This window comes from Rhodococcus sp. 2H158 (assembly GCF_053764755.1).
Genome location: NZ_JBSNCE010000033.1, coordinates 1 through 57,671 on the forward strand (window position 1 = coordinate 1; position 57,671 = coordinate 57,671).

46 protein-coding genes and 3 riboswitches (1 of these 49 running past the window's edge) are annotated in these 57,671 nt (G+C 71.7%); of the genes, 28 read left to right on the plus strand and 18 right to left on the minus strand.

The window, feature by feature from the left end; genetic code table 11:
- Positions 1-1,446, minus strand: a 1,446-nt coding sequence (locus tag ACWPOB_RS24760; protein ID WP_455402438.1) for an ATP-binding protein, incomplete at its 3' end; no start/stop codon positions are given.
- Positions 1,447-1,480: 34 nt separating this feature from the next.
- Positions 1,481-1,671: riboswitch (cobalamin riboswitch) on the minus strand.
- A 39-nt stretch (positions 1,672-1,710) separates the two neighbouring features.
- On the opposite strand from ACWPOB_RS24760, the gene cbiE reads away from it, so the two are divergent.
- Together cbiE and ACWPOB_RS24770 are read left to right on the plus strand one after the other, a co-directional pair.
- Positions 1,711-2,913 carry a precorrin-6y C5,15-methyltransferase (decarboxylating) subunit CbiE gene (gene cbiE, locus ACWPOB_RS24765; RefSeq protein WP_455402439.1) on the plus strand — a complete coding sequence of 401 codons (1,203 nt, stop codon included), beginning with the start codon at positions 1,711-1,713 and terminating at the stop codon, positions 2,911-2,913.
- On the plus strand, positions 2,910-3,674 hold the full coding sequence (locus ACWPOB_RS24770; protein WP_455402440.1) for a cobalt-precorrin-4/precorrin-4 C(11)-methyltransferase: 765 nt from the start codon (positions 2,910-2,912) through the stop codon (positions 3,672-3,674). Before cbiE ends, ACWPOB_RS24770 begins: the two co-directional genes overlap by 4 nt.
- Before the next feature lie 54 nt (positions 3,675-3,728).
- On the opposite strand, the gene ACWPOB_RS24775 is transcribed toward ACWPOB_RS24770, so the two are convergent.
- The 3 genes from ACWPOB_RS24775 to ACWPOB_RS24785 are packed head-to-tail and all read right to left on the minus strand — an operon-like array spanning position 3,729 to position 6,972.
- Positions 3,729-5,258: a precorrin-2 C(20)-methyltransferase gene (locus ACWPOB_RS24775; RefSeq protein ID WP_455402441.1), complete on the minus strand. Its 1,530-nt coding sequence runs from the start codon at positions 5,256-5,258 to the stop codon at positions 3,729-3,731.
- A complete protein-coding gene (locus ACWPOB_RS24780) occupies positions 5,255-5,905 on the minus strand; it encodes a precorrin-8X methylmutase (RefSeq protein ID WP_006945411.1) in 651 nt (216 codons plus the stop codon). Before ACWPOB_RS24780 ends, ACWPOB_RS24775 begins: the two co-directional genes overlap by 4 nt.
- Positions 5,902-6,972 (minus strand): cobalamin biosynthesis protein CobG, encoded by a 1,071-nt coding sequence (locus ACWPOB_RS24785; protein WP_455402442.1) that lies wholly within the window; start codon positions 6,970-6,972, stop codon positions 5,902-5,904. The genes ACWPOB_RS24780 and ACWPOB_RS24785 overlap by 4 nt, the downstream gene beginning before the upstream one ends.
- 37 nt (positions 6,973-7,009) lie before the next feature.
- Positions 7,010-7,203, plus strand: a riboswitch (cobalamin riboswitch).
- Between the two features lie 73 nt (positions 7,204-7,276).
- On the opposite strand from ACWPOB_RS24785, the gene cobN reads away from it, so the two are divergent.
- A complete protein-coding gene (gene cobN, locus ACWPOB_RS24790) occupies positions 7,277-10,885 on the plus strand; it encodes a cobaltochelatase subunit CobN (RefSeq protein WP_455402443.1) in 3,609 nt (1,202 codons plus the stop codon).
- The gene (cobF, locus tag ACWPOB_RS24795; protein ID WP_455402444.1) at positions 10,882-11,649 is read left to right on the plus strand and encodes a precorrin-6A synthase (deacetylating); all 768 of its coding nucleotides are present in this window, start codon (positions 10,882-10,884) and stop codon (positions 11,647-11,649) included. Before cobN ends, cobF begins: the two co-directional genes overlap by 4 nt.
- 132 nt (positions 11,650-11,781) lie before the next feature.
- Here cobF and ACWPOB_RS24800 read toward each other — a convergent pair whose 3' ends face one another.
- The 4 genes from ACWPOB_RS24800 to ACWPOB_RS24815 all read right to left on the minus strand — a co-directional run bounded on the left by ACWPOB_RS24800 (position 11,782) and on the right by ACWPOB_RS24815 (position 14,793).
- A complete protein-coding gene (locus ACWPOB_RS24800; RefSeq protein WP_455402445.1) occupies positions 11,782-12,294 on the minus strand; it encodes an Rv2732c family membrane protein in 513 nt (170 codons plus the stop codon).
- Between the two features lie 34 nt (positions 12,295-12,328).
- A complete protein-coding gene (locus ACWPOB_RS24805) occupies positions 12,329-13,771 on the minus strand; it encodes a PepSY-associated TM helix domain-containing protein (protein WP_455402446.1) in 1,443 nt (480 codons plus the stop codon).
- A gap of 126 nt (positions 13,772-13,897) precedes the next feature.
- Positions 13,898-14,422, minus strand: coding sequence for a hypothetical protein (locus tag ACWPOB_RS24810; RefSeq protein WP_455402447.1), 525 nt, complete (start codon positions 14,420-14,422; stop codon positions 13,898-13,900).
- 50 nt (positions 14,423-14,472) lie between these two features.
- Positions 14,473-14,793 (minus strand): hypothetical protein, encoded by a 321-nt coding sequence (locus tag ACWPOB_RS24815; RefSeq protein WP_455402474.1) that lies wholly within the window; start codon positions 14,791-14,793, stop codon positions 14,473-14,475.
- Positions 14,794-15,018: 225 nt separating this feature from the next.
- Between ACWPOB_RS24815 and ACWPOB_RS24820 the strand changes: the two genes are divergently transcribed.
- Positions 15,019-15,915 (plus strand): SDR family oxidoreductase, encoded by an 897-nt coding sequence (locus ACWPOB_RS24820; RefSeq protein ID WP_455402448.1) that lies wholly within the window; start codon positions 15,019-15,021, stop codon positions 15,913-15,915.
- Positions 15,916-16,030: 115 nt separating this feature from the next.
- On the opposite strand, the gene ACWPOB_RS24825 is transcribed toward ACWPOB_RS24820, so the two are convergent.
- Complete coding sequence (locus ACWPOB_RS24825; RefSeq protein ID WP_455402449.1) at positions 16,031-18,175, minus strand: catalase; 2,145 nt, start codon at positions 18,173-18,175, stop codon at positions 16,031-16,033.
- A gap of 436 nt (positions 18,176-18,611) precedes the next feature.
- Positions 18,612-19,079, minus strand: coding sequence for a pyridoxamine 5'-phosphate oxidase family protein (locus ACWPOB_RS24830; RefSeq protein ID WP_100058647.1), 468 nt, complete (start codon positions 19,077-19,079; stop codon positions 18,612-18,614).
- 63 nt (positions 19,080-19,142) lie between these two features.
- Between ACWPOB_RS24830 and ACWPOB_RS24835 the strand changes: the two genes are divergently transcribed.
- Positions 19,143-20,093, plus strand: coding sequence for a helix-turn-helix transcriptional regulator (locus ACWPOB_RS24835; RefSeq protein WP_455402450.1), 951 nt, complete (start codon positions 19,143-19,145; stop codon positions 20,091-20,093).
- Positions 20,094-20,161: 68 nt separating this feature from the next.
- Here the strand turns inward: ACWPOB_RS24835 and ACWPOB_RS24840 are convergent, their stop codons facing one another.
- On the minus strand, positions 20,162-20,812 hold the full coding sequence (locus tag ACWPOB_RS24840; RefSeq protein ID WP_029545383.1) for a hypothetical protein: 651 nt from the start codon (positions 20,810-20,812) through the stop codon (positions 20,162-20,164).
- 264 nt (positions 20,813-21,076) lie between these two features.
- Between ACWPOB_RS24840 and ACWPOB_RS24845 the strand changes: the two genes are divergently transcribed.
- On the plus strand, positions 21,077-22,366 hold the full coding sequence (locus ACWPOB_RS24845; RefSeq protein ID WP_100058674.1) for an adenylosuccinate synthase: 1,290 nt from the start codon (positions 21,077-21,079) through the stop codon (positions 22,364-22,366).
- A 19-nt stretch (positions 22,367-22,385) separates the two neighbouring features.
- Here the strand turns inward: ACWPOB_RS24845 and ACWPOB_RS24850 are convergent, their stop codons facing one another.
- A complete protein-coding gene (locus ACWPOB_RS24850) occupies positions 22,386-22,925 on the minus strand; it encodes a methylated-DNA--[protein]-cysteine S-methyltransferase (protein ID WP_100058673.1) in 540 nt (179 codons plus the stop codon).
- 66 nt (positions 22,926-22,991) lie between these two features.
- On the opposite strand from ACWPOB_RS24850, the gene yczR reads away from it, so the two are divergent.
- Together yczR and ACWPOB_RS24860 are read left to right on the plus strand one after the other, a co-directional pair.
- The gene (gene yczR / locus ACWPOB_RS24855) at positions 22,992-24,455 is read left to right on the plus strand and encodes a MocR-like transcription factor YczR (RefSeq protein WP_455402451.1); all 1,464 of its coding nucleotides are present in this window, start codon (positions 22,992-22,994) and stop codon (positions 24,453-24,455) included.
- A gap of 124 nt (positions 24,456-24,579) precedes the next feature.
- Complete coding sequence (locus tag ACWPOB_RS24860; protein WP_455402452.1) at positions 24,580-28,059, plus strand: protein kinase domain-containing protein; 3,480 nt, start codon at positions 24,580-24,582, stop codon at positions 28,057-28,059.
- A gap of 70 nt (positions 28,060-28,129) precedes the next feature.
- On the opposite strand, the gene ACWPOB_RS24865 is transcribed toward ACWPOB_RS24860, so the two are convergent.
- A complete protein-coding gene (locus ACWPOB_RS24865; RefSeq protein ID WP_029545380.1) occupies positions 28,130-29,227 on the minus strand; it encodes a CaiB/BaiF CoA transferase family protein in 1,098 nt (365 codons plus the stop codon).
- A gap of 92 nt (positions 29,228-29,319) precedes the next feature.
- Positions 29,320-29,700, minus strand: coding sequence for a nuclear transport factor 2 family protein (locus ACWPOB_RS24870; protein ID WP_006945477.1), 381 nt, complete (start codon positions 29,698-29,700; stop codon positions 29,320-29,322).
- Positions 29,701-29,786: 86 nt separating this feature from the next.
- On the opposite strand from ACWPOB_RS24870, the gene ACWPOB_RS24875 reads away from it, so the two are divergent.
- On the plus strand, positions 29,787-30,167 hold the full coding sequence (locus ACWPOB_RS24875) for a VOC family protein (RefSeq protein WP_100058756.1): 381 nt from the start codon (positions 29,787-29,789) through the stop codon (positions 30,165-30,167).
- A gap of 88 nt (positions 30,168-30,255) precedes the next feature.
- Here ACWPOB_RS24875 and ACWPOB_RS24880 read toward each other — a convergent pair whose 3' ends face one another.
- A complete protein-coding gene (locus tag ACWPOB_RS24880; RefSeq protein ID WP_455402453.1) occupies positions 30,256-32,907 on the minus strand; it encodes a vitamin B12-dependent ribonucleotide reductase in 2,652 nt (883 codons plus the stop codon).
- Positions 32,908-32,950: 43 nt separating this feature from the next.
- Between ACWPOB_RS24880 and purT the strand changes: the two genes are divergently transcribed.
- Both purT and ACWPOB_RS24890 read left to right on the plus strand, forming a co-directional pair.
- Positions 32,951-34,156, plus strand: coding sequence for a formate-dependent phosphoribosylglycinamide formyltransferase (gene purT, locus ACWPOB_RS24885; RefSeq protein ID WP_455402454.1), 1,206 nt, complete (start codon positions 32,951-32,953; stop codon positions 34,154-34,156).
- Positions 34,153-34,635 carry a DUF456 domain-containing protein gene (locus tag ACWPOB_RS24890; RefSeq protein WP_100057316.1) on the plus strand — a complete coding sequence of 161 codons (483 nt, stop codon included), beginning with the start codon at positions 34,153-34,155 and terminating at the stop codon, positions 34,633-34,635. The genes purT and ACWPOB_RS24890 overlap by 4 nt, the downstream gene beginning before the upstream one ends.
- Before the next feature lie 98 nt (positions 34,636-34,733).
- Here the strand turns inward: ACWPOB_RS24890 and ACWPOB_RS24895 are convergent, their stop codons facing one another.
- Positions 34,734-36,119 carry an FAD-dependent oxidoreductase gene (locus ACWPOB_RS24895; protein ID WP_100057315.1) on the minus strand — a complete coding sequence of 462 codons (1,386 nt, stop codon included), beginning with the start codon at positions 36,117-36,119 and terminating at the stop codon, positions 34,734-34,736.
- A 293-nt stretch (positions 36,120-36,412) separates the two neighbouring features.
- Between ACWPOB_RS24895 and ACWPOB_RS24900 the strand changes: the two genes are divergently transcribed.
- The 10 genes from ACWPOB_RS24900 (at position 36,413) to ACWPOB_RS24945 (ending at position 46,024) form a co-directional block, all read left to right on the plus strand.
- Positions 36,413-36,841: an Rv0361 family membrane protein gene (locus tag ACWPOB_RS24900; RefSeq protein ID WP_100057314.1), complete on the plus strand. Its 429-nt coding sequence runs from the start codon at positions 36,413-36,415 to the stop codon at positions 36,839-36,841.
- A gap of 62 nt (positions 36,842-36,903) precedes the next feature.
- Complete coding sequence (locus tag ACWPOB_RS24905; RefSeq protein WP_455402455.1) at positions 36,904-37,314, plus strand: rhodanese-like domain-containing protein; 411 nt, start codon at positions 36,904-36,906, stop codon at positions 37,312-37,314.
- Positions 37,311-38,534 (plus strand): O-succinylhomoserine sulfhydrylase, encoded by a 1,224-nt coding sequence (locus ACWPOB_RS24910; protein WP_455402456.1) that lies wholly within the window; start codon positions 37,311-37,313, stop codon positions 38,532-38,534. The genes ACWPOB_RS24905 and ACWPOB_RS24910 overlap by 4 nt, the downstream gene beginning before the upstream one ends.
- A gap of 216 nt (positions 38,535-38,750) precedes the next feature.
- Positions 38,751-39,701 carry a DUF808 domain-containing protein gene (locus ACWPOB_RS24915; protein WP_455402457.1) on the plus strand — a complete coding sequence of 317 codons (951 nt, stop codon included), beginning with the start codon at positions 38,751-38,753 and terminating at the stop codon, positions 39,699-39,701.
- 88 nt (positions 39,702-39,789) lie between these two features.
- Positions 39,790-39,932, plus strand: a riboswitch (cobalamin riboswitch).
- An 80-nt stretch (positions 39,933-40,012) separates the two neighbouring features.
- Entirely contained in the window at positions 40,013-40,987 is a 975-nt protein-coding gene (locus ACWPOB_RS24920; protein WP_455402458.1) for an ABC transporter substrate-binding protein, read from the plus strand.
- Positions 40,984-42,012: a FecCD family ABC transporter permease gene (locus tag ACWPOB_RS24925; protein WP_455402459.1), complete on the plus strand. Its 1,029-nt coding sequence runs from the start codon at positions 40,984-40,986 to the stop codon at positions 42,010-42,012. Before ACWPOB_RS24920 ends, ACWPOB_RS24925 begins: the two co-directional genes overlap by 4 nt.
- Entirely contained in the window at positions 42,009-42,815 is an 807-nt protein-coding gene (locus ACWPOB_RS24930; RefSeq protein ID WP_455402460.1) for an ABC transporter ATP-binding protein, read from the plus strand. Before ACWPOB_RS24925 ends, ACWPOB_RS24930 begins: the two co-directional genes overlap by 4 nt.
- On the plus strand, positions 42,815-44,170 hold the full coding sequence (locus tag ACWPOB_RS24935; protein ID WP_455402475.1) for a bifunctional adenosylcobinamide kinase/adenosylcobinamide-phosphate guanylyltransferase: 1,356 nt from the start codon (positions 42,815-42,817) through the stop codon (positions 44,168-44,170). The genes ACWPOB_RS24930 and ACWPOB_RS24935 overlap by 1 nt, the downstream gene beginning before the upstream one ends.
- 411 nt (positions 44,171-44,581) lie before the next feature.
- Positions 44,582-45,274 (plus strand): MspA family porin, encoded by a 693-nt coding sequence (locus ACWPOB_RS24940; RefSeq protein ID WP_455402461.1) that lies wholly within the window; start codon positions 44,582-44,584, stop codon positions 45,272-45,274.
- Between the two features lie 63 nt (positions 45,275-45,337).
- The gene (locus ACWPOB_RS24945) at positions 45,338-46,024 is read left to right on the plus strand and encodes an MspA family porin (RefSeq protein ID WP_455402462.1); all 687 of its coding nucleotides are present in this window, start codon (positions 45,338-45,340) and stop codon (positions 46,022-46,024) included.
- A 200-nt stretch (positions 46,025-46,224) separates the two neighbouring features.
- Here ACWPOB_RS24945 and ACWPOB_RS24950 read toward each other — a convergent pair whose 3' ends face one another.
- Complete coding sequence (locus ACWPOB_RS24950) at positions 46,225-46,983, minus strand: HAD-IIA family hydrolase (protein WP_044476465.1); 759 nt, start codon at positions 46,981-46,983, stop codon at positions 46,225-46,227.
- 65 nt (positions 46,984-47,048) lie between these two features.
- The gene (locus ACWPOB_RS24955) at positions 47,049-47,819 is read right to left on the minus strand and encodes a sulfite exporter TauE/SafE family protein (protein WP_455402463.1); all 771 of its coding nucleotides are present in this window, start codon (positions 47,817-47,819) and stop codon (positions 47,049-47,051) included.
- A 406-nt stretch (positions 47,820-48,225) separates the two neighbouring features.
- Here ACWPOB_RS24955 and ACWPOB_RS24960 point away from each other — a divergent pair, with 406 nt between their 5' ends.
- From ACWPOB_RS24960 to ACWPOB_RS24985, 6 genes are all read left to right on the plus strand, one after another.
- Positions 48,226-50,145 carry a hydantoinase/oxoprolinase family protein gene (locus ACWPOB_RS24960; RefSeq protein ID WP_455402464.1) on the plus strand — a complete coding sequence of 640 codons (1,920 nt, stop codon included), beginning with the start codon at positions 48,226-48,228 and terminating at the stop codon, positions 50,143-50,145.
- 53 nt (positions 50,146-50,198) lie between these two features.
- The gene (locus ACWPOB_RS24965; protein ID WP_100056693.1) at positions 50,199-50,621 is read left to right on the plus strand and encodes an acetone carboxylase subunit gamma; all 423 of its coding nucleotides are present in this window, start codon (positions 50,199-50,201) and stop codon (positions 50,619-50,621) included.
- A 30-nt stretch (positions 50,622-50,651) separates the two neighbouring features.
- On the plus strand, positions 50,652-52,778 hold the full coding sequence (locus ACWPOB_RS24970) for a hydantoinase/oxoprolinase family protein (RefSeq protein ID WP_455402465.1): 2,127 nt from the start codon (positions 50,652-50,654) through the stop codon (positions 52,776-52,778).
- 24 nt (positions 52,779-52,802) lie between these two features.
- On the plus strand, positions 52,803-55,130 hold the full coding sequence (locus ACWPOB_RS24975; RefSeq protein ID WP_455402466.1) for a hydantoinase B/oxoprolinase family protein: 2,328 nt from the start codon (positions 52,803-52,805) through the stop codon (positions 55,128-55,130).
- Positions 55,131-55,253: 123 nt separating this feature from the next.
- Complete coding sequence (locus ACWPOB_RS24980; RefSeq protein WP_455402467.1) at positions 55,254-56,066, plus strand: hypothetical protein; 813 nt, start codon at positions 55,254-55,256, stop codon at positions 56,064-56,066.
- Positions 56,067-56,174: 108 nt separating this feature from the next.
- Positions 56,175-57,671, plus strand: the 5' portion of a protein-coding gene (locus ACWPOB_RS24985) for a sigma-54-dependent Fis family transcriptional regulator (RefSeq protein WP_455402468.1). It continues 306 nt past the right edge of the window; the window shows 1,497 of its 1,803 coding nt (coding positions 1-1,497); the start codon lies at positions 56,175-56,177; the stop codon falls past the right edge of the window.

A 57,671-nucleotide genomic window follows, 5' to 3' on the forward strand; every position in this document is an offset into this window, starting at 1 on the left:
CTGGACGGCGCCGAGATCCGGAAGGAACTCGACGCCTGCCCGGCCGACCCGCTCGCCTTCGTCGACCGCGTGCGGCCGCTGCGCCACGACCATCCCGCCTACGTCATCTACACCTCGGGCTCCACGGCGCAGGGCGCCGGCGCGGATGGTGGCGGGCAGATGGATCGGGCCGGTGTCGCCGCGACGCTCGCCGACGGTCCGGCCGACCGTGGTGCGGGCGCGGGAGCGGCGGCCCGCGGCGCCGCGGCCGGTGCGGTCGGCCGTGAACAGGCGGGTCCGGTAGGGCTCGGCGGGGGCCGCAACGGACGTCGCCGCACCGGAGCCCTGCCCCCGGTCGTCCCGGCCCGGCGTTGCCTCGCCGGCGCCGGGGCCGTCCGGACCGGAATCGTCGGGGCCGTCCGGACCGGAATCGTCGGGGCCGTCCGGATCGGGCTCGGGCGGCTGCTCGCCGAGCAGCTCGTCGAGCAGCGACTCGTCCATGCCGGGCTCGTCGAACGGGTTGCGGCGACGGCGGTGCGGCAACGCCAGCCGCGCCGCCACCGCGATGTCCTCCCGCGTCACCTCGTCGCGGCCCACCCACGCCGCGTGCGCGACGGCGGTCTTCGCGGTGACCAGGTCGGCGCGCATCCCGTCGACGTCGAACGCCGCGCACACCTCCGCGATCGCGACGAGCGCGTCGTCGCCGAGCCGCACCTGCGGCAGCCGGTCGCGGGCCTGCGCCAACCGCCGCGTCAGCGCCGCCTCGGCGTCGGCCCACCGCGCGACGAACGCGTCCGGGTCGGCGTCGAACGCCAGGCGCCGCCGCACGATCTCCGCCCGTACCTGCGGATCGCGGGGCGCGGCCACCTCGACGGTGAGGCCGAAGCGGTCGAGCAGCTGCGGCCGCAGCTCACCCTCCTCCGGGTTCATCGTGCCGACCAGCACGAACCGGGCGGCGTGCGAGACCGACACCCCGTCGCGCTCGACGGAGCAGCGGCCCATCGCGGCGGCGTCGAGCAACAGGTCCACGAGGTGGTCGTGCAGCAGATTGACCTCGTCGACATAGAGCACGCCGCGGTGCGCCCGGGCGAGCAGGCCGGGCTCGTACTCGGCGGTGCCCGCCGACAGGGCCTTCTGCAGGTGCAGGGAGCCGGTGACGCGGTCCTCGGTGGCACCGACCGGCAGTTCCACCAGCCGCGCCGGACGGGTCTGCGTCGCCGCACCGCCCGGGTGCGGACCGTCGGGGCACGCCGGGTCGGGGGCGGCGGGATCGCACGCGAAGCGGCAGCCGGTGACCTCGGTGACCTGCGGCAACAGCGCGGCCTGGGCGCGCACGGTGGTCGACTTGGCGGTGCCCTTCTCGCCGCGCACGAGCACCCCGCCGATCGACGGCGAGACCGCGCACAGGGACAGGGCCAGCGCCAGGTCGTCGGAGCCGACGACGGCACTGAACGGATACACGTGCACTCGAACCTCCACAGGCTCCCGCTGGGATGTCTTCTCGGCAGCTGAAATCGAGGCCGGTATTCGGACTTCCCGATCGACGCCGTGCGATCGCCTTCCCGGACCGGCCGGTCCAGTGGCTGCGCGTGATGCGCGTGATCGACGGCTCCCGGGTCACCGCAGCGGGCCTGTGCCGGATTCGCACCGGCTTCCCGATTATCCCCGTGAGGGGCACCTCGATTGTCTTGCCGCCGCCGAGTCTAACCGCACCGGCTAGGGTTCGACGCCATGGGTTCACAGATCACCGTCGTCGGCATGGGCGCCGACGGCTGGGACGGCCTGCCGCCGCCCGCCCGCGACGCGGTGCTCGGCGCGCAGGTCCTGCTCGGCGGGCGGCGCCACCTGGCGCTGCTGCCCGAGACCGGCGCCGTCCGGGAGCCGTGGCCGTCCCCGCTGCGCGACGGGCTCGCCGCGCTGCTCGAGCGCCATCGCGACCGGCGGATCGTCGCGGTCGCCTCGGGCGACCCCCTCGTCTCCGGCATCGGCTCCACGCTCATCGCCCACCTCGGCGCCGCCGCGGTGACGGTGCTGCCCGCGGTGTCGTCGGTGGCCCTGGCCCGCGCGCGGATGGGGTGGAGCGCCGAGTCGGTGGACGTGGTGACGCTGGTGGGCCGCGACGTGCACGCCGTCCGCCGCGCCTTCGGGCGGGGCCGGCGGCTGATCGTGCTCTCCTCCGACGGCGGCACGCCCGCGCAGGTCGCGGACCTGCTGCGCCGCGACGGCTTCGGGGCGAGCGTGCTGACGGTGCTGTCCGACCTCGGTGCCCACGCCGAGGCCCGCCGCAGCGCCACCGCCGGCGAGTGGTCCGGCGACGCACCCGCACTCAACGTGGTCTGCGTCGAATGCCTAGGTGCGGAGGGATATTCCACCGCGCCGGGCCTGCCCGACGACGCGTTCGAGCACGACGGGCAGATCTCCAAGCGCCCGATCCGGCTCGCCGCGGTGTGCGCGCTCGCGCCCCGGCCGGGGCAGTTGCTGTGGGACGTCGGCGCCGGCGCCGGTTCGGTGGGGATCGAGTGGGCCCGCACCGATCCGCGCTGCCGCGCCGTCGCGATCGAGCGCGACGAGGGGCGTGCGGAGCGGATCGCCCGCAACGCCGCGCGGCTCGGCGTCCCGTCGGTCGCGGTGGTGCGCGGCCCCGCCCCGGCGGCGCTCGACGGTCTCGACACCCCCGACGCCGTCTTCGTCGGCGGCGGCGGATCGATTCCCGGTGTGCTCGAAAAGTGCTGGGAGAAAATGCGTCCGGGAGGGCGGCTGGTCGCGCACGCGGTGACGCTCGAGACCGAGGCGACGCTGGTGCAGTGGTGGAAGACCCACGGCGGGGAGCTGACCCGGCTGACCGTGGAGCAGGCCGCACCCCTCGGCGGGTTCAGTGGCTGGCAGGCGCTGCGCCCGGTGGTGCAGTGGCAGGTGACGAAAGGCGAGAAATGACAGTGCACTTCGTGGGATCCGGGCCGGGTGCGGCCGACCTGCTGACGCTGCGGGCGGCGCGGCTGCTGAGCGAGGCACCGGTGGTGCTCTACGCCGGCACCTACCTCGACGCCGAGGTGCTCGCGCACTGCCGGCCCGACACGGAACTCGTCGACACCCAGCACCTGGATCTCGACGAGATCACCGCGAACCTGGTGGACGCGCACCGGCGCGGCCTCGACGTCGTCCGGTTGTGTTCCGGTGACCCGTCGCTGTATTCGGCCCTGACCGAGCAGACGCGCCGGCTCGACGCGGCCGGGGTGCCCTGGGACGTGACCCCCGGCGTGCCGGCCTACGCGGCCGCCGCCGCGACCCTCGGCACGGAGCTGACCGTGCCCGAACTGGCGCAGACCGTGGTCCTCACCCGTACCCAGGCGCGATCCACGGCGATGCCCGACACCGAGTCCCTGGCGCGCGTCGCGGGACTGCGCGCCAGCCTGGTGCTACACCTGGCGATCACCCGCATCCGCGCCCTGGCCGGGGAACTGAGCGGCGAGTACGGCGCCGACTGCCCGGCTGCGGTGGTGGCGTTCGCGTCCCGCCCGAACGAGCTGGTGCTGCGCGGCACCCTCGCCGACATCGCCGACCGGGCCGAGGCGGCGGGACTGAAGCACACCGCGGTGATCGTCGTCGGCCGGGCCCTGGGCGTGCGGACACAGCCGGACGTCGCGTGCTCGCATCTCTACGACCCGGCGCGGGATCGCACGGAATTCACGCGCTGACCCGGAATCCGCGCCCGCCGCGGCGTGCGCGGATTCCGGTGTACCGCACGGATTTCAGGAGTCGGAGCGTACCGACCGCGCCGTCCAGACCGCGCCGGCGTCGGTGACCGTGGTCCCGGACGATCCCACGATGAGCAGGCACTTCATGTCGATCGTGGCCGGGTCGAGCTTCTCGAGCGTGGTCACCTCGAGCGACTCGCCGGGGCGGCCGACGTCGCGGCCGACCACGACGACGGTGTCGGCCGGCCGGTGCCGCAGCAGCACGGCCTGGGCCTGCGCGACCTGCGTGGTCCGCGACCGCGACGCCGGGTTGTACAGACCCAGCACCAGGTCCGCCTGCGCGACGGCCGCGAGCCGCTGCTCGATCACCTCCCACGGCTTGAGCCGGTCGGACAGGCTCATCACGGCGAAGTCCCCGCCGATCGGGGCGCCCGCCCGTGCGGCCACCGCCTGGATCGCCGACACCCCGGGCAGCACGCGCACCGGCAGCTCGGCGAACCGCGGATCCTGCGCGGCCTCGAACACGGCCGACGCCATCCCGAACACCCCGGCGTCGCCGCCCGAGACGACGGCCACCCGTTCCCCGGACAGCGCCAGCTCGAGCGCGAACCGGGCCCGGTCCACCTCGACGGTGTTCCCGCTCGCGTGCCGCCGCTGGCCCGGGCGGACCGGCACGCGGTCGACGTAGGGCCCGTAGCCGACGATGTGGTCGGCGGACGCCAGCGCGGCGGCGGCCTCGGGGGTGAGCCACTTCTCGTCCGCGGGGCCGAGACCGACGACGAGGAGCCCCCGGGCAGCGACCGCCTCGGGAGCGTCGGCGACGACGGGCCGGGACCGGTCGGTGATGTCCCGGTTGCGCGGCGCCCGGTCGCCGGGGGTGAGGATCACCGAGAAGTACGGCACCGCGTCGGCGTCGACCTCGGCGACGGGGACGATGCGCTGCCCGCCCATCGACGCGCGCTCGACGTACACCGCGTCGTCGAGCCGGCCCGCCTGCGCGAGCGCGCTGCGGACCGCGGGGAAGGTACGGCCCAGCTTCATGATCGCGGCGCCGTCCGTGTCGGCGAGACGGCGCGCCAGTTCCGGCTCGGGCAGCGTGCCGGGCAGCACCGTGAGCACGTCGGTGCGCCGCACCAGCGGTTCCGCCGCGGCCGCGGCGGCCGCGGACACCGACGTCACGCCCGGAACCACCTCGGTCGCATAGCGATCCGCGAGCCGGTCGTGCAGGTACATGTAGGAGCCGTAGAACAGCGGATCGCCCTCGCACAGCACGACGACGGTGCGGCCGGCGTCGAGGTGCGCGGCCAGGCGCGCCGCACACTCGTCGTAGAAGTCGGCGATGGCGCCGTCGTAGCCGCCGGGATGGTCGGTGGTGCCGGTGGTGACCGGGTAGATCAACGCCTCCTCGATCACCCCCTCCCGGATCAGCTCGGCCGCAATGCCCCTCGCGATGGAGCGGCCGTGGGTGCCCGAGTGGTAGGCGATCACGTCGGCGTGCTCGATCAGCCGAGCCGCCTTGCGGGTGATCAGCTCGGGATCGCCGGGGCCGAGCCCCACGCCGTAGAACCGTCCGGTGTCGTTCACTCCGCCTCCTGGGCCAGGGCATTGATCGCGGACGACGCCATCGCCGAACCACCGCGGCGTCCCCGCACCACCAGGTAGGGGAGCTGCAGCGGATGCGCGGCGAGCGCCTCCTTGGACTCGGCGGCGCCGATGAACCCGACCGGCACCCCGACGATCGCGGCGGGCCGGGGGCCGCCGGCGTCGATCAGCTCGAGCAGGTGGAACAGCGCGGTGGGGGCGTTGCCGATCGCGACGACCGCGCCGTCGAGCCGGTCCTCCCACAGCGAGACCGCCGCGGCCGAGCGGGTGGTGCCCCACGCCGCCGCGAGGTCCGGCACCCGCGGGTCGCGCAGGAGGCACAGCACCTCGTTGTCCGCGGGTAGCCGCGTGCGCGTCACCCCGGACGCGACCATGTGGGCGTCGGTGAGGATCGGCGCGCCCGCCCGCAGCGCCCCGCGCGCCGCCGACACCAGGTCCGGATGGATCGCGAGGTCGCGGGTCAGGTCGGTCTGGCCGCACGCGTGCACCATCCGCACCGCCACCTTCTCGGCGTCGGCGGGGATCGCGGACAGGTCCGTCTCGGCACGGATCGTCGCGAACGACCGGACGTAGATGTCGGCGCCGTCGGTGACGTAGTCGTAGCGCCGGGGTGGGGGAGTGGGCGTCATGAGTCGGTCCTCGCGAACAGGAGGGTGTGTGGGAAATTCGGGGCGCCACAGGATCGTTCGCATCCCACGACGTGGAGGTGCCCGGCCGGGAGCGCGCCGGCGACGGCACGCCGGGCCGCGGAACGGGTGTCGCCCTCGGCGAGGCTACACCCCGGCGCGCCGGCGCACGCGGTGGTGCGGGTCCACGGCGACGCACCGTCGAGCACGAACCCGGCGTCGCGCAGCGGCTGCGGATCTGGTTCGCCGGCGAGGACGAGGCCGCGCCACGGCGTGACGATCACCTCCGACTCGGGCAGCGCCGCCACCATCGCCGGCGAGAGGATGCCCAGCGGGACCAGCGCCGAGACCGCTCCCGGCAGGGGGCCGTACGGCATCGTGTACCGGGCGGCCGGCGGCAGCGGCGCGCCGCCCCCGAGCTCGGCCCCCGCCTCGGGCAGCTGGTGCACGTGCCAGCGGGTGCCGCGCACCGCCGCGAACCGCCGCGCCAGGTCGATCAGCGCGTCGACGACCCGGTCGGCCGGGACCACCGGCCCGCAGAGCCGGCCGATCGCGATCTCGAACAGCCCCGAGTCGACGGCCACCGCGGCGAGGTCGCAGCGCAGGGCCGCGACGTCGCCGCGGCCGTCGTCGAGCCCGAACAGGAACCGGCCCGGCAGCTGCGCGAGCGCGGGTTCGGCGCACAGGGCGGCGTCGAGCGCGCCGATCAGCGGACGGATGTCGGCGCGTCCCCCGACGATCCCGGACAGCGGCGAGGCGACGACGTTGCGGACCCGTTCGTGCGACGGTGCCGGCAGGAACCCGGCCGCCGCCACCGCGTCGACGAGGCCGGCGGGCACACCGCCGCGCTCGTCCACCGTGACACCCCTGACCTGCAGGTTTCCGCGAGACGTGAGGTGGACGTCGCCGTCCGCGTAGGCGATCGACGCCTCCGACAGCGCCCGCAGTCCACCGTCCGGGAGCCTGCCGCCGGGCGCGCGCAGCCGCACCAGCGCGCCGTCGGCGGCGAGGTGGGGGCGCAGCAGACCGGGGCACCGGTCCGGGGCGAGCGCAGGGGGAAGGTCGACCATGGGGGCACATGGTTGCACACGTCGAGGAACCGGTGCGTTACGCTCCACCTGCCGTGGTGCTCGGGAAGCCGGTGTGAGACCGGCGCGGCCCTCGCCACTGTGAGCGGGTAGGTGCTCGCCCTCGTCCGGACCGGTCCGCCGGTCCGGAGACCACTGGACGGAAGTCCGGGAAGGTCGGCGTGGCAGCGATGATCCGTCAGCCAGGAGACCGGCCACGGCGCGGGAAGTCCACGAGGGTTTGGAGACTGAACATGGCTGATTTCGTGCTGCGCAGGGGCGATCGGGAACTGCGCAGGGCCCGGTCGTGACGCGGCTCGCGCTGCTGTCCACGTCGGACACCGACCTGCTGTCGGCGCTGAGCTCGGATGCCGAGTACGCGCTGGGCAACCCGTCGCGCCTCGACGTCGGGACCGAGCTTCCCCGCCTCCTCGACGGCGCCGACCTGGTGATCGTCCGCATCCTGGGCTCCGTCCGGTCCTGGCAGAACGGTATCGACGCGGTCCTGGCGCACGGCGCACCCGTCGTCGTGCTCGGCGGCGAGCAGTTGCCCGACGCCGAGCTGATGAGCCACTCGACCGTCCCCGTCGGCATCGCCACCGAGGCGCACGCCTACCTCGCGCAGGGCGGGCCCGCGAACCTCGCCCAGCTGCATGCCTTCCTGTCGGACACCGTCCTGCTCACCGGCGAGGGCTTCGAGCCGCCGGCCGCGCTGCCCGAGTGGGGCAGGCACGCGCCCGCCGCGACCGATCCCGGCCTGCCGAGGGTGGGCATCCTCTACTACCGCGCCCACGAGACCAGCGGAAACACCCGTTTCGTCCGCGATCTCGCGCAGGCGGTCGACGCCACCGGCCGTGCCGTGGCCGTGCCGATCTTCTGCTCCACGCTGCGCGGTGCCCCCGCGGACCTGCTGGCCGAGCTCGGCACCCTCGACGCCTTGATCGTCACGGTCCTCGCCGCCGGCGGCACCCGCCCCGCCACCGTCTCCGCCGGCGGCGACGACGATGCCTGGGACGTCGAAGCGCTCGCCGCACTGGATGTCCCGATCCTGCAGGCGCTGTGCCTGACCTGGGGACGCGACGCGTGGGCCGACTCCGACGAGGGTGTCTCCCCGCTCGATTCCGCGACGCAGATCGCCGTCCCCGAGTTCGACGGCCGCATCATCACCGTGCCGTTCTCGTTCAAGGAATTCGGCGCCGACGGCCTGCCCCGCTACGTCACCGACCCCGAACGCTGCCGCCGCGTCGCCGGCATCGCCGTCGCGCACGCCCGCCTGCGGCGCATCCCGCCCGCACAGCGGCGCCTGGCGATCATGCTCTCGGCGTATCCGACGAAGCACTCCCGGGTCGGCAACGCCGTCGGCCTGGACACCCCGGTCTCCGCGATCCGGCTGCTGCGCGCGCTGCGGGAGCGCGGCTACGACCTCGGCGACGGCTTCCCGGGCCTCGACACCGAGGACGACGCCGAGGCGGGCAACGCGCTGATCCATGCCCTGATCGCCGCGGGCGGGCAGGACGAGGAATGGCTCAGCGCCGAGCAGATGGCGGGCAACCCGGTACGGGTGAGCGCGGCGCAGTACCGCAAGTGGACGGCGGACCTGCCCGCGGAACTGACCGACGCGATGACCGAGGCGTGGGGCGCGGCCCCCGGCGAGCTGTTCGTGGACCGGCAGTCCGCTCCCGAGGGCGAGATCGTCCTGGCCACCCTGCAGGCCGGCAACGTGGTGCTGATGATCCAGCCGCCCCGGGGGTTCGGGGAGAACCCCGTGGCGATCTACCACGATCCGGACATGGCGCCGTCGCACCACTACCTCGCCGCGTACCGGTGGGTGGAGAACGGCTTCGGCGCCGACGCCGTCGTCCACCTCGGCAAGCACGGTTCGATGGAGTGGCTGCCCGGCAAGAACGCCGGCCTGTCCGCGGCCTGCGCGACCGACGCCGCCATCGGTAACCTCCCGCTGATCTACCCGTTCCTGGTCAACGACCCGGGGGAGGGGGCTCAGGCGAAGCGCCGCGCCCACGCCACCATCGTCGACCACCTCATTCCGCCGATGGCGCGCGCCGAGTCGTACGGCGACATCGCCCGTCTCGAGCAGTTGCTCGACGAGTACTCGAACATCGCGGCGATGGACCCGGCCAAGCTGCCGGCGATCCGCGCCCAGATCTGGACGCTGATCCAGGCCGCCAAGCTCGACCACGATCTCGGGCTCGAGGACCGCCCGCACGACGCCGAGTTCGACGACTTCCTGCTGCACGTCGACGGCTGGCTGTGCGAGGTGAAGGACGCGCAGATCCGCGACGGCCTGCACGTGCTCGGCACGGCACCCGTCGGCGAGGCCCGCGTGAACCTGGTGCTGTCGATTCTGCGGGCCGCCCAGGTGTGGGGCGGGCGGGCCCACGCCGTGCCCGGTCTGCGCACCGCCCTCGGCCTGAAGCCGGACGCGCCGCTCACCGAGACCGACGCGGTCGAGGCGCAGGCCCAGGCACTGGTGCAGGGCATGGAGGACGCCGGCTGGCAGGCCGGCAGCGCCGCCACGGTCGTGCAGTCCGTTCTGGGCGGGACGGACCCGGAGGTCGAGCGGGTGCTCGCCTTCGCCGCCGAGCAGGTCGTGCCGCGCCTGGCACGCACCACCGACGAGCTCGGCGCGGTGCTGCACGCCCTCGACGGCGGCTACGTGCCCGCCGGCCCGTCCGGATCGCCGCTGCGCGGGCTGGTCAACGTGCTGCCCACCGGCCGCAACTTCTACACCGTCGACCCGAAGGCGGTGCCGAGCCGGCTCGCCTACGACACGGGCGTGGCGCTCGCGAACAACCTGCTCGACCGGTACCGCGCCGACACCGGCGGCTATCCGCCCTCGGTGGGCCTGTCGGTGTGGGGTACCTCCGCGATGCGCACCTCCGGCGACGACATCGCCGAGGTCCTCGCCCTGATCGGCATGCGCCCGGAATGGGACGCCGAGTCCCGGCGGGTGCGCGAGCTGACCGTGATCCCGCTCGACGAGCTCGGCCGGCCGCGCATCGACGTCACCGTCCGCATCTCCGGGTTCTTCCGCGACGCCTTCCCGCACGTCGTCGCGATGCTCGACGACGCGATCCGCACCGTCGCGGCCCTCGACGAACCCGACGAGCTGAACTACGTGCGCGCGCACGCCCGCCGCGACGAGGCCGAGCACGGCGACCCCGAGCGCGCGGTGCGCCGCATCTTCGGTTCCAGGCCCGGCTCCTACGGCGCCGGCATCCTGCCGCTCATCGATTCCGGAAACTGGCGCAGCGACGCCGATCTCGCCGAGGTGTACACCGCGTGGGGCGGCTTCGCGTACGGGCGGCACCTGCACGGCGTCCCGGCCGCGGACGACATGCGCGCCAACTACCGGCGGATCGCGGTGGCGGCGAAGAACACCGACACCCGCGAGCACGACATCGCCGACTCGGACGACTACTTCCAGTACCACGGCGGCATGGTCGCCACCGTCCGGGCGCTCACCGGTGCGGACCCGAAGGCCTACATCGGCGACTCGACCACCCCCGACCAGGTCCGCACCCGCTCGCTGGCGGAGGAGACCGCCCGCGTGTTCCGGGCCCGGGTCGTCAACCCGCGCTGGCTCGCGGCGATGCGCCGGCACGGCTACAAGGGCGCGTTCGAGCTCGCCGCCACCGTCGACTACCTGTTCGGCTACGACGCCACCGCCGGGGTCGTCGCCGACTGGATGTACGAAACCCTCGCCCGCACCTACGCCCTCGACTCCGAGAACCAGCGGTTCCTGCGCGAGGCCAACCCGTGGGCGCTGCGCGGCATCGTCGAACGGCTCACCGAGGCCGCCGACCGCGGCCTGTGGGCCGAACCGGATCCGGCGACGCTCGCGGAACTGCAGCAGGCCTACCTGGACGTGGAGGGCGACCTCGAGGACCGCGCGTGAGGAGGCGGCTGCGGCTGATCGGGATCGGGCCGGGCGGGCCCGACGACCTCACCGTGGCCGCGGTCCGGGCGCTGAACGACGTCGACGTCTTCCTCGTCGCCGACAAGCAGCGGGGCGTCGACGACCTCGTCGCGGTGCGGGAGGAGATCTGCCGTCGCCACATCGCCGGCGACTACCGGACGATCACGGTGCCGGACCCGCCGCGGGACCGCGCCCCGTCCGCCTACGGCACCGAGGTGCGGGACTGGCACGCCGCCCGCGCCGCCGCGTACGAGACGGTGCTGCGTGAGCAGGTCGCCGAGCACGAGACCGCCGGATTTCTCGTGTGGGGCGATCCGAGCCTGTACGACAGCACGATTCGCGTCGTCGAGCGCATCCGTGACCGGGGCGTGCTCGACGTCGACTACGACGTGATCCCCGGGGTGAGCAGCGTGTCGCTGCTCGCGGCGCGGCACCGGCTGGTGCTCAACCGGATCGGCGGCCCGATCGTCGTCACCACGGGCCGCCGGCTCGCGCAGGAGGTGGCGGCCGGCGGTGACAACCTCGTCGTCATGCTCGACGGCGCGCTGGAATGCGCCCGGCTCGAGGGTGATTGGCGCATCTGGTGGGGTGCCGACCTCGGCACGTCCGACGAGGAACTCGTCGCCGGCCCGCTGCGGGAGGTGCTGCCGGACATCGAGCGGGCCCGCGCCCGCGCGAAGGCCGCGCGCGGCTGGGTGATGGACACCTACCTGCTACGTCGCGCGGACGGCGACGTCTCCTGACCGCACGCCGAGGAATGCGCCGGCCCGGTGCGGCCGATTCACCGGGGAAATGTACGCCGCGTCCCCCCGGCATGCAGTGGATCCGTGCACACGGGACATCCGCGCGCCGAGGACCGGCGCGCGGATGCCCCGTCAGAGCACGGGCGTGGTCACCGGATGCGGGTGCCGGTCCGTGGGGGAGCGGCTGAGCACGACGGGCAGCCACTGCGAGGTCAGCGCCACCATGCCGAGCCAGGACAGCACCATCCCGGCGCCCGGGGCGTGCGGGGTCTCGACCGGCATGCCGTTCTGCGACCAGTAGCCGAGCAGTCCGAACAGGGATGCCAGTCCGGAGCCGAGCATCGACGCCGACGCGAGCCGCCAGCGGTGCGTGCACAGCGCCGCGGCGGACGACACCACGCCGAACACCAGGGCGAGGCTCACGAAGATCCGCATCGGCACCGTCGTCGTGGCGTCGTGCCCGAACCACGTGCCGAGCACCGTCCACGACCATTCCGTATCCGACTGCGGCAGAAGCAGACCCAGCACCACCGCGACGATGCAGGCGACGAGGACACGGTGCCGCCGGCCGGCGTCGAACTCGCCGGCGACCCTTCGTTCGATGCGGGCGAACTCCTTACGGTACGCGGACAGATCGTCGCTCACCGGCACTCCTCGTCGATCGGCACACGAGGGACCATTATGCGCGCCCCCGCATGCGCCACCCGACGGCGGTGTCGACGACGAGGAACGCCAGCAGGCTCAGCCCGAGCACCGGGGCGAACCAGCCCACGACCGCGGCCGCGACGCCGATCGCGACCGCCGGACCTGCGCCGATGCGGCGCAGCGCGCCGCGCGCCGGGGCCCGGCCGACGGCCCACGCCGACCCTCGCGTGGGCCGCCGCCGCCACCACATCACGTAGCCGCGCAGCACAACCGTGATCAACGCCACCGCCAGCAGCGCCAGGGCGACCTGCGTGACAAGCCCGAACATGATGCCCATGTGGAGGGTGATCGACCACCACGTCAGCTGCGCGGCGAGCGGCCAGTCCGCGAACCGCGACACGTCGACGACCTCGCCGGTCGCGCCGTCGACGGCGACCGAGTCGATGCCGTACACCCAGGGCTGGCGGGTTTCGGCGACGGTGAACGCGGTGCCGGTCTGCGCCGGGATCGAGGCCTCGACGACCCCGGTCAGTCCCGCGGCGGCGGCCGTGTCCAGCACCGAGTCGATCCGGGCGATGTTCGCGTCGAGCAGTCCCGGGTCGGCGGCGTGCCCGGCGTGGCCGCCGTGCCCCTCGTGGCCCGTCGCGGCCGCGGCGCCACCCCCGGTCAGGGTCGCGTCGACGGTCGGCGTCTTCCAGTGCAGCGCGGCCCGCAGCTCGGCGATGTTGTCGCCGGCGAACCGGGACCAGGTCAGGCCGGTCGCGGACAGGAACACCAGGCCCACCGCGATCCACACGCCCACCACGCCGTGCCAGCCGAGGGTGCGGGACCGGCCGGTGGCGGTGCGGTCGACGGTGAGCAGGCGTGCCTGGGCGTGGCGGGCACGCACCGTGCGGTAGCGGCGCACCCACAGGTACACGCCGCCGAGCGCGATCACCCACATCCAGGACGCGGCCAACTCGCTGTAGAGGCGGCCGGGCTCGCCGAGATGCAGGTGCCGGTGCAGCTGCGAGATCCAGGTCCGGACCGGCAGTGCGCTGCTGCTGCCGTAGACGGCCAGCTCACCGAGCGGCCGCGCGGTGACCGGGTCGACGAAGACGGCGAGCCGCTGCGACTCGCCGAGGCTCGGGTCGGCGAACAGGACCCGGGTGGTCTCGCCGGGTGCTGCGGCCGGCCGCACCGCGGTGACGGTGAGATCGGGGCGTTGCCCGGTGGCCACCCGGATCTGCTCCGCCACCGGCACGGCCGGACCGGTGGCGTCGGTGTGCAACTGGTCGCGGTAGACGAGCTGCTCGATCGTCGGGGACAGGGCGTAGAGGCCGCCGCTGACCGCGGCGATCAGGATGAACGGGGCGACGAGGATGCCGGCGTAGAAGTGCAGCCGCAGCATCAGCGGGCGCAGCGCGGGCGTCGCGGAACGGTCCGGGCCGGAACGGGGTGGGACGGGACGATCCGTCCCGAGGTCGGTCGTGGACATGCGAATGCTCGTTTCGATCGTCGGTGGCGACGGCAGCGCGGGTATCGAGGGCGGAGCACCGCGCCGGGCGTCGGCACACGTGGGAAAGCCGCCGCGGCGTACGGGCCACGGCGGAACGGGATCGGGTCAGGCGGTGCGGGGCGGACCCCGGGTGCCGGCCTGCGCGGAAACGAGCACCCGCAGCACGAGACGTGCCCGGTGCGACGGCGTGGCCACCCACAGCGGCGCATGCGCCGGCGGCAGGATGAGCACCGCGGCGACGATGCGCCGCAACACGCCGAGCGCCGCGGCACAGCCCTGCTCGGCCGCCCGGATCAGGGCGGCGGAGACGACGAGGGCCGCGGCGTGGGCGCCGAGCATCGCGGGCGAGAGCCCGGGGCCGTGGGCGTGCTCGGCGGTGAGGGTGAGGACGGTGTGACCGACGATCTGTCCCGCCCCCAGGGTGAGCACCAGGGCGGGCAGCAGCCGGGACGACCGGATGGCGGACACCGCGGCGCCGAACGCGGCGCAGGCGGCGATCAGCAGCACCACCGACGACTGGGCCGGAATTTCGCCGCCCGCCAGCCCGTGGGCCGCGACGGAAACCGCGGCGGAGGTAGAACCCACGAACGCGCCACGCATCGGCGCGGACGTCTGCGGGCGTGGATTCACGGTTGGGCACACTACCCGGCGTGACGACGGGCCGGGCGGGCCGGTGAGCGTCAGTGACCGCGCGGCTCGCGCAGGCTCGTTCCCTCGACGTCGCGGACCCGCTTGCGCTCCAGCAGGACCAGCACGGCACCCACCGCGAAGGACACGATGCACGCCGGGCCGGCGATCCACGCCCAGCCCTCGAATCCGTACCCGGCGGCCACCAGCGTCAGCCCGAGCAGGAGCAGCCCGAGGCCCAGGAAGAAGTAGCCGGGCCAGCCCTTGGAGTCGGTCAGGGCCTCGCCGGCGTGGCTGCGCATCGTGCGGGCGTCGTCGGCCGGGAAGTCGCTGTCGGTCGTCAGATCCCTGTTGTACGTCTGCCTGCCGTGCACCGGATCGGCACCCGCCCGGGTCTCGTCGCTTCTCCGAAACTCGTTCTCGTGTTCCGTCACAGCCGCATCCTTTCCAGAAGTCGGGCCGGGAGAGCGCTGCGGCGCTCGGATTCGCCGACCGTGCCCCCCGTGTACCCGCTCCCGGGTCCGGGTATGCACCGGCCGGACCCGACGGTCCCCGTCCGGGGCCGCCGGCACTCGCCCGCAGACCTCGAGGGAGGAACCATGACCGACCAGCACCGGCCCCGCAATCCGGTCGAGCAGTACCCGGCACCGGATCGCGAGCGGCAACCCGAGCTCGAGTATCCGGGCCTCACGTCCGACATGGTGTCGGCACCCGACCACGGCGAGCAGACCTATCGCGGCAGCGGCAGGCTCGAGGGCCGGCGGGCGCTGATCACCGGTGCCGACTCCGGGATCGGCCGGGCCGTCGCGATCGCCTTCGCCCGCGAGGGCGCCGACGTCGTCCTCAGCTATCTCGAGTCCGAGGAGGACGACGCCCGCGAGACCGTGCGGTGGATCGAGGACGCGGGCCGGCGCGCCGTCGCGGTGCCGGGCGACATCCGCGCCGAGGAACACTGCCGGCACCTGGTCGACACGGCGGTGCGCGAACTCGGCGGCCTGGACATCCTGGTGAACAACGCGGCATTCCAGATGGTGCAGATGAACGGGATCGCCGACATCACGACCGAGCAGTTCGATCGCGTGCTGAAGACGAACCTGTACGCGTTGTTCTGGTTGTGCAAGTTCGGGGTCGAGGTGATGGAGCCGGGCTCGACGATCATCAACACGTCGTCGATCCAGGGGACGAGCCCGTCGCCGGAACTGCTCGACTATGCCACGACCAAGGCCGGCATCGTCGACTTCACCAAGGGGCTGGCGGCGGACGTCGCGCAGCGGGGAATCCGGGTCAATGCCGTTGCCCCGGGACCGATCTGGACGCCGCTGATCCCGGCCACCATGCCGCGGGAGAAGTTCGAGGCCTTCGGTGACGACGTCCCGCTCGGCCGCCCCGGGCAACCGGCCGAACTGGCGCCGGCCTACGTCTTCCTCGCCTCGCAGGAGTCGAGCTACATCACCGGCGAGGTCATCGCGGTCACCGGCGGCAAGCCCTTCTCCTGACACACCCGTGGTGGCCGAATATCACACGCCGGTGGTGACCGAATGTCACACGCGTTCAATCCAATCGAAGCGGTGTGACATTCGGCCACCACCCCAGGCGGGGGACGCGCGGGGGTCAGGCCTGGGCCCGCTCCCACACGCGGTGGGCGCCGAGCAGGTCGACGATCCCGGTGACCACCGCTTCCGGATCGTCGGCGGTGACCACACCCGGGGCCTCGGGGTGGACGGCCGCGTGCTCGAGCGCCTCGGTGCCGGCGCCCCACGTGCCGATCGCCTTGCAGTGCCGGAACGTCTCGTCGACCAGGACGCGCACGCGCGGATCGGCCGGGGCGCTCGCGAGCAGCAGCGCGTCGTACTCGACGGACCGGGCCGTGGCGAAGGTCCGCGAGATCGGCACCTCCTTGCGGCCGCCGTCGAGCTTGCCGCCGTGCGGGCCGATCACCAGCGGCACGGCCTTCGCGGCGGCCACCGCGGCGACGGCCTTGGCGACCTCGGCGACGTCGGCGCTGTCGTCCGCGACGATGCCGATCATCCGGCCCTCGATCGGCCAGGTCGCACCGACCTGGGACAGCGCCTCGCTGCGCAGCGGCTCACCGGCGAGGGCCACCGTCGGCTCCGGTGCCGGCAGCCCCAGGCCGGCCGCGACGGTGGCGCACAGTCCGGCATCGATGTTCGCGAGCACGCGCAGGGCCCGCTCCTTGATCGCCTGCTCGAAGCACTTGCCGAGCTCGAACGTGTAGGCGTCGGCCACGTGCTGCTTCTCGACCTCGGACAGGCTGGTGTAGAACAGTCGCGCCTGCGAGAAATGGTCGTCGTACGAACTCGGCTGTGCGCGTTCCTTGACCCCGGCGGCGAGGGGTGCCGGCACGTCGATGAACGCGGCCTCCCCGGCGCCGGCCAGGAACGGGCAGCCCGCCCCGAGCGAGTTGGGCCGGTACGGGGCCGCCCCGGGGTGGATACCGGTCTGGTGCATGCCGTCGCGCAGCATGTCGTTGACGGGCGCATGCGGCCGGTTGATGGGCAGCTGACCGAAGTTGGGCCCGCCGAGCCGGCTGATCTGGGTGTCGAGGTAGGAGAACAGCCGGCCCTGCAGCAGCGGGTCGTCGGTGACGTCGATACCCGGCACGAGGTGCCCGGGGTGGAAGGCCACCTGTTCGGTCTCGGCGAAGAAGTTGGTCGGGTTGGCGTTGAGCTGCATCGTCCCGATCACCTGCACCGGCGCGAGCTCCTCGGGGACGATCTTGGTGGGATCGAGCAGGTCGATGCCCTCGAACGTCTGCTCCGGGGTGTCGGGGAAGACCTGCACGCCCAGATCCCACTCCGGGTAGGCCCCGGCCTCGATCGCGTCGGCGAGGTCGCGGCGGTGGAAGTCCGGGTCGATGCCGCCGAGCAGCTGCGCCTCCTCCCACACCAGCGAGTGCACCCCCAGGCGCGGCTTCCAGTGGAACTTCACCAGCGACGTCTCACCGTCGGCGTCGACCATCCGGAAGGTGTGGACGCCGAAGCCCTCCATCATCCGGTAGGAGCGGGGGATGCCGCGGTCGGACATGTTCCACAGGGTGTGGGCGGTGGCCTCGGTGTGGAGCGAGACGAAGTCCCAGAACGTGTCGTGTGCGCTCTGCGCCTGCGGGATCTCCCGGTCCGGGTGCGGCTTGGCCGCGTGGACGACGTCGGGGAACTTGATCGCGTCCTGGATGAAGAACACCGGGATGTTGTTCCCCACCAGGTCGAACGTGCCCTCCTCGGTGTAGAACTTCGTCGCGAAGCCGCGCGTGTCGCGGACGGTGTCGGCGGAGCCGCGCGAGCCGAGCACGGTCGAGAAGCGGACGAACACGGGCGTCTCGGCGCCCTTCTGCAGGAACCCGGCACGGGTGATCTTCGAGGCGGCGCCGTTGGCCTGGAAGACCCCGTGGGCCGCGGCGCCGCGGGCGTGCACCGCCCGCTCGGGGATGCGCTCGTGGTCGAAGTGGGTGATCTTCTCGCGGAAGTGGTGGTCCTGCAGCAGGGTGGGGCCGCGACGACCGGCCTTGAGGGAGTGGTCGGTGTCCGTCAGCCGCGCGCCCTGCGCGGTGGTGAGGTATCGGCCCTGAGGCCCGCGCGCGCCGTCGGGCAGGTCTGCGGGTGTGCCGGTGGCAGTGACCGGGATGGGTTCACGCTGGTCGGGCTTGGCCGGTGGCGGGTCCGTGGGGGTGGTGGGTTCCTCGACCGGGACCTCGAAACCGGCGGGCGAGCCGGGAACCGGCGGATTCTTCTCGAACACTGCGATGCTCCGTTCGGTCGAGACGGGTGACGTTCACGTCTCGGCCGAGTTGCCGCGCACGCCCGTTTCCAAACATCGGCCGGGGCGCGTCAGATCTCGGCGTGCGTCGGGATGGCGACCCACCCCGTCCGTGACAACGTCTGCGGCCGGCCACGCGCTGTGGCCGGCCGCAGACGGGCGGGTACCCGTTCGGCGGGGATCCACACCCCGCCCGACGGGGCGACGAGAACGGATGCCCGGCGGGCGGACGTATTCGGGGCCGGAGGTTTCGACCGCGCGTCAGTGGGCACAACGGTTCAGGGCCGTCTCGTAGTCCGGATGCGGGCCGGCCAAGGTGCCCCGGGTTGAACTCGACAGCCCGGGGCGCCGAACTCCCTCGGCGTGCCGGGCCGACCGGCGAGCCACTCGCGGCGGGTCGAACGGCAACTCCGGGCGGTCAGCGGGTGAAGCGCTCGACCGCGGCACCGGGCCGCCACAGGTCCACGTACAGGTGCTCCCCGTCCACCGACGTGAGCACCGCCTCGGCCAGGCCGAGTTCGAACACGTGCATCGGTCCCGGCGGCACCTCCTCCGGGTAGGCGGCGAGCACGGCTGCCTTCTCCTCGTCGTGCAACTCCCGGGCCCGGCCGGCGACCTTCGCGTCGCCCCCTGCCATCGAGTGGTGCCCGGGATTCGAATGCAGGGCGTAGCGCGGATCGCGCTGCAGATCGCGCGCTTTCCTCGCGCCCGGCATCGAGCCGAGCACCAGCCGGCCGCCGACGATCTCGACCTCCGTCCCGCTGACGCGGGGCGACCCGTCCCGTCGCACCGTCGCCAGGACGTGATGCTTGTGTGCCTGCAGTCGTGCGGCGATCGCCTTCGCCAGATCCGGTGCCTGCTCGGAGAACTCGTCCCAGGTAGTCATGGATCCAGCATGCACTCGTATCACTGACATCCGATGTCAGTGATTTCCGCGTAGGCTGCGGGCATGCGATCGGCACGTCTGCTCGCGATGATGCTTCGGCTCCAGGGCAGTGCGGGCCTGACCGCGCGGCAACTCGCGGACGACCTCGGCGTGTCGGTGCGCACCGTGTACCGCGACGTCGGTGCCCTGTCCGCCGCGGGGGTCCCGGTGTGGACCGAGAGCGGGCCGGGTGGGGGCATCCGCCTGCTCGACGGGTGGCAGTCCCGGCTGAGCGGGCTCACCAGCGACGAGAGCGCCGCGCTGATGCTGCTGGGGGTGCCCACCCTCGCCGCCGACCTCGGGGTGGAGCTCGAGGCGGCACGCGGCAAGCTGCTCGGGTCCATGCCGGTCACCCTGCGCAGCGCCGCCCAGGCCTGGCGCGACCGGGTACACGTCGACGTCCCCGGCTGGTTCGCCGCACCGGGCGACAACACGCACCTGCCGGCGGTCGCGGCCGCCGTGTTCGACGAGCGTCGCCTGCACATCCGCTACCGGCGCGGCGCCCGGACCGTGGCCCGCACCCTCGACCCGCTCGGGCTCGTCGCCAAGGCCGGGGTCTGGTACCTCGTCGCCGCCCACACCGGTCACGTCCGCACCTACCGCGTCGGGCGCATCGCGTCCGCCACCGTGCTCGACGCTCCCGCGCACCGCCCCGGCGGATTCGACCTGCCCGCCTACTGGGCGGCGTCCGCGGCGGAGTTCGACCGGGCCCTGCGCACGTTCGCGTGCACGGTCCGCCTCAGCCCGGCCGCGTGGCGGCGCCTGCCGCGCGTGGTGGGCGCCGACGCCGCCGACGTCGAGCCGGGCCCGCCGGACGCGGACGGGCGGGTTCGGGTGGACCTGCTGCTCGAGGCCGAGGAGGTGGCGCTCGACCAGCTCCTCGCCCTCGGCGGCGGGGTCGAGGTCGTGGCCCCGCGGTCGTTGCGGGCCGCCCTCCGCGTCGCCGGCGAGACGCTGGCCCGGTGCAATTCGTGACGTCGGATCGACGACGACAAGCGTTCTGCGCGTACGGCTCTCGTGGTGCAGCGGCGTGAGCGGAAGGCTCAGCGCACCAGCTTCCACTTGTGCTCGTGCCGGTAGAACGTGGACCGCTTCACCGCCCGGGGGTTGGCCACCCCGTCGCGGGTGAGCAGGGCGCCGGGCGAGCCGAGCTGGACGGCGCGTCCGGTCACCCAGCGGTAGCCGCCGAACCAGCGCGGCCGGTCGATCGCGGCCCGCAGTCCCGGCATGTCGGGGATCGGCTCGATCCGCACGCCCGGGGCGACCCCGCTGAACAGGCGGGTGTCGTCCACGTACGCCTCGCCGACGAGTTCGCCGACCTCGCCCTCGACGAGGGCGCGCCCGACGAGGGCGATGCCGGCGTCGTCGCGGATGAGCGGCACCGGCCGGGCGACGCCCTGCAGGGCGACGGTCGCGGCCTTGGACCCGAACCGCAGTCCGTAGGCCTCGGCGGCCGGGGTGCGCCGCTCGGGCACGTAGGCCAGTTCGATGCCGAGCCGCTCCGTGCGCATCATCCGGGTCAGCGCCGCGGCGAAGGCGGCATCCCCGCCCACCACCACGAGCCGGGGATCCTCGACCGACTCGAGATGCGCGAACACATCCTCGAAGTCGTCCTTGCCGGGAAGCACGGGGGCGGTCAACGTGGTCAGGGACGTCAATGTCAACGGCAGCGGGGCGTCACCGCACTTGAGCACAACGGGGGTCAAGAGCACTCCTCTCGCGGCCGACGATGCTCCGTTCACTCTAGTCACGACGGGCCCCGCCGCCGGGCGCCCGAACGTGGCACGGTGAGTCGGGCGGATTCTCGGTCCCCGTCACAGACGGGACGGCGGCCGGCGGACGCCGGAGGCAGCGCCGCGGGCGTGGTCCGCTAGACTGTCCCCCCGGCTTCTGTTCTGTGACGGCAGAACCCTGCAGGCGGAGGGCGCCCGCACGTCGACACCCTAGGAGACAGCGAAATGCCGGCAATCGTCCTGATCGGCGCCCAGTGGGGCGACGAGGGCAAGGGCAAGGCCACCGATCTGCTCGGTGGCCGGGTGCAGTGGGTGGTGCGCTACCAGGGGGGCAACAACGCCGGCCATACCGTCGTCCTCCCCAACGGGGAGAATTTCGCGCTGCACCTGATCCCTTCCGGCATCCTCACTCCCGGCGTCACCAACGTGATCGGCAACGGCGTGGTCGTGGACCCGGGCGTGCTGCTCGACGAGCTGGCCGGTCTCGAGAACCGCGGGGTCGACACCACGAACCTGCTGCTCAGCGCCGACGCGCACCTGATCATGCCGTACCACGTGGCCATCGACAAGGTCACCGAACGCTTCCTCGGCGCCAAGAAGATCGGCACCACCGGCCGCGGCATCGGCCCGTGCTACCAGGACAAGATCGCCCGCGTGGGCGTCCGCGTCGCCGACGTCCTCGACGAGAAGATCCTCACGCACAAGGTCGAGGCCGCCCTGGAGTTCAAGAACCAGGTGCTGTCGAAGATCTACAACCGCAAGGCCCTCGACCCGCAGCAGGTCGTCGACGAGGTGCTCGGCCAGGCGGAGGGCTTCAAGCATCGCATCGCCGACACCCGGCTGCGCCTGAACCAGGCCCTCGAGGCCGGCGAGACGGTGCTGCTCGAGGGCTCGCAGGGCACGCTGCTCGACGTGGACCACGGCACCTACCCGTACGTGACGTCGTCGAACCCCACGGCCGGCGGCGCGTCGGTCGGGTCGGGCATCGGCCCCAACCGGATCGGCACGGTGCTCGGCATTCTCAAGGCCTACACCACCCGCGTCGGTTCGGGCCCGTTCCCGACCGAACTGTTCGACGAGCACGGCGCCTACCTGGCCAAGACCGGCGGCGAGGTCGGCGTCACCACCGGCCGGGCCCGGCGCTGCGGTTGGTTCGACGCCGTGATCGCCCGCTATGCGACCCGCGTCAACGGCATCACCGACTACTTCCTCACCAAGCTCGACGTGCTGTCGAGCCTCGAGACCGTGCCGATCTGCGTCGGCTACGAGGTGGACGGGGTCCGCGTCGACGAAATGCCGATGACGCAGACCGACATCCACCACGCCACGCCGATCTACGAGGAGATGCCCGGCTGGTGGGAGGACATCTCCGACGCCCGCACCTTCGAGGACCTGCCGAAGAACGCACAGAACTACGTGCTGCGGCTCGAGGAGCTTTCGGGCGCGCGCATGTCGTGCATCGGCGTCGGCCCGGGCCGCGACCAGACGATCGTGCGGCGCGACATCCTGGGCTGAAACCCGCTGCGGCTGCCCGTCAGAACAGGGTCGGATCGTCGAAGCCGGGGGCGTGCTCGAGCGCGAGCAGCTCCCGCTTCGTGACGGTGCTTCCGGGTGCGGAGAAGCCGCCGATGCCGCCGCCCGCGGCGAGGATCCGGTGGCACGGCACGACCAGCGGAACGGGGTTGCGTCCCAAGGCCTGTCCGACGGCCTGCGCACCGGACGGCCGGCCGATCCGGGTGGCCACCTCGCCGTAGGTCGCCACCGTCCCGGGGCCGACCGTGCGTGCGAACTCGTAGACCGCGGTGTCGAATTCGGACACGTTCTGATAGTCGACCGGAACCCAGCGCAGGTCGTCCGGGGCGCCGGCGAGATGCGCGGCGACGGCCTCGATCACGGGCTGCACCGCGGCCGGGGCCGGGCGCTCGACCGCGCCCGGGAACCGGTCGAGCAGTTCGTCGCGCGTCGGCTCGGGTGCGGTCTCGGGCAGTTGCAGGCCGACGATGCCGGCTGCGGACCACACGAGCCCGCACGTGCCGACGGCGGTGTCGAAGAGGGTGTAGCCGAGGGTGGTCACGTCGTCAGTATGGACTGGCCCGGGGACAGGCGACCACTTCACCGACTGGACTGCGATACTGGACTGGTGATAACGCGTGCGATCGGAGCCGGCTCCCTGGCCCGCGACCTCGGCAACTGGCAGGACACCGCCGATCGGCGGCCCGCGTACCGGGCCCTCGCGGACGGAATCCGCCTGCTGGTGCACGACGGTCGCGTCCCGCTGGGGGTCGCGCTGCCCAGCGAACGCGAGCTCGCCGCCGCGCTGGCCCTGAGCCGCACCACCATCACCTCCGCGTACACGGCGCTGCGCGAGGCCGGCTACCTGCGCAGCCGGCAGGGCGCGCGCAGCACCGTCGCGCTGCCGTCGGGCCGGACCGCCGCCCCGGCGCGGACGGGCGGCCCCGGACCTGCCCGGGCGCCCGAGACCGTGGACCTGAGCTACGCGTCCATGCCCGCGCCCGCCGCCGAGATCGAGTCCGCCTACGCGGCCGCGTTGCGCTCGGTGCCGGCCTACCTCGACTCGCACGGCATGGAGCCGATCGGCGTGGCCCCGCTGCGCGAGGTCATCGCGCGGCGCTACCGGGACCGTGGCCTGCCCACGGACGCGGACCAGATCATGGTCACCTCCGGCGCGCAGCACGCGCTGCGCCTGCTGCTCGGCGTGCTCACCGACGCCGGCGACCGCGTGATCGTCGACCATCCCACGTATCCCAATGCGCTCGAGGCGATCCGGCGGCACGGGGCGCGGCCGGTCGTGGTGCCGGTGCGGCCCGAGGGCGGCGCCGACGCCGGCTGGGACCTCGAGGGCCTGCGCAGCGCCGCGCGGCAGACGGCGGCGCGAATGGCGTTCCTGATCCCGGACTTCCACAGCCCCACCGGGCTGTGCATGGGCGCGCAGGGCCGGGCCGAACTCGTCCGGATCGCCCAGGAGACCCGCATGACGCTCGTCGTGGACGAGACGATGGTGGACCTGTGGCTGGACACCCCACCGCCCCCCGCCGTCGCCTCGTACGGCGCGGACCGGTCCGTCGTGACGGTGGGATCCACCGGAAAGTCCCTGTGGGGCGGGCTCCGGGTGGGCTGGATCCGTGCCGACCGGTCCCTGATCACGCGGCTCGTGGGGGCACGCTCCGCCGTCGACCTCGGCACGCCGGTGATGGAGCAGCTCGCCGCGGCGCACCTGCTCGGCGACGTCGAGGACCTGCTCGAGCGGCGGCGCGGACAGCTGCGCCGCCGGCGGGCGACGATGCTCGACGCGCTCGGCGAACACCTGCCCGACTGGCAGTACACGGTCGGACCGGGCGGGATGTCGCTGTGGGTGCGGATGCCTACGCCGGTGTCGACGGCCCTCGCGGCGACCGCCCCGAATCACGGCGTGGTCCTCGCCGCCGGACCGCGGTTCGGTGTGGAGGGCGCGTTCGAGCGATTCCTCCGGCTGCCGTACGCGCGGGAGGTCGACGAGGTGCGCCGGGCGGTGGCGTCCGTGGCGTCGGCGTACGACGCGCTCGCCCGCGGCCGGGACCTCGCCGAACCACACCTCGTGGTCTGATTCGGGGGTGGCCGGACGGGGCCCGGGAACCGGTCCGCGGCGTTATGCTCGGGGGGTACGCACGGGCGGTCACGCCGTTGTGGCCGTCCGCGAGCCGCCACTTCGGACGGATGCGAGAGCGACTGTGGCCGAAAAGGATCCGTACGCGACGCAGCGCGACATCGGGTTCGACCTCGCTGCCGAACTCGCCGCCGCCGGATTCGACGACGCGCGGGAGATCGGGCGCGGCGGATTCGGTGTCGTCTACCGCTGCTACGAGACCGCGCTCGACCGCCCGGTCGCGGTGAAGGTCCTCACCTCCCACATGGACACCGACAACCTCGAGCGTTTCCTGCGCGAGCAGCGGGCCATGGGACGGCTGTCCGGGCATCCGAACATCGTCAACGTCCTGCAGGTCGGCACCACCGAATCCGGGCGCCCGTACCTCGTGATGCAGTACCACCCGCGCGACTCGCTCGACGCGCAGCTGCGCCGCTCCGGGCCCCTCCCGTGGGCCGAGGTGGTGCGGATCGGCATCAAGCTGGCCGGCGCCCTCGAGACCGGCCACCGCGTCGGCATCCTGCACCGCGACGTCAAGCCGGCCAACATCCTGCTCACCGAGTTCGGCGAGCCGCAGCTGACGGACTTCGGGATCGCCCGCATCAGCGGGGGCTTCGAGACGGTGACGGGTGAGGTGACCGGGTCGCCGGCGTTCACGGCCCCGGAGGTGCTCAGCGGCCGCGTGCCCACCCCCGCATCGGACGTCTACAGCCTCGGCGCCACGCTGTTCTGCGCGCTGACCGGGCACGCGGCATTCGAACGGCGCAGCGGCGAGCGGGTCGTGACGCAGTTCGTGCGGGTGACCACCCAGCCCGTTCCGGACCTGCGCGAGCAGGGCGTCCCGGACGGATTGTCCTCGGCGATCGAGCGTTCCATGTCGGTGGACCCGCAGGCCCGGCCCGCGACCGCCGCCGAGCTCGGGGAGCTGCTGCGCGAGGTGCAGGCCGACGAGGGTCTGCCGGTGGACGAGCTGCCGGTAGCCGGGGAACTCGAGCCGGGCTCGGAGCCTGGTCACCCTCCGTCGCCGTCCGTGGCGGAGCGCCGGAGCACCTACCGGTCCGGCGTGCGCGCCACCACCCCGCCGGTGCCGGCGACCCGGTTCCGGCCGCCGTCGACCCCACGCCGGCTCGTGCCGCGACGGCGCCTGCTCGCCGTCCTCGACACGGAGCAGCGCCGGAAACTGACCGTCATCCACTCGCCGCCGGGATTCGGCAAGACCATGCTGGCCCTGCAGTGGCGCTACATGCTCACCGAGAGGAACGTGCCCGTCGCCTGGCTCAACGTTGACCACGACGACAACAACGTGGTGTGGTTCCTTGCCCACCTCGTCGAGTCGATCCGACAGGTGCGGCCCTCGCTGGCCCGCGAGCTCGGCCAGGTGCTCGACGAACACGGCGACGAGGCCGAACGTTACGTGCTCACCTCGCTCATCGACGAGATCCACAGCGCCGGTGAACGACTCGTCGTCATCATCGACGACTGGCATCGGGTCGACGACCCCGCGACGATCGCCGCGATGGCCTTCCTGCTCGACAACGGCTGCCACCACATGCAGCTCGTGGTGGTCGGCCGGACCCGCGCGGGACTGCCGACGAGCCGGATGCGGGTGCGCGACGAGCTCGTCGAAATAGACTACGAGGCATTGCGATTCGACGAGTCCGAGGCGCGGACCTTCCTCGTCGACCTCGCCGGCCTGGACCTCGACGACGACGAGGTCGCCGACCTGACCGCCGCCACCGACGGGTGGGCGGCCGCGTTGCAGCTCGCGGCGGTGTCGCTGCGCGGACGCGACGACCCCGGGGAACTGATCTCCCACCTGTCCGGCCGGCACCGGGCGATCGGCGACTTCCTCGCCGAGAACGTGCTCGAGTCGCTGCCCCCGGACGACGTCGAGTTCCTGCTCACCACCGCGGTGACCGAACGCATCTGCGGCAGCCTCGCCACCGCGCTCACCGGGCACGAACGTGGTCAGGCCCTGCTCGAGGACCTCGAGGACCGGGACCTGTTCCTGCACCGGATCGACGAGGACGGCCGCTGGTTCGGATATCAGCCGTTGTTCGCCGAGTTCCTCCGGCAGCGGCTCGAACGTGAGCACCCCGAGCGCGTCCCGGCCCTGCACCGGACCGCGTCCGAGTGGTACGAGGGCCATGCGATGGTCGGCGAGGCGGTCGACCACGCCCTCGCCGCGGGCGACGAGGACCGCGCCGTCGACCTCGTCGAGAAGAACGGGCGCCGGATGATCGAGCACGGGCACGCCACCACGCTGCTCGGGCTCGTCGCCAAGCTGCCGCGCCGCGCCGTGGCGGGCCGGATCCGCCTGCAGCTGTCGATCGCCTGGGGGAACATCCTGCTGCACCGCTCGGCGCCGGCGCTGCACGCGCTGGACGTGGTCGAGGCGGCGGTCGCGGCCGACGGTGTGAACGCCGAGGAGGCGGCCGACATCGCCGTCGAGGTGGAGGTCGTGCGCAGCATCGTCGCCCTGCGCTGCGACCGCCTGGAGCGCGCCGACGATCTCGTCGAGCACTGCCTGGCCCGCGCCGCCACGCTGCCGCCGCTGGTGATCTCGTCCGGGCTCAACGTCGCCACGTTCGCCGCGGTCTACCGGGCCGACTACGACGAGGTGGTTCGGCTGCAGCAGGTGGCGCAGCCGTACCACGAACTCAACGAGGGCCCCTACAACACCATGCACGCCCGCGCCCTGCTGGGGCTGGCCGCGATCGAACAGCTCGACGTCGCCGGGGCCGAGGAGCATTTCCGCGCGGGACTGCGCGCGGCGCGGCGCGGCAGCGGCCGGCACTCGTCGGCCGCGGTGCTGGCCGGGTCGATCCTCGGTGAGCTGCTCTACGAGCGGGGCGAGCTCGACGAGGCCGAGCGGCTGCTCGACGACGGCTTCGCCCTCGGCTCGGAGGGCGGGGTCGTGGATTTCAAGATCTCGCGGTACGTCGTCGGTGCCCGGCTCAAGGCCGTGCGCGGCGACCGCGAGGCGGTGGTGTCGCGACTGGCGGACGGCGCCCGCGCGGCCGCCGCCATGAACCTGGAGCGGCTCGCGGCGGCCGTCGAGAACGAACGCGTCCGGCTCGGTCTCGGGCCGCTGCCGGCGGCGCCGCGGCAGCAGCCGGTCGCCTACGGGACGCGGCCGCGCCCCGACCACGGCACGGCGGCGTGGACCGCGCAGCTCGAGGAGGCCACGGCCATCCGGGGGCTGCTCGCCGACCCCACGCCGGAGAACACCGAGCTGGCGTGCCGGTGGGCCGGCGAGTGGGTGCAACTGCTGCGCGGCAGCCGCCGGGAGCGCAGGCTGCTGCGCGCGGAGCGGCTCGAGGTGGCCTGCCTGGCCGCGGCCGGGCACGACGAGGAAGCGGCGACCCTGCTGGCCTCCGTCGCCGCGCGGTGCGAACAGGCGGGTCTGCTCCGGTTCCTGCCCGACGGCGGCCCGCTCGTGCTCGACGTCGCGCGCCGGCTCGCGGACGAGCTCACCGCGGGCAGGGGCCGCGCCGGTCGCCCGGACGTGTCCCCGGCGTTCCTGCAGGAAGCGGTCGACACGGGCGCCGTGCACCTCCTGTAGGCGCCTCCGGCGCCGGTGTGTCCTTTGGGTCGCCAGGGCAACCCAAAGGACACACCGGCAGCTCCGCTGCCTAGCGCCAGACGGAGTCGACGTCGGTGGCCTCGCCGGCCGGCGGGGCCGGCGGGCCCGCCGGGGTACGGGAGAACCGGGGCGCGGGGGCGTGCTGGGTGACGCCGTCGAGCTCGATCAGTGAGCCGCGGGCCGCGATGTGCGGGTTGGCCGGGGCCTCGCCGAACGTGAGCACGGGGGAGACGCACGCGTCGGTGCCGTCGAAGATCGCGGCCCACTCGTCGCGGGTCTTGGACAGGAACTTCTCGGTGAACAGCTTCTTCATCTGCGGCCACGCCGAGGTGTCGAGCTGCTGCGGCAGCTCGGCCGGATCGAGCTCGAGGCCCTGCAGCAGCAGCGCGTAGAACTGCGGCTCGATGGACCCGACGGCCATGTACCTGCCGTCGGCGGTCTCGTACACGTCGTAGAACGGCGCGCCGGTGTCGAGGAGGTTCACACCGCGCTCGTCCGACCACACGCCGCGGCCGCGGAACGCCCACATCATGTGCGAGAGCGCCAGCGCGCCGTCGACCATGGCGGCGTCGACGACCTGCCCCTTGCCGGAGCTCTGGCGCTCGACGAGGGCGGAGAGGATGCCGAAGATCAGGAACATCGAGCCGCCGCCGAAGTCGCCGACCATGTTCAGCGGCGGCACCGGCCGCTCACCCTTGCGCCCGATGGCGTGCAGCACGCCCGTCAGCGAGATGTAGTTGATGTCGTGGCCGGCGGCGTGGGCGAGCGGGCCCTCCTGGCCCCAGCCGGTCATCCGCCCGTAGACCAGGCGCGGGTTGCGGGCCAGCGCGACGTCCGGGCCGAGGCCCATGCGCTCGGTCACGCCCGGACGGAAGCCCTCGATGAGGACGTCGGCGCGCTCGATCAGCCCGAGGACCTTCTCGACCTGCTCGGGATCCTTCAGGTTGGCCTCGACGACGCGGCGGCCGCGCTGGATCTGGTCGCGGTGACCGGCGGGCGGGATCAGGCCCGGCCGCTGCACGCACACAACGTCGGCGCCGAGGTCGGCGAGCAGGGTGGCGGCGTGCGGGCCGGGGCCGAGTCCCGCGAACTCGACGACGCGGATACCCGCGAGCGGACCCTTCTTCTCAACAGCTTCAGCGGACACTCGTCGAACCTCACTCGGGGTGCGTTGGGATCATTCCACGAGGAGGCTACCTTAGCGATCGCTAGAATGTGCCGGGGGTCACGGCACGTCGCCTATCCCTCGTAGAGATCCCCCTCGTTCAGGCGGGTGGCCTCGAACGCCTCCTCGAGGGTGTCGTGCCGGTACACCGAGACGACATGGTCGCCCACCACCCGGAATGCGATCGCCTCACTGCGCGGGTGCTCCGGATCGGCCGCCCACGTGGCGGTCTCCTCGACCACGACGATCCCCTCGTGCACGAACATCCGGCCGGGCCGGAACGTCACGCCCGCCGTCGTCGCCCACTCCCGCAGTTCGTCGAGGCCCTGGTCCTCGTCGTCGTCCCCGGTGGGGAGCACGATGTCGTCGCTCGACAACGCCAGCAGGGTCTCGATGTCGTTGGAATTGACAGCGTCGTGCCAGGCCAGGACGGTCGCGATCTCGGAGGTGCTCATACGAGCAGATGCTAGTACCCCGGACCCGCCACGCACGGGTTGCCGCAACCTTGCCTGGCCGCGGGGTGAGGCGCACAGTGGTTCCCATGACGATCCGCGGTCAGCTCGTGAGCTTCCTGCCCAGTACCGATCTCGACATCTCGGAGATGTTCTACGTCGACACCCTCGGCTTCGAGAAGCTGTCCCGGGACCACTTCACGCTGATTCTCGACGCGGGCGGCGGCTCGCCCGTGCGGGTGACACTGGTGCAGTCCCGCGCCGATACCGGTTACACCGCGCTGGGGTGGCGGGTACCGAACCTGAACGAGACCGTCGGCGCGCTGCGCGCCAAGGGCGTCGAATTCATCCGGTACAACGGCATGGCCCAGGACGAACACGACGCGTGGACGTCGCCCGAGGGCATGCGGGTCGCGTGGTTCCGCGACCCCCACGGAAATGTGCTGTCGCTGATGGAGGCCACCGGCTAGGGCCGACGTGGCCGCGAGGGGGCGGTTCTCGTCGACGCCACCCGCGCGATGCCGCGACAACGTCCCCCTCGGCGCAACCGCGACCTCGTCAGCTGCACCCGCTGGTGCTGCCGCACGACGGACAGGCGTGGCAGGAACCCGAGCGCTGCATCTGCACCCCGCACTGCATGCAGTACGGCGCGTCGCTGCGTCGCGCACGGCCCTGCCGGGTGTCGGCCACCGCGTCGTCGAGGACGGGCGCGCTGCGCTCGGCACCGGTGCGGATGCCGAGTTCGGCCCGCTCGTCCGCGTCGAGGTACTCCACCGCCAGGCGCCGGAAGATGTAGTCCAGGATCGACGTCGCGATCCGAAGGTCCGGATCGTCGGTGATGCCCGCCGGCTCGAACCGCGTGCTGGTGAACGCGTTGACGAACGTGCGCAACGGAACCCCGTACTGCAGGCCGTAACTGACCGCCATCGAGAACGCGTCCATGATTCCGGCCAGGGTCGAGCCCTGCTTGGCCACCCGCAGGAACATCTCGCCCGGACGGCCGTCGTCGTACTGGCCGACGGTGACGAAGCCCTTGCAGTCCGCGACGCGGAACTCGAAGGTGCGTGATCGGCGCAGCCGGGGCAGCCGTTCCCGCCGCGGCGCCGGGGCCGCCGCGGCCGTCGCCGCGGCCGGGGCCGCCGTGGCCGACAACGGTTGTCCCAGTTTGCAGTTGTCGCGGTACACCGCGATCGCCTTGAGGCCGAGCCGCCACGCGTCGAGAAACAGTGCCTCGATGTCCGCCGCCGTCGCCGACTCCGGCAGGTTGACCGTCTTCGAGATCGCGCCGGACAGGAACGGCTGCACCGCGGCCATCATCAGGACGTGGCCGCGCGGCTCGATCACGTTGTCTCCCATCGACGTCGCGAACACCGGCAGATGCTCGGGCCGCAACTGCGGCGCGCCGACGACGGTGCGGTGCGTGTCGATGTGGGTGATCAGCTCGGCCACCTTGTCCGGGGGATAACCGAGCCGCGACAATGCCCGCGGCACCGTGCGATTGACGATGGACAGCGTCCCGCCGCCCACCAGCTTCTTCGTCTTCACCAGCGCCAGATCGGGTTCGATGCCGGTGGTGTCGCAGTCCATGGCCAGGCCGATCGTGCCGGTCGGCGCGAGGACCGTCACCTGGCTGTTGCGTACCCCGTGTTCGGCGGCGAGGGCGCACGCGGTGTCCCAGTCCTCCCGCGCCGCGGCGAGAACGTCGGCGGGCGCGGCCTGTTCGTCGATGTCGTCGACGGCACCGCGATGACGGGCCAGCACCGCGAGGGTGTGCTCCCGGTTCTCGGCGAATCCGTCGAACGGCCCGAGCCGGCGCGCGAGCCGTGCCGACACCGCGTACGCGTGCCCGGTCATCAGCGCGGTGAGCGCCGCGGCGTACGCCCGTCCGGCGTCGCTGTCGTACGGCAGCCCCAGGGCCATCAACAAGGCCCCGAGATTGGCGTAGCCGAGACCGAGTTGCCGGAACCGGCGCGAGGTCCGCGCGATGCGGTCGGTGGGATAGTCGGCGCGGCCGACGAGGATCTCCTGGCCGGTGAGCACGACCGCGACGGCGTGCCGGAACCCGGCGACGTCGAACGTGCCGTCGTCGCGCAGGAACGTCAGCAGGTTCAGGCTCGCCAGGTTGCACGCCGAGTCGTCCAGATGCATGTACTCCGAACACGGATTCGAACCGTTGATCCGGCCCGTCGCGGCCGCGGTGTGCCAGCGGTTGATGGTGGTGTCGAACTGCAGCCCCGGATCGGCGCACTCCCACGCGGCGGCCGCGATGCGGCGCAGCAGGTCGCGGGCCGGCACCGTGCGCACCGTCGCCCCGGTGGTCACCGCGCGCAGCGGCCACTCGGCGCCGTCGGCGACGGCCTGCATGAACTCGTCGGTCACCCGCACCGAGTTGTTGGCGTTCTGGTACTGCACCGAATGGATGTCGCGACCGTCGAGTCCCATGTCGAAGCCGGCCGCGGCCAGCACCCGCGCCTTGCGTTCCTCGATCGCCTTGCAGTCGACGAACTCCTCGATATCGGGATGGTCGACGTCGAGGATCACCATCTTCGCGGCCCGGCGCGTCTTGCCGCCGGACTTGATGGTGCCCGCCGACGCGTCCGCGCCGCGCATGAAACTCACCGGACCCGACGCGGTACCCCCGCCCGCCAGCGGTTCGGTCGACGACCGAATGCGCGACAGGTTCACGCCCGCCCCGGACCCGCCCTTGAAGATCACCGCTTCCTGGCGGTACCACTCGAGGATCGAGTCGATGCTGTCCTCGACCGACAGGATGAAGCACGCGCTGGCCTGCTGCGGGGTGTCGGGCACCCCGATGTTGAACCACACGGGGCTGTTGAACGACGCCCGCTGCGTGAGGATCAGGTACGTCAGCTCGGCGGCGAAGGCCTCCGGGTCGTCGAGGTGACCGTCGGCCGCGCCCCACGCGGTGATCGTGTCCACGATGCGGGCGACGACGTCGCGCAGCGAGCGTTCCCGCGCCTCGGTGCCGAGGGTGCCGCGGAAGTACTTCTGCGTGACGATGTCGGTGGCGATCTGCGACCAGGCGGCGGGAAACTCGACGTCGCGCTGCTCGAACACGACCGCGCCGGTGCCGTGGTGGACGATGCGGGCGTCGCGCCGCTGCCAGTCCACCTCGTCGGCCGGGTCGACGCCGGCCGTGGTGAAGAACCGTCCGGTGTCCGACTCGAGGTTCGGCTCTGCGACGTCCATCGCGTCCTCCAGGTGCGACCTGCGGGGCACATATAGTCCCCTCATGGTCTCACCCCGAATCGGCACCCCGCTCACTCCCGGCGCCCTGCGCGTCATGCTGCTCGGCGCCGGTGAGCTCGGCAAGGAGGTGGTCGTCGCGCTGCAACGGCTCGGTGTCGAGGTGATCGCGGTGGACCGGTACCCGAACGCGCCCGGGCACCAGGTGGCGCACCGCGCGCACACCGTCGACATGAGCGACCCGCAGGCCCTGCTCGCGCTCGTCGAGGCCGAACGACCCCACCTGGTCGTGCCCGAGATCGAGGCGATCGCCACCGACGCGCTCGCGATCGTCGAGGAACGCGGTCTCGCCGAGGTGATCCCGACCGCGCGCGCCACCCGGCTGACCATGAACCGGGAGGGCATCCGCCGCCTCGCCGCCGAGGAACTCGGGTTGCCCACCTCCCCGTACCGCTTCGCCGAATCCCTCGACGAGGTCCGCGCCGCCGCGACCGAGGTCGGCTTCCCGTGCGTGATCAAGCCGGTGATGTCCTCGTCCGGCAAGGGCCAGTCCACGGTCCGCACCCCCGACGAGATCGCCGCCGCCTGGGACTACGCGCTCGCCGGCGGGCGCGTCGACCTCGGCCGGGTCATCGTCGAGGGCTTCGTCGACTTCGAGTACGAGATCACCCAGCTCACCGTCCGCGCCGTCGGGCCGTCCGGGGAGGTCGAGACGTTCTTCTGCGAACCGATCGGGCACCTGCAGCGCGCCGGCGACTACGTCGAGTCCTGGCAGCCCCAGCCGATGAGCGAGCGGGCCCTGGCCCGGTCCCGGGAGATCGCGGCGACGGTGACCGGCGCGCTCGGCGGCCGCGGCGTCTTCGGCGTCGAACTGTTCGTCGCGGGCGACGACGTGTTCTTCTCCGAGGTGAGCCCCCGCCCGCACGACACCGGCCTGGTGACCCTGCGCTCGCAGCGCTACTCCGAATTCGAGCTGCACGCCCGCGCGATCCTGGGCCTGCCCGTCGACACCGCGCTCCTCGCGCCCGGGGCGTCGGCGGTGATCTACGGCGGCATCGACGCCGCCGGCATCGCGTTCGAGGGCGTCGCCGACGCGCTGTCGGTGCCCGAAACGGACCTGCGGCTGTTCGGCAAGCCCGAGTCGTTCGTCCGTCGTCGCATGGGGGTGGCGGTGTCCACCGGCCCGGACGTCGAGACCGCGCGGGCCCGCGCGGTCGAGGCGGCGTCGCGCGTGCGGCCGGTGGCGCCGTGACCGCCGGCGCGGAGGTCCTCGTCGGGCTCGCGATCCTCGTCGGCCTCGTCGGCATCGTCGTGCCGATCCTGCCGGGCACCCTGCTGATCTTCGGGGCGATCGCGGCGTGGGCCGTCCTCACCGGTGGCACCGTCGCGTGGACGGTCTTCGCCGTCGCGACGACGGCCCTGCTGGTCACCGGCATCGTGAAGTACACGTGGCCGGGAGGGCGGATGCGCCGCGCCGGGGTGCCGACCCGCTCGATCGTCGCCGGTGGCCTGCTCGGCATCGTCGGCTTCTTCGTCGTCCCGGTGATCGGTCTGCTGCTCGGCTTCCTGCTCGGCACGTACCTGTCCGAGGTGCAGCGGCACCGCACCCACCGCGACGCCTGGCTCTCGACCGTGCACGCGACCAAGGCGGTGGCGCTGTCGATCCTCGTCGAGCTGCTCGGCGGTCTCGTCGCCGCCGGCGTGTGGCTCGGCGCGGTGCTGCTCACCTGAACGTCGCAGCCTCCGGATACGGCTGTGGCCGAATGTCACATCGTGTCGATCCAAGTGAATCGATGTGACATTCGGCCACGGCGGGGGAGCGGGTGGCGTCAGGCCTTGTGCGGCTCCGAGGCGCGGAACATGTCCTCGCGCTCGACGACCTTGACGCGCTCGCGGCCCTCGGCCTCGCCGAGGCTGCGCTCGTGCGCGTCGAGGCGGTACCAGCCCTGCCAGGTGGTGTAGGGCAGCTGCTTGTCCTCGAGGAAGGCGACGATCGCGTCCTCGGACGGGTCCTCGGGGGTGCCCAGCAGCCCCTGCGCCCGGTCGGCGAGCAGGTTCGCGACGGTCTCGTTCGCATCGCCCTTGGTGTGGCCGATCAGGCCGACGGGGCCGCGCTTGATCCAGCCGGTGACGTAGGTCGCCTGCAGGTAGCGGGCGGTGCCCTCGGCGGCGTCGTCCGCGACGACGCGTCCGGCCTCGTTGGGCACGGTGCCGGCCTGCTCGTCGAACGGCAGCTTGGCGATGTTCTGCGACAGGTAGCCCACGGCCCGGTACACGGCCTGGACCTCCCAGTCACGGAACTTGCCGGTGCCGCGGACGTTGCCGGTGCCGTCGAGCTCGGTGCGCTCGGTGCGCAGGCCCACGACCTTGCCGTCCTCGCCGAGGATCTCGGACGGGGACTCGAAGAAGTGCAGGAACAGCTTGTGCGGGCGGTCGCCGACGTCGCGGATGGCCCAGTCCTGCAGGGTGTTGGCCACCATGTCGACCTGCTTGGAATTGCGGCGCGCCGCCTCCGAGCCCTCGTCGTAGTCGATGTCCTCGGGATCGACGATGACCTCGATGGTGGGCGAGTGGTCGAGCTCACGCAGCTCGAGCGGGGTGAACTTGGCCTGGGCGGGACCGCGGCGGCCGAACACGTGCACCTCGACGGCCTTGTTGTTCTTCAGGCCCTCGTAGACGTTGGCGGGGATCTCCGTCGGCAGCAGCTCGTCGCCGGTCTTGGCCAGCACCCGGGCGATGTCGAGGGCGACGTTGCCGACGCCGAGCACGGCGACCTTCTCGGCCTCGAGCGGCCAGTTGCGGGGCACGTCCGGGTGGCCGTCGTACCAGGAGACGAAGTCGGCGGCGCCGTAGCTGCCGTCGAGGTCGATGCCGGGGATGTTCAGGGCGCGGTCGGCGTTGGCGCCGGTGGAGAAGATCACCGCGTCGTAGAAGCGGCGCAGGTCGTCGAGGGTGATGTCGGTGCCGTAGTCGAGGTTGCCGAGCAGCCGGACCTGGGGCTTGTCGAGCACCTTGTGCAGCGCGGTGATGATGCCCTTGATGCGCGGATGGTCCGGGGCCACGCCGTAGCGGATGAGACCGAACGGGGCGGGCATCCGCTCGAACAGGTCGATGCTGACCTCGGTGTCGGACTTCATGAGCGCATCGGCGGCGTAGATACCGGCGGGGCCGGCACCGACGATCGCGACGCGAAGGGGACGAGTCTGATCGGTCATCAGGGGTCAACTACCTCTTCGGTGTGCGGACGGACGTGGTTCAGCTTAATTGAGGAAGGGAGCCGGCAGGGGTGGCTGCCATGGGCACGCGGGAGCGGCAGAAACTGCGCGACGAACCGGGCGTGACGAGAAATCGCTTCAGCGACAACACATGTGGGCGCTCACTCGACACAGGTCGACGGCGAGACGTCGAACGAGGTGCGTAGAGGCCATGGGCAATTCCTACCTCAAGAGGGTTTATTGGGGCAAATGCGCCCGCGGGGGGCCGTGCCCGCGCGGCCTAGGATCGCCCCATGGCAGCCGAACGCGCACCCGAACCCGACCCGGACGAAACGGACCGCAGCAGCGCGACGCCGTTCCTCGCGGCGCTCGCGATCATCGTGGTGCTCGTCGTCGGGGTGTTCGTCGCCCAGCTGGTGTCACCGTCGGACAGCAGCACCTCCGGGACCGAGCTCGTCGTGCGAACGGTCGACGACTACGTCCGCGCGCACAACGCCGGCGACGCCCCCGCGCAGGACCGCTTGCGCTGCGAGGGGCTCCCTGCCGACCGGGCCCCGCTGGCCGGCGTCGACGGCGAGGTGCAGCTCGAGGGCGTCGAGAACGTCGAAACGGACGGCGACCGGGGAACCGCCGACGTGCGCGCCCGGTTCGACGGGAACGAGCAGACCGCCACGTGGCAGTTCGTCCGGATCGACGACGTCTGGCGGGTCTGCACCTTCTGATCGGGGACCGGCGCCACCCGCCCGCCTGGTCGGCTCGCCGTGAACTGTGAAAAGCTGGTGCGGTGAGCTACGCAGGTGATATAACGCCGCAGCAAGCGTGGGAGCTGCTGCGCGAGAACCCGGACGCCGTGCTCGTCGATGTGCGTACCGACGCCGAATGGAAATACGTGGGGGTCCCCGAGACCTCCCCCATCGGGCGCCGCACCGTCTTCGTCGAGTGGGTGCGCTACCCGGACGGCACCCGCAACGGGGGGTTCGTCGAGCAGCTGAAGGACGCCGGCGTGACCGGCGGGCCGATCGTGTTCCTGTGTCGCTCGGGGCAGCGTTCCATCGCGGCCGCGGAAGCGGCCACCGCGGCGGGCCTGGCCCCGTCGTACAACATCGTCGAAGGATTCGAAGGCGGCCTCGATGTCGAGAGGCATCGCGGAGCCGAGGGCTGGCGGGCCGCGGGCCTGCCGTGGAGGCAGTCGTGAGCGCAATTCCCAGGGGCGGCGCCTTCGAGCGGCCGCTGCCGGCATCGGTGCGTCCCGCCACGCTCGGCGTGCGCGGCGGCACCATGCGGTCCGGATTCGAGGAGACCTCCGAGGCGATCTACCTCAATTCCGGTTTCGTCTACGAATCGGCCGAGGCCGCGGAGCGGGCGTTCACGGGCGAGGTGGACCACTTCGTCTACTCCCGGTACGGCAACCCGACCGTGAAGATGTTCGAGGAGCGGTTGCGGCTGCTCGAGGGCGCCGAGGGCTGCTACGCGACGGCCTCCGGCATGTCGGCGGTGTTCACCTCCCTCGCCGCGCTGCTCGGCAAGGGCGATCGCCTGGTCGCGGCCCGGAGCCTGTTCGGCTCCTGCTTCGTGGTGTGCAACGAGATCCTGCCCCGCTGGGGCGTCGAGACGGTGTTCGTCGACGGCGAGGACCTCGACCAGTGGGAACAGGCGCTGTCCGTGCCCACGACCGCGGTCTTCTTCGAGACGCCGTCGAACCCGATGCAGACCCTCGTCGACGTGCGCCGGGTCTCCGAGATGGCCCACGCCGCCGGTGCCAAGGTGGTGCTCGACAACGTCTTCGCCACGCCGCTGCTGCAGCGCAGCCTGGAGCTCGGCGCCGACATCGTCGTGTACTCGGGCACCAAGCACATCGACGGCCAGGGCCGCGTGCTCGGCGGGGCGATCCTCGGCCCGCAGGACTACATCGACGGCCCGGTGCAGCAGCTCATCCGGCACACCGGCCCGGCGCTGAGCCCGTTCAACGCCCACACCCTGCTCAAGGGCCTCGAGACGATGCCGCTGCGGATCCGGCACTCGGTGGAGTCGGCCGGGCGGATCGCCCGTTTCCTCCAGGACCACGCCGCGATCAAGTGGGTCAAGTACCCGTTCCTCGAGTCGCACCCGCAATACGACCTGGCGCGGTCCCAGATGAGCGGCGGCGGCACGGTCGTGACCTTCGAACTGGACGCCCCGGAGGGCGAGGGCAAGAAGCGCGCGTTCGAACTGCTCGACGGGCTGCGCATCGTCGACATCTCCAACAACCTCGGCGACGCCAAGTCGCTGATCACCCATCCCGCGACGACGACGCACCGGGCGATGGGACCGGAGGGCCGGGCCGCGATCGGCCTGTCCGACGGTGTGGTCCGGTTGTCGGTGGGGCTCGAGGATCCGGAGGACCTGCTCGAGGACTTCGAGCAGGCGCTGAAGTAGCCCGCGGCCACGTCGGAGGCGGCGGCCACGTCGAGGCCGTGCCGGCATCGCGGACTCTGATGCGCCCCCTGGGGCCGCCGAGTCGCTGACACCGGCCGTACCGGACACCGAAGGAGAGCCGGCTCGGTGGTCGGGTGTGCTTCGGTAACGTACGTGTCGACCCGCAACTGCGTGTCGTTCGATCGGCTCTGCACAGCCGAACTGTGGGAGGTTCCCGTGGCTGGTGGTCTCGTCGCCCTGTTGGACGACGTCGCGGCGCTGACGAAGGCGGCCGCGGCGTCCATCGACGATATCGGCGCCGCGGCCGGCAAGGCCGGCGTCAAGGCGGCCGGTGTCGTCGTCGACGACACCGCCGTCACCCCGCGCTATGTGCACGGGTTCACCCCCGATCGTGAACTGCCGATCATCCGCAAGATCGCGACCGGGTCGATCCGCAACAAGCTCCTGATCATCCTGCCGGTGGCGATGCTCCTGAGCCAGTTCCTGCCCCAGGCGCTGCCCTACCTGTTGATCGCCGGTGGTCTGTTCCTGTGCTACGAGGGGGCCGAGAAGGTCTACGAAGCGCTCACCGGCGGTCATCACGACAAGGACGCGACCGCGGAGCAGAGCGGGCCGGAGTTCGAGAAGTCGATGGTCAGCGGCGCGATCCGCACCGACCTCATCCTGTCGGCCGAGATCATGGTGATCTCGCTGGCGTCGGTCGAGGACGAGCCGTTCCTCACCCGGCTGCTGGTGCTCATCGTCGTCGCGATCCTCATCACCGCCCTGGTGTACGGCGCGGTCGCGCTGATCGTGAAGATGGACGACGTGGGCCTGTCGCTCGCCCGACGCCGATCGTCGTTCAGTCGACGATTCGGGCGGGGGCTCGTGGCCGCGATGCCGAAGGTGATGACGGTGCTCACCGTGGTCGGGATCGCCGCGATGCTGTGGGTCGGTGGCCACATCCTGCTCGTCAACGTCGGCGAGGCAGGATTCCATTGGCCGGCCGATCGCCTCCACGATCTCGAACACTGGTTCGGCGAGCTCGTGCACGGCGGCTTCGGCGGTGTGCTGTCCTGGACTGCCGGGACCGTGGTGTCCGCACTCGTCGGGCTCGTCGTGGGTGCGATCATCGTCCTGATCGCGCACCTGATTCCGAAACGGAAGAAGCGCGGCTCGGCGCACTGACGGTGTCGACGTCCTCCGATGGGGTCACCTGGTGGGGAACCGGTCGAAGACGGCGTCGGGCCGCCGTCCCCGGACCCGGCGTCCTGCGATACGCTGCGGTGACCCCGCTTGCCGGCGGGGTGCCGCAGCGTATCGGTGAAGTCCGGTGTAATCCGGCACTGTCCCGCAACTGTGAGGCCGGCAGCGCGCTGCCGGACGAGTCAGGTCGGCCGGCGCGGCGGTCACGTACTGGTCCTCGGACGAAGGACGGTGTCGTGCCGCAACGGTGATCCGTTGCAGCCGTGCTGTTTTCGTCCTCCGCCTCACGGAGGATGGCTGTGCCTGCCCCCACTGCGCCCGCCCGCCGGCTGTTCGCTACCGGACTCGCCGCGCTCGCCCTGCTCGCCGCCTCGTGCGGCTCGAGCGGCGGATCCGAGCCGGCCTCCGCGCCGTCCGGCGACGGGACCTTCCCGGTCACCGTGGGCTCCGGCGACGGCGCGATCACCCTCGACGCGGTCCCCGAATCGATCGTCTCCCTCAGCCCCACCGCCACCGAGATGCTCTACGCCGTCGGCGCCGGCGACCAGGTCGTCGCGGTCGACGACCAGTCCGATTTCCCCGCGGAGGCGCCCGTCACCGCCCTGTCCGGATACTCGCCGAACGTCGAGGCCGTGCTCGGCTACGAACCGGACCTCGTGGTCGCCATGGACGACGTCGGCGACCTCGTCTCCGGCCTCGAAGCGGCCGGCGTCCCCACGCTGCTGTTGCCCGCCGCCACCACCCTGGACGAGGCGTACACGCAGATGGAGCAGCTCGGCGCCGCCACCGGGCACGTCGGCGACGCGGCCGCACTCGTCGCCTCGATGCGCAGCGACATCGACGAGGTCGTCGCCGGGCTGCCCCCGCGCCCGGCCCCGCTGACCTACTACCACGAACTCGACGACACCTACTACAGCGTCACCGGCGGCACCTTCGTCGGCGGCATCTACTCGATGCTCGGCCTGCGCTCGATCGGCGACGCCGCCGGAGCCGACGCCTACCCGCAACTGTCCGCCGAGTACGTCCTCGACGCCGACCCCGACCTGATCTTCCTCGCCGACGGGCAGTGCTGCGGTGTCACCCCGGACACCGTGGCCGCCCGCGCCGGCTGGGGCGAGCTGACGGCCGTCCGGTCCGGCCAGGTCCACGTGCTCGACGAGGACGTCGCCAGCCGCTGGGGACCCCGGGTCGTGGACCTCGTGCGGCACCTCGGGACGATCGTGGCCGCCGCGCCCGCTTCCGAACCCGCCGCGCAGCCCACCCGGTGACCCGCGCCGCGCGCCACCCGGCCCTGGTGCTCGGCGCGGCAGCCCTCGTCCTGGTGGTCGCGCTGCATATCGGGGTGCTCGTCGGCCCCGCCGGGCTCACCGTGCGCGGCGTGTTCCTCGAGCTGATCGACGCCCTGCCGTTCGTCGACGTCGACTCCGGACTGACGACGCGGCAGCAGGCCATCCTGTGGAACATCCGGATGCCGCGGGTGGCGCTCGGCGCGCTGGTCGGCGCGATGCTCGCCATCGCGGGTGCCACCTACCAGGGGGTGTTCCGCAACCCGCTGGCCGACCCGTACCTGCTCGGTGTGTCGAGCGGGGCGGGCCTGGGCGCCACCCTCGCGATCGCGCTCGGCGGGGTGCTCGGCGCCGCCGGGGTGCCGGTCGCCGCGTTCGCCGGCGGCCTGGTGGCCGTCGCCGCCACGTACGCGCTCGGGCGCAGCGTCGGCGGGATGCGTTCGGAGGTCGTCATCATCCTGGCCGGCGTCGCGGTCGCGGCGTTCGCCAACGCGGCGCAGACGTTCGTCCAGCAGCTCTACGACGAGACCCTGCGGCAGGTGTACACGTGGCTGCTCGGCCGCCTCAGCACCGACGGCTGGTCCGACGTGGTCGTTGTGCTGCCGTACGTGGTGGTGTCCGCCGCGGTCATCCTGCTGCACCGCCGGATGCTCGACGTGATGGCGGTCGGCGACGTGGAGGCCGCGAGCCTCGGCGTGAGCCCGGCCCGGGTCCGGCTGGTCCTGGTGTGCGTGGCCACCCTCGGCACCGCCGCCGTGGTCGGCGCCAGCGGGCTCATCGGCTTCGTCGGAATCGTGGTGCCGCACGCGATCCGGCTGCTCGTCAGTCCGGGGCACCGGCTGCTGCTGCCGCTGTCGCTGATGATCGGGGCCGCCTTCCTCGTCCTGGCGGACGTGCTGGCCCGGACCGTGATGTCCCCGGCCGAACTGCCCATCGGCGTGGTGACCGCGGCCGTCGGCGCCCCGTTCTTCCTGGTCGTGCTGCGCCGGCATCGGGGGGTGTCGTGAACGCCGTCGACTGCCACGGCCTGAGCGTCGACCGCGGCGGCAAGACCGTCCTGCACGGGGTGGACCTGCGTGTCGGACAGGGGGAGTGGGTCGCCCTCGTCGGGCCCAACGGCGGTGGGAAGACCACGCTGCTGCACGCGCTCGCGGGCCTGGTGCCCGCGACCGGCCGGATCCGCGTCGGCGGCCTGGACCCCGCTCACGCCGGACGCCGGGCGATGGCCCGGACGGTGGCGCTCATGCCGCAGCGGCCGGTGGTGCCCGAGGGCATGACCGTCGCCGACCTGATCCGCCTCGGCCGCACCCCGCACATGCCGCGGTTCGCGACCGAGTCGGCGCACGACCGCGAGGTGGTCGAGTCGGTACTCGACCGGCTCGACCTGCGCGGACTCGCCGCGCGGCCGGCGACCGAGCTGTCCGGCGGTGAGCTGCAACGGGTGGTGCTCGGGCGCGCACTCGCGCAGGAGCCGAAGGTGCTGCTGCTGGACGAGCCCACCAGCGCCCTCGACATCGGCCACCAGCAGCACGTGCTGGACCTGGTGGAGTCGATGCGCGCGGAGAACGGGCTCACCGTCCTCGCGGCCATGCACGACCTGACCTCGGCGGCGCTGTACGGCGGACGGCTGGTGCTGCTCGCCGACGGCCGCGTCGTCGCCGACGGCTCGCCCCGGCAGGTGCTGACGGCCCGGCGCATCGCCGACGTGTACGGCGCGCGCGTCGAGGTGCTGGACCGCCCCGGTTCGGGACTGGCCGTCGTGCCGGTTCGCGGGAGCTGTTCCGGCCGAACCGGATCGGAGGGTTCGTGATGGAGGTGCTGCTGCTGGGCACGGGTGCGGCCGACGGCTGGCCGAATCCGTTCTGCACGTGCGCATCGTGCTCGGACGCGGCGGCCCGCGGCGAGATACGGGGGCAGACGGCGGCACTGGTGGACGACGTCCTCATGCTCGACTGCGGACCCGAGGCGCCGCGCGCGGCCCTGCGCCACGGCCGCACCCTCGCCGGGGTGCGGCACATCCTGCTCACCCATTCGCATCCCGACCATCTCGGCCCGCAGGCGCTGCTGTTCCGTGCCTGGGCGACAGCGGATTTCGAGATCGAGGTGATCGGACCCCCCGAGGCGCTGGACCAGTGCCGGGACTGGGTGGGTCCCACCGACGCGGTGCGGTTCGTGCCCGTCGCGGCCGGGGACGCGCTGACGGTGGGCGAGTACCGGGTGCGGGTCCTGCCCGCCGCCCACCGGGTCCTGAGCGAGGGAGACTCGGTGCTCTACGACGTGCAGGGCCCGGGCGGCGACCGGCTGCTGTGGGCGTGCGACACCGGCCCGCTGCCCGCGGACTGGTTCGACCGGGTCGCCGGCGCAGGGTACGACGCGGTCTTCCTGGAGGAGACCTTCGGTGACCGCATCGATCTGGGGGATGCGCACCACACGCTGCCCGCGTTCGGCGAGACGGTGGGGGCGCTGCGCGCGTGCGGGGCGGTGACCGAGCGGACCGATGTGGTGGCCGTGCATCTGGGGCACCACAACCCGCCGGTCGCGCAGTTGCGGATCCGCCTGGCGGCCTGCGGGGCGCGACCGGGCGACGACGGTGAGGTGACGACGGTGGGACAAACGACCGGCAAAGCCGCTGCGACGCAGCGCACCCTGGTACTCGGCGGTGTCCGCTCCGGCAAGTCGCGGCACGCCGAGGAGTTGCTCGAATCGTTCCCGGCGGTGACGTACGTGGCGACCGGCGGCACGCGCGACGGCGACGCGGAATGGGCCGAGCGGGTGGCGCTGCACCGCGCCCGTCGGCCGCGGTCGTGGACGACGGTGGAGACCGACGACGTGGCATCCGTACTGCGCGGGTCGCGCGAGCCGTTGCTGATCGACTGCCTGGGGACCTGGCTCACCGCCCGCCTGGACCGTCACGACGTGTGGTCGGGCGGCGACGTCGCCGCGGTCGAGGCGGACGTCGTGGAGTTGCTCGGCGCGTGGCGTTCGTGTGCCGTGCCGGTGGTGGCGGTCAGCAACGAGGTCGGCAGCGGCGTGGTGCCGCCGACGGCGTCCGGCCGGCTGTTCCGCGACCTGCTCGGGCGGCTCAACGCGCGGGTGGCCGCCGAGTCGGAGGCGGTGACATTGACCGTGGCGGGTATTCCCCTTCCGCTGCGGACGATCAGATGAACAGTTTCTTACCAATGGGTATGCCGCGTCGTAATTTCTTACCGCAGAGTAAGTCTCACTGTGTGGGACTCTGCACGTCGTACACCGGTGAGTGCTCCGGGTACTTCCCCGTTTGCCCGATTCGTGCCACGTGTGATGTGGACCACACTCGTAACTGTTTAGTGACCCTTTCAATCATGCGTGTTATCGTTCCGTCACGAACTGGGGTCCGAGCGGGGGTGTCGGTCCACAGTGCCCTTCGGGGCGAATGCCAAACGACACCTGAATCCGCCAGCGCGAGAACCCAGCCTGGGTTTCGCCCCGACCTGACCAACTGACACACATGATCGACCGCGGCGGTCACGAAATGGCCGCGCGACGAGTCGTGCCCGGGGGCGCCCGGGTAACCGCACACCTGAGTAGGGGAATGAATTGAGCAAGAAGCACACGTCCGGCTTCCGCCGCGGCGCCCGCATCGGTGGCGTCGCTGCTGCCGCCGCGATCACCATGGGGTTCCTGTCCGCGGGTGTGGCCAGCGCCGACACCTTCGTTCCGCTGCCGGACGGCGAGATTGTCGCGTCGAACGGGAATGCCACCCTCAAGCGGACCGCTGAGAGCGCACTGATCTCGCCGTCGCTGGCTGCGAACGGCGCAGGTCGCGTGGCATGGGTGTCCGGCACGATCACGGCCGATGTCAAGGGCCTGCCTGCGAACCTCGAGGCCACGCCGACCAACGGTGGTATCTCTTCCGCGAAGGGCACCGAAGGCACCTCCACCAACGGTGTTCCGCGTCTCACCACGGGTTACATCGTCGGTTGCCAGATGGACATCACCGGTCTCAAGGGCAATCTCGGATTCAATACGTCCCTCGATCCGAGCAAGCTCGGCGGTGGCCTGTCCGGTTCGCTGAGTGTTCCGATTGCCGCCGGTCAGGTGAAGTTCGTGCCTGTGCAGGCCAAGGACATCAAGAAGGACGGTTCCTACACCATCGACTACCAGGACGCTCAGATCGAGGTTCAGGGTTGCGGCGGCATGGCGCAGGCGCGCTCGTACACGGTCCTCGAGGTCACGGGTGACAACTACTCCAAGACCACGCTGTACGGCCAGCCGTTCAGCATCGGCTGATCGAGTCGCACCTCTGCCCCTCACTCCTCGCCTGCGCGAGCATCGAACCTCGAGAGAGAGAACATGAAGACCAGCATCACCAACGGCCTGAAGGCGGCGGGAATCGCCGCCACTGCTGCTGTTGCCCTCGGATTTGCTACCGCCGGCACGGCGAACGCCGACACGTTCGTTCCGTTGCCGGGTGGCTCGATCACAGAGACCCTCGCGGATGGCACTGAGGTCACGATCGACCTCACCAACGAGCGCGCGAACATCTCGCCGTCGATGGGCTCTACGCCGCTGCACCGCAATGTGTGGGTCTCTGGAGATGCGAAGGTCCAGTTGAACGGCGGCAACGTCAAGAATGCAAAGAACCGTATCCAGCCCGGATACATCGTGGCTTGCCAATTGACTTTCGGTGGTAACGCCACTGCCGGTGCGGATCTGAAGGGTTCCGCGAATCTCATCTCCGGCGAGGGATCGGTCACCCCGGGCATCTCGAACAGCGGCCAGGTCGCTCTCGGCCCCGGCCAAGCCGTGGACTACCGCGTCATCGACCGAACCGTACCGGATGCCTTCGGTGCCGAATCGCACGTGTTCTTCAACGCCTTCAATGGTGCCAACGGCAGCGTGAGCTGGACCGACTCGACGATGAATGTCGAAGGGTGTGCCGGCTATGCCCAGGCGCGGAGCTATGTGAAGGTCACTGTGGACACCGGCAACGTGGTCCAGCAGGTCACCCTCTGGGGCCAGCCCTTCAGCATCGGCTGAGCGAGGCGCCTTCAGAGGTGAGCAGCCCCGCCGACGAGAACCTCATCCTCTCGTCGGCGGGGCGTCGTCGCTGCCCGGTCCGGTGGGGGCCGGGCAGTGACGTCATGTGTGAACGGTGACGGGGAGGTTGTTGCGGCATCGCCCGAGTGGCATGCGCGACAACCTCCCCTTCGGCGCCGGAACCGCCCGCTCGATGCCGCTCAGAACGGATTCGCGGTGCGCCCCACCAGTTCCGCGATCGATTCGATGACGCGGGTGGGCCGGTAGGGGAACATCTCCACGGACTCGCGGGTGGAGATGCCGGTCAGGACCAGCAGTGTCTGCAGGCCCGCCTCGAGGCCGCAGACGATATCGGTGTCCATGCGGTCGCCGATCATCAGCGTGTGCTCCGAGTGCGCGCCGATCGCGCGCAGGGCGGACCGCATCATCAGGGCGTTGGGCTTGCCCACGAAGTACGGTTCGCGGCCCGTCGCCCGGGTGATCAGGGCCGCGACGGCCCCGGTGGCGGGAAGCGAGCCCTCCCGCGACGGCCCGGTCGGATCCGGATTGGTCGCGATGAACCGGGCACCCCGCTCGACGAGCCGGATCGCCGTGGTGATCGCCTCGAACGAGTACGTGCGGGTTTCCCCCAGGACGACGTAGTCCGGATCGCTGTCGGTGAGGACGTACCCGATGTCGTGCAGGGCCGTGGTCAGCCCCGACTCGCCCACCACGTACGCGCTGCCACCGGGGCGCTGATTCGCCAGGAACGTCGCAGTCGCCAGCGCCGACGTCCAGATCGACTTCTCCGGGACGTCGAGCCCGGTGCGCAGCAGCCGGGCCCGCAGATCCCGCGGAGTGCGGATCGAGTTGTTGGTGAGCACCATGAACGGCGTGCCGTTCTCGCGCAGCTCGGTCAGGAACGCGTCGGCGCCGGGAATCAGGTGTTCCTCGTGGACCAGGACACCGTCCATGTCCATGAGGTAGTTCCAGACCGGCGCGGGTGTGGGTTCGTCGCTCACCGTTCGAGTGTGTCACCGACCGCTCAGGCCAGCAGCCGGTACAAGCCGATCAACCCGACCACGACGATGACGGCACGCAGCGCCGTGGGCGAGAGCCGGCGGCCGTACCGGGAACCGAGTGCGCCGCCGATCAGCGAGCCCACGGCGATCAGCGCCGCCGCCGTCCAGTCGATCCGGTCGAACGCGACCAGCGTGTAGGCGGTGGCGGCCACGACGTTGACGAGCAGCGAGAGCAGATTCTTCGCGGCGTTCTGCCGCTGGATGTGATCGTGCAGCAGCGCTCCGAACAGGCCCATCAGCAGGATGCCCTGCGCGGCCGTGAAGTAGCCGCCGTACACGCCCACTGCGAAGGTGCCGACGATCAGCGCCGTCATCCGGGCGGGGCCGATCTGCTCCGCCGGGCCGCCGGAGCGGCGCAGCACCCACTGCTGCAGCTTCGGCTGGAACACGACGAGGAGCAGCGCCAGCACGAGCAGGACGGGCACGATCGTCTCGAAGGCCGACTCGGGCAGGTTCAGCAGCAGCCACGATCCGAGGACCGCGCCGGAGACCGACGCGGGGATCTGCCACCGTAGCCGGGGCCACTGTCCGCGCAGCTCCCGCCGGTACCCCCACGTGCTCGACACCCCACCCGCGACGAGCCCGACCGCGTTGGACATTGTGGCGGTCACCGGCGGCAGCCCGAAGGCGACGAGGGTCGGGAAGGTGATGAGGGTCCCGGAGCCGACCAGCGCGTTGATCGCGCCGGCGCCCAGCCCGGCCAGGGCGACGAGGAACAGTTCGAGCGGTGTCACCGAGCCGACCTTACGGTAGGTGCCGCCGTGGCCTCTCGTCGCCACCCCCGAGCGTCGGGCGCCACCGAATACGCTGTCTCGAAAGGGCTTTCGCGTGGATCGACGGCGGCCGGCACCGGCCGCCGCGGGTGCTGGTGTCCCGCCGGCGTGGCCCGCCGGCGCACCGTCCCAATTCCGGACACTCCCCGTCCGCGGGAGCCGCCCACCCCTCCCGCCGGTTCGGGGGCCGAACGGCCCCGTTCCGGCGACGCGCGCTCGAATCCGCAGGTCGAGGGGCGTCCGAAGGCGGGAGATGAGCCACGTCATAGCGGGTGTCCGAAAGTGGCACACTTCACATCCCCGGGTCCGGACGCATGCTCTTCCTCATTCGAACCGCATCACCGCAACCCGAAACGGGGGACACCCGATGGACAGACTCATCAACATCGACAACGGTGGCACGCTCACCGACATCTGCGCCTGGGACGGCCACGAATTCAGCTTCACCAAGACCCTCACCACACCGTTCGATCTGTCGCAGTGCCTGTTCGACGGATTGACGAAGGTGTCGAAGGAGATCTACGGAGCCGAGGACCTGCCTGCACTGCTGCACTCGACGGCGCACATCCGTTACTCGACCACGCAGGGGACGAACGCGCTCGTCGAGCGCAAGGGCCCCCGCATCGGCATCATCACCGACTCGGCCGCCCTCGTCGACGAGCTGCGCCGCACCCCCGAGCAGCAGGCGCTGTTCGACGACCTCGTCGGGGCCCGGGTGGCCGTCGTCGACGCCGAGGCCGCGGACCTCGAAGGGGAGCTGGTCGCCCGGGTCAACCGTCTCACCACCGACGGCGCCGCCCGCATCGTCGTCGCCGTCGGGGACACCGACGACGGACGCGAGCGGAAGCTGCGCGGCATCCTGCTGCGCAAGTTCCCGCGCCACCTGCTCGGCTCGGTTCCGTTCCTGTACTCGTGGGACTTCACCACCGACCGCACCCCGGCCCGGCGGGTCTGGTCGGCCGTGATCAACACGTTCCTGCACCCAACGATGGAGCGGTTCCTCTACAACGCCGAGCACCGGCTGCGCGACCACCGCGTCAAGAACCCGCTGCTGATCTACCGCAACGACGGCGCCTCCTCGCGCGTCGCGAAGTCCGTGGCCCTCAAGACGTACTCGTCCGGCCCCCGCGGCGGCCTCGAAGGCACCCGGGCGCTCGCCGAGATCTACGGCCTCAAGCACGTTCTCATGATCGACGTCGGCGGCACCACGACCGACATCGGCACGGTGGCCGGGCGGGAGATCCTCACCGACCGCCGCGGCTCCATCGCCGGCATCCCGACCTCCTTCCCGATGTCGAACGTCGAGTCGGCCGGCATCGGCGGTAGCTCCGTCATCACCGTCACCGACGGGGCGATCACCGTCGGACCGGAAAGTGTCGGTGCGGCACCCGGACCGGCCTGCTTCGGCTTCGGCGGCACGTCCGCCACCATCACCGACGTCAACCTCCTCCTCGGCGTCCTCGACCCCACCACCTACCTCGACGGCGACTTCACCCTCGACGCGGACCGGGCCCGCGCCGTCGTCACCGCCACGGTGGCCGAACCTCTCGGCCTCACCCTCGACGAGGCGCTGCTGGCGATGGAGCAGGCGTACTTCACCGCGATGGGCAACGCCGTCGCGCCCGCGGTGTCGGAGGCCGACGAGACCACCATCGCCGCGTTCGGCGGCGCCGGCCCGATGAGTGCGTGTGGCGCGGCGCGGGTCGCGGGCGTGCGCAGCGTGCTCGTCCCCAAGCTCGCTGCGGTGTTCTCCGCCTTCGGGATCGGGTTCTCCGACATCGGGCAGAGCTACGAGGCCGACGTCGCGGACACGGCGGAGGCGACGCTCGCCGCGGCCGTGGCCGACCTGCTGGCCAAGGCCGAACGGGACATGTTCCAGGAGGGGCACGCCCTCACCGACTGCGAGCTGTCCTGGACCCTGACCACCGAGGATGCGCACGGGGCCACGGTCGACGAGGCGTCGTACGAACCCGGTGAGTGCGTCGAGCTCCTCCCCGGCGCGTCCACCGCGCTGACCCTGGTGGCCACCCGCCGGATGAACCGGATCGAGCTCCCGCACGGCTCCTTCGCCGAGGCCCGCGATCCCCGGGCGGCCGGGGAGCGCACCGTGCTCGGAGCCGACGGCCGACGGGCGGTTCCGGTGTTCACGCTGGCCGACCAGGAGCCCGGCGCCAGCGCCGAGGGTCCGGCCATCGTCGAAGGCCCCTTCTTCACCGCCCGCGTGCAGGAGGGCTGGAAGTTCGACGTCACCGCCGGCGGCGACCTGCTGCTCACCGACACCCACTGACCGACAGAGCCCGAAGCCTGTTCGACCGCAGGCTCGTTCGAAGGATGCACGACATGCAGATCCCCATGACCGAATACCTGGTCATCGACCTCGACAGCGAACTGTGGGTGTGCCGGGTGTGCCGGCACGAACTCGGCAGCGCCCGCGGCAATTACAAGGAAGGCACCCTGGTCTACGACCGCGACCCGCGCGAGATCCACCAGCCGATCATCGATCCCGACCGCTACGAGTTCACCTTCTCGCCGGACCCGTCCTACTGCCGCATCCTCGAGTACTACTGCCCCGGCTGCGGCACCCAGATCGAGACCGAGTACATCCCGCCGGGACACCCCCCGACCGTCGACATGGAATGGGACGTCGACGCCTTGCGCGCCCAGTGGCTCGAACGCGGCACCGATCCCGGACAGGTCGTCACGTACGGCCCCGGCCAGGACGCCGAGGGCGAGTTCGAAGGCCGGCGCCACAACCACCACTAGTCACCGCGACCCGCAAGGAACCTCGTCACCATGAAACGAATCTCCGTCGACATCGGCGGCACCTTCACCGACTGCTTCTTCGCCTGGGACGACAAGTACGTCGAGGCCAAGGCCCTCACCACCCACCACAACCTCGCGCAGGGCTTCAACGAGGCACTCGACCTCGCCTGCCGCCGAGCCGAACTGGACCGGGACGACGTCCTGTCCCAGGTGGATTCGGTCCGCTACGCGACCACGCTCGGCACCAACGCCCTCATCGAGCGCAAGGGCCCGCGCGTCGGTGCCATCGTCACCCACGGCTTCGAGGACACCATCCCGCTCTCCCGCGGCCGCGGATACGGCGAGGGACTCGATCCGTCGATGCAGCAGAACCTGCCGGCCGCGGAGCGGCCCGAACCGCTGGTCCACCGGAGCCTGATCCGGTCGGTCCAGGAGCGGGTCAATTCCGCCGGCGACATCGTCGTCCCGCTCGTCGAGCGGAACGTGCGCACGATGGTGCGCGAACTCGTCGACGCCGGTGCGCAGGCGCTCGTGGTGTCGCTGGTGAACGCCACCGAGAATCCCACCCACGAGCTGCGGATCATGGAGATCATCCAGGAGGAGTACCCGGAGCATCAGCTCGGCGCGATCCCGGTGCTGCTCGGCCACCAGGTCTCCGGGCGCAAGGGCGAGTACGTCCGCGCGACGTCCACCATCGTCGACGGCTTCCTGCACGGCATCATGTTCCACGCCATGAGCCAGCTCGCGAACAACCTGCGCGACTCGGGCTACGACAAGCCGATGCTCATCATCCACAACTCCGGCGGCATGGCCCAGATGAATTCGACCGATGCCCTGCAGACCATCCACTCGGGTCCCGTCGCGGGTGTCAGTGCCGCCGAGCATCTGTCGGAGTCCTCGGGCATCGGCAACATCATCACCACCGACATGGGCGGCACGTCCTTCGACATCGGGCTGGTACCCGCGGGCGGCGTGAAGCACTACGATTTCCAGCCCACGATCGACCGCTGGTTGGTCTCGGTCCCGATGATCCACCTCGAAACCCTCGGTGCCGGCGGTGGTTCCATCGCAAGCTACGACCGGATCCACCACTCGGTCCGGCTCGGGCCCGAGTCCGCCGGCTCGGACCCCGGTCCGGCCTGCTACGACCGCGGCGGGCTGCGCCCCACGGTGACCGACGCCGACCTGCTGCTCGGCTACCTCGATCCGGACAACTACGCCAACGGCTTCATCAAGCTCAACCGCAAGCGGGCGGTGTTCGCCGTCGAGGAACAGCTGTGCGACGAGCTCGACCTCGACGTCATCGACGTCGCCAAGGTCATCAAGCGGTCCGTCGACGAGCAGATGGCGATCGGCATCGCCAAGGAGCTGCGGGTGCGCGGCTATCTGCCGGAGGACTTCACGATGCTCGCGTACGGCGGCAACGGCCCGCTGCACGCGTGCGGGATCGCCGACCAGGCCGGCATCCGCAAGATCCTCGCCCCGCCGTTCTCCTCGGTGTTCTCCGCCTGCGGCGCCGGCAACATGAAGCAGCTGCACATCCACGAGCGCGGCGTCCACGTGGTGCTCTACAACGCCACCACCCGCGGGCTCTACGACAGCTACGACGAGTTCAACGAGATCGTCGCCGCGCTCGAGGCCCGGGGCGCGGAGGATCTGCGGCGTCAGGGCGTCGGCGACGGGGCGATCGAGCACCGCCTCGAGATGGACCTGCGCTACGGCAACCAGCTCGTGACGACGGCAGTGGCCTTCGACATCAACCGGATTCACGGTGTCGGTGACGTGCTCGACCTGATCCGTACGTTCTCCGACATCTACTCCAAGCGCTACGGCGAGGGGTCGGCCGCACCCGAGGCCGGCATCCGCGTCCAGACCATCCGGGTCGCGTCCTACGTCAACGGTGAGACCGTCGAGTTCGATTCCCTGCACCACGACGGGGAGCGGACGCTGCCGACGCCGGTCGGGCACCGCGACGTCCATTTCGTCGCGCATCCCCGGGCGATCACCACCGCGATCTACGACGCCGACGCGCTGAGTCACCACCACGTGATTCCCGGTCCGGCGATCGTCACCACCGAGAACACGACCTACCTCGTCGAGCCGGGCTGGCGCCTCGAACCCTCACCGCAGGGCGCCGTCTGGTTCCTCAAGGACTAGCGCAGAAACACAGGAGACACAGCCATGACCGCACTTCACGACGACCTCGCAGCCGCTGCGGAGCAGCGCCTCGCAACCGCTTCGCTGAACGAGCAGGAGCAGCAGTGGGTCGACGACTTCATGGACGAGACGACGCTGTTCCTCGGGCCGGACCGGGAGATCATGCGTTCGCACCACATCACCTCCCGCAGCGAGTTCGAGCAGGAATGCCTCGCCGACGGGGTCGACCCCCTCCAGGTGGACCGCATCCGCAAGCGCCTCGCGGGCGCCCTCGACGAGGGCTTCGAGATGTGCGAGGCGATGGGCGCGGCGCCGGGCGCCAAGTGGGGCGACCTCACCACGGCCATCTACACGGCGGCCGGGGACGTCACCTACCTGTCCTGCCACGGCGTGATCGCCTTCTCCGCGATCCTGCACCACCCCATCCGGTACATCATGAAGTACTGGCAGGACGAGCCGACCGTCGGAATCCACCCCGGCGACGGGTTCATCCACAACGACGCCCGCTTCGGCAACGTCCACAACACCGACCAGTCGATGATCATGCCGATCATCCGGGACGACCGCATCATCGCCTGGGTGGCCGCCACGATCCACGAGGGCGAGAACGGCGCCTGCGAACCGGGCGGCATGCCCTCCGGCTCGGAGACCCCGTTCGACGACGGTCTGCGGATGAGCCCGTTCAAGATCGTCGAGCGCGGCGAGCTGCGCCGCGACCTGCTCACCTTCCTGCAGCACTCGGTCCGCGACCCGAAGCTCCAGCTGGCCGACCTGAAGGTGAAGATCGGTGCGGTCCAGCGCATCCAGGAACGCGTCGACAAGATCATCGACGAGGTCGGCGTGGAGACGTTCGTCGCGGCGCTGCGGATCACCGTCGAGGACGTCGAGGCCGAGGTGCGCCGGCGCATCCGGGAACTGCCCGACGGCACGGTCCGGTTCAACCAGTTCATGGACTCCACCCTCAAGGAGAACATCCTCATCAAGCTCGCCTGCTCCATCACGGTCCGGGGCGACAAGATGACCATCGACCTGCGGGGCAGCGGACCGGAGATCCTGAACCGGGCCATCAACTCGCCGCTGTGCTCGGTCAAGTCGATGATGATGCAGGCCATCCTCGCGTTCTGGTGGCCGGACCTGCCGCGCTGCACCTCCGCGATGAGCCCGATCGAGATCATCTCCGACGAGCACACGTGGTCCGACGCCGGCTACGACGCCCCCATGGGCCAGTCGCTGCAGGCCTCCTTCCGCGGCTTCTCGGCGCTCCAGAATCCCTGGGCCAAGCTGCAGTTCTCCAACCCGGAGAAGTTCTCCAACGTCATCGCGCCCTGGTTCAACCAGATCAACACCTTCCTGTGGGGCGGGGTCACCCAGCACGGCGACCAGGTCGGCAACCTGTGCGCCGACCTGAACGGCATGGGTGGCGGCGCCAAGGCGTTCCGGGACGGCGAGGACGCGGTCTCCCCGCTCTTCTGCGCGATGGCCGACACGGCCGAGCAGGAGGTCATGGAGGAGGAGGTGCCCTTCATGCAGCTGGTGAGCAAGCGGATCGTCCGCGACAACCAGGGCTTCGGCAAGTACCGCGGCGGCATGGGCTACGAGATGATCGTGGCGGCCGAGGGCACCCCGCTGTGGGGCTTCATGACGGTGACCTCCGGCGCCAAGTTCTCCTCCATCAGCGGACAGTTCGGCGGGTACGGCTGCAACACCTACCCGCTCGCGACGGTCAAGGGCGTCAACGTCTACGACGAACTGCGCCGCAACCCGGAACGGTTCGACCTGTCCATCGAGAAGGTGATGAACGAACAGCCCTTCGAGGGCGCCGAGTACAGCACCAGCCACATGGGTCTGCAGTTCGACGTCGCCAAGGACGGTGAGCTGTACATGATTTCGCAGGGCACGGGCGGAGGGTACGGAGATCCGCTCGAACGCGCCCCGGAGGACGTGGTCGCGGATCTCGAGATCGACCGGATCTCCGCGAAGGTGGCGCACGACATCTACGGCGTCGTGTACGCACCGGACACGTTCGTCGTGGACGTCGACGCCACGGAGACGCTGCGTGCGTCGATGCGGCGCGACCGGCTCTCCCGCGGTGTGCCCTACGGCGAGTTCGTCGAGAAGTTCGTGACGCCCGAACCGCCAGCGGACCTGCTGTACTACGGATCCTGGGGCGACACCGAGGAACTGACCGCCACGCACTTCACCGTCCACGGCGCCGAGCGGGTCACCACGACGATCGACAAGATGCCGATCATCATGATGCCCGACCGGCGGGAGCTGAAGATCGCCGAGCTCACGGCCCGGGTGAAGGAACTCGAGTCCAAGCACGGCGAGATCGTCCACCGCAAGTCCTGAAGCCGGCCGGAGCCGGAGCCGGAGCCGGTGCCGGCCGGCTCCGGCCACCGGATCCACCCAAGCCGGGTGCCCGCACGTGTGCTCCCCTCACCGTGCGGGCACCCACTCCCTGGAGTCAGAATCATGACAATCTCGTTTCCCGCCGTACTCGACGCGCCGGTCTCCGGGCGCCGGGTCCCGCTCGTCGTCGACCATCTCGACTACAGCCGCCGGGTCCTGCTCCGCGGCAACCCGGTGCCCTGGGAGGATCCCACCGCGCTGTCGAACTTCCTCAACCAGGCCCACGGGCTCCTGCGACCGGACGTCACGTTGCTCGATCTCGGCGAGTACTACCGCCTCGCGGCGGACGACCCGCGCCTGCGTGAGGCGATGGCCGCACGGTCCCGGACCGGGTACGCGTTGCGGGCACTGCTGGCGGACGCCGCGACCGCCCGCGCCGTGGCGACGCTCGCCGCCACCGTGGCCGGCACGACCCGGCTGCCGCTGGTGCTGCAGATCCCCTCGCCGCGGGCCTGGCTGGCGGCGACCCACCCCGGAGACGTCGCGGACCTGGACGCGGACCGCGTCGAGGCCGCGGCAATGTACGTCGCCGACTGGCTGCGCGGCTTCGCCGAGGTGCCGGTCTCGGCGGTCCTGCTCGACGAGCGGATCGCGCCCGGCGCCGACGCCGCCGCGCTACCGCCGGTCGATCCGCAGTCGTACGTGCCTGTGACGAATGTGGCCGCGCACTACCGGTGGGAGATCGGACTGCGCGGCGAGGACACCGTCTCGATCGGCGAGCACGAGGGTGACGTCCTGGGCTCCGAGTACTGGGTCGCCGACGACGCTGCCGTACCGGACGCCCGCGGCGTGTTCCGGCTCGCGCACCTGCCGGCGGATGCGGTCCCGGAGACGGTGCTCGCCCGGCTGGCCCGGCTCGACGGCCACGGTGCCTGAACGTGGACGACCTGCACGCCGGTGCCGCGGGGAGCGGCACCGGCCCGGGGGCGGACGCTACCCTGGAGGCGTGACGTGCATCACGACAGTGTCGGGGCGAGGCGCCCGATGAAGAGCGCGGACCGACGGCTGAGGGTAGCGGTCGCCCGGGCCGGATTCCTCGACTCCGGCGAACCGGACGATTCGCTGGTCTCCTCCGTCGTGTCCGCGTCGTGGCGGCGTTCCGCCGCGGCGGGCGTGCGACCGTCCGGTGGGGAGGTCCGGTTCGCGGGGGAGGTCGACCGGACCTCTCGGCTGGTCCAGTGCTCGCTGCCAGTCCTGGACCGCCTCGCGGAGGAGACCGTCGACGTCCCGGTGAGCATCGCTCTGACCGACGCCAAGGCACAGGTGCTGATGCGACTCGACGGGGCCCGCGCCATCGGACGGTTGCTCGACCATGTCTCCCTCGCACCGGGATTCGACTACTGCGAGGGGCAGATCGGGACGAACGGCGTCGGCACCGTGCTGGAATCCGGGCGCCCGGTGCAGATCGAGGGCGCCGAACACTTCCACGAACGGTTCCAGCCGTTCGCCTGCTCCGGGGCGCCGATCCGGGACCCGTTCAGCGGACGCGTCGCCGGCGTCATCGACATCAGCTGCCTCACCGAGCATTCCTCGCCGCTGCTCACGACCGTCGTGCGGACCGCGGCGGCGGAGATCGAACAGAATCTGTTCCGGGACCGGAGCGCCCGCCAGCACGCGCTGTTCGACGCGTTCGTGCGGGCCGACGCTCGCGGCGGCACGGCCCTCATGGCGATCGGGAGCGCGATGTCGCTCGCGAATCCGCTCGCCCACACCCTCCTCGCGCCGGAGGATCAACGCCGTGTCGGTGAACACGTCGACTACGTCATCGGGCACCGCGCGCGCATCGACGAACTGGTCGAGCTGGGCACCGGCCTGTCCGTCCGGGTTCGCGCGACCCGGATCCTGGCGGGCGAGGACACCGCCGGATACCTCGTCGAGGTCTCCGAGGCGGCCGCGGCCGCGGCACCGCTTCCGTCCGTTCCGAACCGCGTCCGCGAGCACCGGATGCACTCCGGGCGGGTCGGTCTGGCCGCTGCCGGCACGGATCGTCTCCGCTCGAGCGGTTCCTCCGCGCTGTGGATGCGCGCCTGCAACGAGATCGAGGAGGCCCTGTCCGCCGGGGCGAAGTTGCTCCTCACCGGCGAACCGGGCACGGGGAAGGCGTCTCTCGCGTCGGAGATCTTCCACTCCCTCTACGCCGGGGGGCGGAGCATCCTCGTGGACGGTAGCGAGACCGACCTGTCCGGGCTCACGGTTTCCTCCACCAACCCCACCCTGTACGTGCTGCGCAACATCCAGGCCATGCCCGCCCCGCTCACGACGACCCTGGCCGAGACCCTGGCGGAACCGGTCCCCGAGCACATATTCGTCGTGGCCACCATGGAGGAGTCCGAGGAGCCGCCGTCCGAGGCCCTGGCACCGCTGCTGGCGGCGCTCGACCGGACCGTGCACGTTCCTGCGCTGCGGCATCGCACCGACGACATCGCGGGGGTCGTGGCACAGGTGCTCCGCAAGATCAGCGGATCGCAGAGCCGAGCGGTC

Coding starts and splice junctions, on each gene's coding strand:
- cbiE (WP_455402439.1), top strand. CDS start 1,711: ATGGGTTCACAGATCACCGTCGTCGGCATGGGCGCCGACGGCTGGGAC.
- ACWPOB_RS24770 (WP_455402440.1), top strand. CDS start 2,910: ATGACAGTGCACTTCGTGGGATCCGGGCCGGGTGCGGCCGACCTGCTG.
- ACWPOB_RS24780 (WP_006945411.1), bottom strand. CDS start 5,905: ATGACGCCCACTCCCCCACCCCGGCGCTACGACTACGTCACCGACGGC.
- ACWPOB_RS24785 (WP_455402442.1), bottom strand. CDS start 6,972: ATGGTCGACCTTCCCCCTGCGCTCGCCCCGGACCGGTGCCCCGGTCTG.
- ACWPOB_RS24805 (WP_455402446.1), bottom strand. CDS start 13,771: ATGTCCACGACCGACCTCGGGACGGATCGTCCCGTCCCACCCCGTTCC.
- ACWPOB_RS24820 (WP_455402448.1), top strand. CDS start 15,019: ATGACCGACCAGCACCGGCCCCGCAATCCGGTCGAGCAGTACCCGGCA.
- ACWPOB_RS24830 (WP_100058647.1), bottom strand. CDS start 19,079: ATGACTACCTGGGACGAGTTCTCCGAGCAGGCACCGGATCTGGCGAAG.
- ACWPOB_RS24835 (WP_455402450.1), top strand. CDS start 19,143: ATGCGATCGGCACGTCTGCTCGCGATGATGCTTCGGCTCCAGGGCAGT.
- ACWPOB_RS24845 (WP_100058674.1), top strand. CDS start 21,077: ATGCCGGCAATCGTCCTGATCGGCGCCCAGTGGGGCGACGAGGGCAAG.
- ACWPOB_RS24870 (WP_006945477.1), bottom strand. CDS start 29,700: ATGAGCACCTCCGAGATCGCGACCGTCCTGGCCTGGCACGACGCTGTC.
- ACWPOB_RS24875 (WP_100058756.1), top strand. CDS start 29,787: ATGACGATCCGCGGTCAGCTCGTGAGCTTCCTGCCCAGTACCGATCTC.
- ACWPOB_RS24880 (WP_455402453.1), bottom strand. CDS start 32,907: ATGGACGTCGCAGAGCCGAACCTCGAGTCGGACACCGGACGGTTCTTC.
- purT (WP_455402454.1), top strand. CDS start 32,951: ATGGTCTCACCCCGAATCGGCACCCCGCTCACTCCCGGCGCCCTGCGC.
- ACWPOB_RS24895 (WP_100057315.1), bottom strand. CDS start 36,119: ATGACCGATCAGACTCGTCCCCTTCGCGTCGCGATCGTCGGTGCCGGC.
- ACWPOB_RS24900 (WP_100057314.1), top strand. CDS start 36,413: ATGGCAGCCGAACGCGCACCCGAACCCGACCCGGACGAAACGGACCGC.
- ACWPOB_RS24920 (WP_455402458.1), top strand. CDS start 40,013: ATGGCTGTGCCTGCCCCCACTGCGCCCGCCCGCCGGCTGTTCGCTACC.
- ACWPOB_RS24935 (WP_455402475.1), top strand. CDS start 42,815: ATGGAGGTGCTGCTGCTGGGCACGGGTGCGGCCGACGGCTGGCCGAAT.
- ACWPOB_RS24945 (WP_455402462.1), top strand. CDS start 45,338: ATGAAGACCAGCATCACCAACGGCCTGAAGGCGGCGGGAATCGCCGCC.
- ACWPOB_RS24950 (WP_044476465.1), bottom strand. CDS start 46,983: ATGGACATGGACGGTGTCCTGGTCCACGAGGAACACCTGATTCCCGGC.
- ACWPOB_RS24960 (WP_455402464.1), top strand. CDS start 48,226: ATGGACAGACTCATCAACATCGACAACGGTGGCACGCTCACCGACATC.
- ACWPOB_RS24965 (WP_100056693.1), top strand. CDS start 50,199: ATGCAGATCCCCATGACCGAATACCTGGTCATCGACCTCGACAGCGAA.
- ACWPOB_RS24970 (WP_455402465.1), top strand. CDS start 50,652: ATGAAACGAATCTCCGTCGACATCGGCGGCACCTTCACCGACTGCTTC.
- ACWPOB_RS24975 (WP_455402466.1), top strand. CDS start 52,803: ATGACCGCACTTCACGACGACCTCGCAGCCGCTGCGGAGCAGCGCCTC.
- ACWPOB_RS24980 (WP_455402467.1), top strand. CDS start 55,254: ATGACAATCTCGTTTCCCGCCGTACTCGACGCGCCGGTCTCCGGGCGC.